General features: G+C 39.1%; 47 protein-coding genes (1 of these 47 running past the window's edge). 26 read left to right on the forward strand and 21 right to left on the reverse strand.

Features of this window, described 5'->3' with window-relative positions:
• Nucleotides 1-25: 25 nt before the first annotated feature.
• From arnT to G6Q48_RS18020, 6 genes are all read right to left on the reverse strand, one after another.
• Complete coding sequence (gene arnT / locus G6Q48_RS17995; RefSeq protein WP_336431274.1) at nt 26-1,618, reverse strand: lipid IV(A) 4-amino-4-deoxy-L-arabinosyltransferase; 1,593 nt, start codon at nt 1,616-1,618, stop codon at nt 26-28.
• Between the two features lie 364 nt (nt 1,619-1,982).
• The gene (locus G6Q48_RS18000; protein ID WP_102139168.1) at nt 1,983-3,257 is read right to left on the reverse strand and encodes a bifunctional O-acetylhomoserine aminocarboxypropyltransferase/cysteine synthase; all 1,275 of its coding nucleotides are present in this window, start codon (nt 3,255-3,257) and stop codon (nt 1,983-1,985) included.
• A 286-nt stretch (nt 3,258-3,543) separates the two neighbouring features.
• A complete protein-coding gene (locus G6Q48_RS18005; protein WP_166267810.1) occupies nt 3,544-4,803 on the reverse strand; it encodes an aromatic amino acid transport family protein in 1,260 nt (419 codons plus the stop codon).
• A gap of 276 nt (nt 4,804-5,079) precedes the next feature.
• Complete coding sequence (dcuC, locus tag G6Q48_RS18010) at nt 5,080-6,438, reverse strand: anaerobic C4-dicarboxylate transporter DcuC (protein WP_102139170.1); 1,359 nt, start codon at nt 6,436-6,438, stop codon at nt 5,080-5,082.
• Between the two features lie 251 nt (nt 6,439-6,689).
• A complete protein-coding gene (locus tag G6Q48_RS18015) occupies nt 6,690-7,145 on the reverse strand; it encodes a regulatory protein RecX (protein ID WP_102139171.1) in 456 nt (151 codons plus the stop codon).
• 270 nt (nt 7,146-7,415) lie between these two features.
• Complete coding sequence (locus G6Q48_RS18020) at nt 7,416-8,873, reverse strand: DUF4026 domain-containing protein (protein ID WP_166267812.1); 1,458 nt, start codon at nt 8,871-8,873, stop codon at nt 7,416-7,418.
• A 253-nt stretch (nt 8,874-9,126) separates the two neighbouring features.
• Between G6Q48_RS18020 and G6Q48_RS18025 the strand changes: the two genes are divergently transcribed.
• From G6Q48_RS18025 to G6Q48_RS18065, 9 genes are all read left to right on the forward strand, one after another.
• On the forward strand, nt 9,127-9,309 hold the full coding sequence (locus tag G6Q48_RS18025) for a hypothetical protein (protein WP_102139173.1): 183 nt from the start codon (nt 9,127-9,129) through the stop codon (nt 9,307-9,309).
• A 237-nt stretch (nt 9,310-9,546) separates the two neighbouring features.
• Nucleotides 9,547-10,548 (forward strand): hypothetical protein, encoded by a 1,002-nt coding sequence (locus G6Q48_RS18030; RefSeq protein ID WP_102139174.1) that lies wholly within the window; start codon nt 9,547-9,549, stop codon nt 10,546-10,548.
• Nucleotides 10,548-11,693 carry a BamA/TamA family outer membrane protein gene (locus tag G6Q48_RS18035; protein WP_102139175.1) on the forward strand — a complete coding sequence of 382 codons (1,146 nt, stop codon included), beginning with the start codon at nt 10,548-10,550 and terminating at the stop codon, nt 11,691-11,693. Before G6Q48_RS18030 ends, G6Q48_RS18035 begins: the two co-directional genes overlap by 1 nt.
• The gene (locus tag G6Q48_RS18040; RefSeq protein WP_166267814.1) at nt 11,693-12,838 is read left to right on the forward strand and encodes a DUF4056 domain-containing protein; all 1,146 of its coding nucleotides are present in this window, start codon (nt 11,693-11,695) and stop codon (nt 12,836-12,838) included. The genes G6Q48_RS18035 and G6Q48_RS18040 overlap by 1 nt, the downstream gene beginning before the upstream one ends.
• A 492-nt stretch (nt 12,839-13,330) precedes the next feature.
• A complete protein-coding gene (locus G6Q48_RS18045) occupies nt 13,331-14,140 on the forward strand; it encodes a protein bax (RefSeq protein WP_166267816.1) in 810 nt (269 codons plus the stop codon).
• Nucleotides 14,141-14,482: 342 nt separating this feature from the next.
• On the forward strand, nt 14,483-15,901 hold the full coding sequence (locus G6Q48_RS18050; protein WP_102139195.1) for an MBOAT family O-acyltransferase: 1,419 nt from the start codon (nt 14,483-14,485) through the stop codon (nt 15,899-15,901).
• Nucleotides 15,888-17,057 carry an SGNH/GDSL hydrolase family protein gene (locus G6Q48_RS18055; protein ID WP_166267818.1) on the forward strand — a complete coding sequence of 390 codons (1,170 nt, stop codon included), beginning with the start codon at nt 15,888-15,890 and terminating at the stop codon, nt 17,055-17,057. The genes G6Q48_RS18050 and G6Q48_RS18055 overlap by 14 nt, the downstream gene beginning before the upstream one ends.
• Nucleotides 17,029-18,255 (forward strand): SGNH/GDSL hydrolase family protein, encoded by a 1,227-nt coding sequence (locus tag G6Q48_RS18060; RefSeq protein ID WP_166267820.1) that lies wholly within the window; start codon nt 17,029-17,031, stop codon nt 18,253-18,255. Before G6Q48_RS18055 ends, G6Q48_RS18060 begins: the two co-directional genes overlap by 29 nt.
• Before the next feature lie 627 nt (nt 18,256-18,882).
• Nucleotides 18,883-19,593, forward strand: coding sequence for a helix-turn-helix domain-containing protein (locus tag G6Q48_RS18065; protein WP_241098632.1), 711 nt, complete (start codon nt 18,883-18,885; stop codon nt 19,591-19,593).
• 74 nt (nt 19,594-19,667) lie between these two features.
• On the opposite strand, the gene G6Q48_RS18070 is transcribed toward G6Q48_RS18065, so the two are convergent.
• Nucleotides 19,668-22,589, reverse strand: coding sequence for an Ig-like domain-containing protein (locus G6Q48_RS18070; RefSeq protein ID WP_166267824.1), 2,922 nt, complete (start codon nt 22,587-22,589; stop codon nt 19,668-19,670).
• Nucleotides 22,590-22,598: 9 nt separating this feature from the next.
• Complete coding sequence (locus G6Q48_RS18075; RefSeq protein ID WP_166267827.1) at nt 22,599-26,324, reverse strand: Ig-like domain-containing protein; 3,726 nt, start codon at nt 26,322-26,324, stop codon at nt 22,599-22,601.
• 223 nt (nt 26,325-26,547) lie between these two features.
• On the opposite strand from G6Q48_RS18075, the gene G6Q48_RS18080 reads away from it, so the two are divergent.
• The 6 genes from G6Q48_RS18080 to G6Q48_RS18105 all read left to right on the forward strand — a co-directional run bounded on the left by G6Q48_RS18080 (nt 26,548) and on the right by G6Q48_RS18105 (nt 32,765).
• Nucleotides 26,548-27,003 (forward strand): hypothetical protein, encoded by a 456-nt coding sequence (locus G6Q48_RS18080; RefSeq protein WP_166267829.1) that lies wholly within the window; start codon nt 26,548-26,550, stop codon nt 27,001-27,003.
• A complete protein-coding gene (locus tag G6Q48_RS18085; RefSeq protein ID WP_242685833.1) occupies nt 26,954-27,874 on the forward strand; it encodes a hypothetical protein in 921 nt (306 codons plus the stop codon). Before G6Q48_RS18080 ends, G6Q48_RS18085 begins: the two co-directional genes overlap by 50 nt.
• Before the next feature lie 5 nt (nt 27,875-27,879).
• Nucleotides 27,880-29,106, forward strand: a complete 1,227-nt coding sequence (locus G6Q48_RS18090; RefSeq protein WP_102139184.1) for a TolC family protein — start codon at nt 27,880-27,882, stop codon at nt 29,104-29,106.
• Nucleotides 29,087-30,337 (forward strand): HlyD family efflux transporter periplasmic adaptor subunit, encoded by a 1,251-nt coding sequence (locus tag G6Q48_RS18095; protein WP_102139185.1) that lies wholly within the window; start codon nt 29,087-29,089, stop codon nt 30,335-30,337. Before G6Q48_RS18090 ends, G6Q48_RS18095 begins: the two co-directional genes overlap by 20 nt.
• A 3-nt stretch (nt 30,338-30,340) precedes the next feature.
• Nucleotides 30,341-30,793: a hypothetical protein gene (locus tag G6Q48_RS22930; RefSeq protein ID WP_166267831.1), complete on the forward strand. Its 453-nt coding sequence runs from the start codon at nt 30,341-30,343 to the stop codon at nt 30,791-30,793.
• Between the two features lie 640 nt (nt 30,794-31,433).
• The gene (locus tag G6Q48_RS18105; protein ID WP_242685834.1) at nt 31,434-32,765 is read left to right on the forward strand and encodes an ATP-binding cassette domain-containing protein; all 1,332 of its coding nucleotides are present in this window, start codon (nt 31,434-31,436) and stop codon (nt 32,763-32,765) included.
• Nucleotides 32,766-32,818: 53 nt separating this feature from the next.
• Here the strand turns inward: G6Q48_RS18105 and gntU are convergent, their stop codons facing one another.
• Both gntU and gntK read right to left on the reverse strand, forming a co-directional pair.
• Nucleotides 32,819-34,174: a gluconate transporter gene (gene gntU / locus G6Q48_RS18110; RefSeq protein WP_166267835.1), complete on the reverse strand. Its 1,356-nt coding sequence runs from the start codon at nt 34,172-34,174 to the stop codon at nt 32,819-32,821.
• A complete protein-coding gene (gene gntK / locus G6Q48_RS18115; RefSeq protein ID WP_102140240.1) occupies nt 34,174-34,713 on the reverse strand; it encodes a gluconokinase in 540 nt (179 codons plus the stop codon). The genes gntU and gntK overlap by 1 nt, the downstream gene beginning before the upstream one ends.
• 174 nt (nt 34,714-34,887) lie before the next feature.
• Between gntK and G6Q48_RS18120 the strand changes: the two genes are divergently transcribed.
• Complete coding sequence (locus tag G6Q48_RS18120; RefSeq protein ID WP_166267837.1) at nt 34,888-35,076, forward strand: hypothetical protein; 189 nt, start codon at nt 34,888-34,890, stop codon at nt 35,074-35,076.
• 119 nt (nt 35,077-35,195) lie between these two features.
• Here G6Q48_RS18120 and gntR read toward each other — a convergent pair whose 3' ends face one another.
• On the reverse strand, nt 35,196-36,191 hold the full coding sequence (gntR, locus tag G6Q48_RS18125) for a gluconate operon transcriptional repressor GntR (protein WP_102140239.1): 996 nt from the start codon (nt 36,189-36,191) through the stop codon (nt 35,196-35,198).
• A 200-nt stretch (nt 36,192-36,391) separates the two neighbouring features.
• Between gntR and G6Q48_RS18130 the strand changes: the two genes are divergently transcribed.
• The 8 genes from G6Q48_RS18130 (at nt 36,392) to G6Q48_RS18165 (ending at nt 44,875) form a co-directional block, all read left to right on the forward strand.
• Entirely contained in the window at nt 36,392-37,429 is a 1,038-nt protein-coding gene (locus G6Q48_RS18130) for an ABC transporter substrate-binding protein (protein WP_102140238.1), read from the forward strand.
• Nucleotides 37,426-38,442, forward strand: coding sequence for a FecCD family ABC transporter permease (locus G6Q48_RS18135; RefSeq protein ID WP_242685835.1), 1,017 nt, complete (start codon nt 37,426-37,428; stop codon nt 38,440-38,442). The genes G6Q48_RS18130 and G6Q48_RS18135 overlap by 4 nt, the downstream gene beginning before the upstream one ends.
• The gene (locus G6Q48_RS18140) at nt 38,439-39,206 is read left to right on the forward strand and encodes an ABC transporter ATP-binding protein (RefSeq protein ID WP_166267839.1); all 768 of its coding nucleotides are present in this window, start codon (nt 38,439-38,441) and stop codon (nt 39,204-39,206) included. Before G6Q48_RS18135 ends, G6Q48_RS18140 begins: the two co-directional genes overlap by 4 nt.
• Before the next feature lie 11 nt (nt 39,207-39,217).
• Nucleotides 39,218-40,036, forward strand: coding sequence for a class I SAM-dependent methyltransferase (locus tag G6Q48_RS18145; RefSeq protein WP_166267841.1), 819 nt, complete (start codon nt 39,218-39,220; stop codon nt 40,034-40,036).
• Nucleotides 40,033-40,878, forward strand: a complete 846-nt coding sequence (gene modD, locus G6Q48_RS18150) for a ModD protein (RefSeq protein WP_166267843.1) — start codon at nt 40,033-40,035, stop codon at nt 40,876-40,878. The genes G6Q48_RS18145 and modD overlap by 4 nt, the downstream gene beginning before the upstream one ends.
• Before the next feature lie 132 nt (nt 40,879-41,010).
• Entirely contained in the window at nt 41,011-43,005 is a 1,995-nt protein-coding gene (locus G6Q48_RS18155; protein WP_166267845.1) for a TonB-dependent receptor plug domain-containing protein, read from the forward strand.
• 424 nt (nt 43,006-43,429) lie between these two features.
• Nucleotides 43,430-44,398, forward strand: coding sequence for a winged helix-turn-helix domain-containing protein (locus G6Q48_RS18160; protein ID WP_166267848.1), 969 nt, complete (start codon nt 43,430-43,432; stop codon nt 44,396-44,398).
• Complete coding sequence (locus tag G6Q48_RS18165; protein WP_166267850.1) at nt 44,399-44,875, forward strand: FidL-like protein; 477 nt, start codon at nt 44,399-44,401, stop codon at nt 44,873-44,875.
• Between the two features lie 79 nt (nt 44,876-44,954).
• Here the strand turns inward: G6Q48_RS18165 and G6Q48_RS18170 are convergent, their stop codons facing one another.
• The 7 genes from G6Q48_RS18170 to G6Q48_RS18200 form a co-directional block, all read right to left on the reverse strand.
• Nucleotides 44,955-45,818 carry an MrpH family fimbial adhesin gene (locus G6Q48_RS18170; protein ID WP_102140231.1) on the reverse strand — a complete coding sequence of 288 codons (864 nt, stop codon included), beginning with the start codon at nt 45,816-45,818 and terminating at the stop codon, nt 44,955-44,957.
• Between the two features lie 66 nt (nt 45,819-45,884).
• Complete coding sequence (locus G6Q48_RS18175; protein ID WP_102140230.1) at nt 45,885-46,439, reverse strand: fimbrial protein; 555 nt, start codon at nt 46,437-46,439, stop codon at nt 45,885-45,887.
• The gene (locus G6Q48_RS18180; RefSeq protein ID WP_102140229.1) at nt 46,439-46,933 is read right to left on the reverse strand and encodes a fimbrial protein; all 495 of its coding nucleotides are present in this window, start codon (nt 46,931-46,933) and stop codon (nt 46,439-46,441) included. Before G6Q48_RS18180 ends, G6Q48_RS18175 begins: the two co-directional genes overlap by 1 nt.
• Before the next feature lie 11 nt (nt 46,934-46,944).
• Entirely contained in the window at nt 46,945-47,436 is a 492-nt protein-coding gene (locus tag G6Q48_RS18185; RefSeq protein ID WP_166267852.1) for a fimbrial protein, read from the reverse strand.
• A gap of 11 nt (nt 47,437-47,447) precedes the next feature.
• The gene (locus tag G6Q48_RS18190; protein WP_166267854.1) at nt 47,448-48,185 is read right to left on the reverse strand and encodes a fimbria/pilus periplasmic chaperone; all 738 of its coding nucleotides are present in this window, start codon (nt 48,183-48,185) and stop codon (nt 47,448-47,450) included.
• A 33-nt stretch (nt 48,186-48,218) separates the two neighbouring features.
• Nucleotides 48,219-50,708 (reverse strand): fimbria/pilus outer membrane usher protein, encoded by a 2,490-nt coding sequence (locus tag G6Q48_RS18195; RefSeq protein ID WP_166267856.1) that lies wholly within the window; start codon nt 50,706-50,708, stop codon nt 48,219-48,221.
• Nucleotides 50,709-50,804: 96 nt separating this feature from the next.
• Complete coding sequence (locus G6Q48_RS18200) at nt 50,805-51,398, reverse strand: fimbrial protein (RefSeq protein ID WP_166267858.1); 594 nt, start codon at nt 51,396-51,398, stop codon at nt 50,805-50,807.
• Between the two features lie 952 nt (nt 51,399-52,350).
• On the opposite strand from G6Q48_RS18200, the gene zur reads away from it, so the two are divergent.
• A complete protein-coding gene (zur, locus tag G6Q48_RS18205; RefSeq protein ID WP_102140224.1) occupies nt 52,351-52,866 on the forward strand; it encodes a zinc uptake transcriptional repressor Zur in 516 nt (171 codons plus the stop codon).
• A gap of 181 nt (nt 52,867-53,047) precedes the next feature.
• On the opposite strand, the gene lexA is transcribed toward zur, so the two are convergent.
• A complete protein-coding gene (gene lexA / locus G6Q48_RS18210) occupies nt 53,048-53,665 on the reverse strand; it encodes a transcriptional repressor LexA (protein WP_004915217.1) in 618 nt (205 codons plus the stop codon).
• A gap of 136 nt (nt 53,666-53,801) precedes the next feature.
• The gene (locus tag G6Q48_RS18215; protein WP_102140223.1) at nt 53,802-54,176 is read right to left on the reverse strand and encodes a diacylglycerol kinase; all 375 of its coding nucleotides are present in this window, start codon (nt 54,174-54,176) and stop codon (nt 53,802-53,804) included.
• A 126-nt stretch (nt 54,177-54,302) separates the two neighbouring features.
• On the opposite strand from G6Q48_RS18215, the gene plsB reads away from it, so the two are divergent.
• Nucleotides 54,303-56,792: a glycerol-3-phosphate 1-O-acyltransferase PlsB gene (plsB, locus tag G6Q48_RS18220; RefSeq protein WP_102140222.1), complete on the forward strand. Its 2,490-nt coding sequence runs from the start codon at nt 54,303-54,305 to the stop codon at nt 56,790-56,792.
• Nucleotides 56,793-56,873: 81 nt separating this feature from the next.
• Here plsB and ubiA read toward each other — a convergent pair whose 3' ends face one another.
• Nucleotides 56,874-57,671, reverse strand: the 3' portion of a protein-coding gene (gene ubiA / locus G6Q48_RS18225; RefSeq protein WP_166267860.1) for a 4-hydroxybenzoate octaprenyltransferase. Its footprint extends 57 nt past the window's final position; the window shows 798 of its 855 coding nt (coding positions 58-855); the start codon falls outside the window, past its right edge — the gene reads right to left on this strand; its stop codon occupies nt 56,874-56,876.

The following is a 57,671-nucleotide window of genomic DNA, read 5'->3' on the forward strand; positions in this document are numbered from 1 at the left end:
AGTAGAGTAGGCTGAAGAGGATCAATCAGATAATCCGCTGAGAAAGATTTTCTTCTTTACATCTTTGGCATTTTATCAACCAGAAATTCCGGATACCCTTTTTTAATAAATCAGGTAGCTGTTTTAAGCTATAAAACCGATTAGCGGCATCTGGGTATTTTAACCCGTAGCCTAACTCCCCAGTTTGGTGAAGCATCGTAATATCACTGCGTTTAAGTACCCATGCTAATGCCGTACCTAACCCGACATTATTGGTTAACAGTACAGGTTTATCCGCTAACTGGCGATGATACTTCGCAATCACCTCTTGCGGGGTATTATTACTGGCAATACGCGATGGGATGATATGACCCACCGTTAAACTAATTGCCACCGTACACATTGCAGCTAAATACCAAAACCGTTGTTTGAAAGAGACCAAGGCAACCAATAACCAAAAAATAAACGCGCCCGCGGCTAACCATAACTTCCCACTTTCATCGGCCTGAAACACGCTCAGTTTAGGGTAATAAGCAGAAGCAATAATTCCCCCAGCAATAACGCCACCTATCAGTGTGTTAATCAATGCATTCAAACGAATAGGCCGTGTTTTTTTCTCCGTAAGTATTTTTTCAATGTAGGCAGCCATAAGAACCGCAATTGGTGCAATACATGGCAAAATATAGGTCAGTAATTTCCCTTTAGTAATACTGAAGAAAACAAATGGCACAATAAACCACAATAGAAAATAAATATGTAACCCTTTTTGTTGCCATGCATGGCGTAGCGCACCAAAAAGGTAACCTAACCAAGGTAATACCGCGGCGAGCAAAATAGGAATATAAAACCAAAATGGGGATTTATTTTGCGCATTATTCGCCATAAAACGTTGAATATGCTCAACCCAGAAGAAATAATTCCAGAAATCAGGCTCACGGCTGGCAATAACAAAAGCCCAAGGCAAGCACACGACAAAAGCAGTAAATAGCGAGACAAATGAAAAAATAAACACTTCTTTGAATTGCTTAAAGTAAATAGCTGCAACCGAACAAACAAGCACAGGCAGCACTAACACAAGAAAGCCTTTTGTTAATACCCCTAACCCACAAGCTACCCCCATCATGATAAAAGCGAGCAATTGATGAGAGAAGGATTTTGTTGTTAACCCCCATTGGAAAAAGAAAATTACCATTGTGATAAATGCTGTCACGATGGGGTCAAGAATATTGTAGGTGCCGATAGTAAAAACCATCAACATGGAAAGATAAATAAACACCGCATTGAAAGCGAGCCGTGAGTTTTTCCAAGCCATTTTGGCACTGAGGTAAACAAATAGCCCACTGACTAATGTGCTAAATACCACGCCAAGGCGAACCGAAACGTTGTTTTCACCAAATAACATTTGGAAAATAGCCCCGACCCAATAACCAAAAATAGGTTTTTCAAAATAGCGGATATCTAAAAGTTCAGGAACGCTCCAATTATAACTAATAATCAATTCCCGGCTAATTTCTGCATACCGTAGTTCATCTGGTTGCCACAATAACCTACCGTTTAACGGTAAAAAATAGGTTACTAGAACAAAACCAAATAACAGACACCATTTTAGGTAGGCAACTTTATTGTTTGCCATAATCATCTCATCTCAACCATTCTTGTTATTGATATTTAATAATTTTATTTCATCTGAACAAACATACTCTTTTTATGTAGCTATTATCGTTATGCCAATTAAACCCCATTTAAACAAGTCAAAAGTTGATTGGTATAAATATCGCTGTATATAAACAATTAATAAATGGAAACTCCATTTTATCGATAAAGAGATAAGAATTGCAGATTAAGACTAAATATATAAAGAATAGTTCAGTCTTTAAAAATAAGGTAAACATTAATGTGTTCTTAATATTAACCATTAATACAGAAACGTGTACCGCGGTCTATAAACAACAAAACCGGCCAGGGCATTCACCATAACCGGTTATTATTCATACCAAATAGTTCTATTTAGCCGCGACGAGTGCTTGTTCAAGGTCGGCTAGAATATCATCGATATGCTCTATTCCAATTGATAAGCGGATCATGTCTCGGGAAACCCCTGCTTGTGCTAACTCTGCATCATTAAGTTGACGATGCGTCGTTGATGCAGGGTGGCAAGCGAGTGATTTAGCATCACCAATATTCACCAACCGCACAATCAGTTTCAAAGCATCAATAAAGCGCGCCCCCGCTTCTTGTCCACCTTTAATACCGAACGACATAATACTGGCTGGTTTACCGTTCATATATTTTTGCGCCAAACCATGTTCAGGGTTACTCGGTAGCCCTGCATATTTTACCCACTCTACTTGTGGATGATTTTCGAGGTAGTTCGCCACTTTTAGCGCATTTTCGGTATGCCTATCCATTCTTAGCGCGAGGGTTTCTAAACCTTGTAAAATCAGGAATGCATTAAACGGTGATAATGCAGCACCCGTTCCGCGTAATGGCGCAACACGGCAACGAGCAATAAAGGCCGCTGCGCCAAAATGTTCGGTATAACTGACGCCATGATAAGCCACATCCGGCTCTATCAATAACGAAAAGCGATTCGGGTATTTTGTCCATGGGAACTTACCTGAATCAATAACCATTCCACCAAGTGATGTGCCGTGACCACCGATATATTTGGTCAATGAATGAACCACGATATCTGCGCCATGTTCAAATGGACGACATAAATACGGTGTCGCCACCGTGTTATCGACAATCAAAGGAATACCATGGCGGTGCGCAACTTCAGCGAGTGCTGCAATATCAACAATAAAGCCCGCAGGGTTTGAAATCGACTCACAAAAAATAGCCCGCGTCTTATCATCAATCAGCGCATCAAATGCAGCGAGATCGTCATGCTCCGCAAACCGTGTTTCAATGCCTAAGCGCGGCAGAGCATGGGCAAATAAGTTATAGGTTCCACCATACAATTTAGCGACAGAAACAATGTTGTCCCCTGCTTGTGCGATAGTTTGAATCGCATAAGTAATTGCCGCCATACCGGAAGCAACAGCTAAACCAGCGACACCACCTTCAAGCGCAGCAACACGTTGCTCTAGAACATCATTCGTTGGGTTCATAATTCGCGTGTAAATATTACCCGCGACTTTTAAATCAAAGAGATCGGCACCGTGCTGAGTATCGTCAAAAGCATAAGAGGTGGTTTGGTAGATTGGCACGGCAACGGACTTAGTGGTAGGGTCAGGAGAGTAACCGGCGTGAATCGATAATGTTTCTAATTTCATTAGTTATCCTTGTTACGACGCACTGGAATAGGTACAGCCAGAGGTAGTGATTACGTTATTATGATGCTGTGATAACCTTAGATATTACCTAAGCCGCTACACCGAGCAACTACTTGCACTTGAAATTATTTCACATTGATAGATGTGGTGAGGGTGATTATCACACTCTTCAGCTTAAAAATTAGTTATATCAATGTCTATCCTTATAACCTATTTCATATTGATATAAAAAAAGCCACAACCTTTACAGGTCATGGCTCTGCGTCTTATAAAACTTTATTTATAATTATAGAAAAGCACCATAAATAACTGAAGTAATAGAAGCTAGCCCACAAATAAAGGTGAATATTTGGGCAGGCTTTGACGTACTGTATTTCTTCATTGCAGGAACAATATTCATCGACACAACAGGTAGAATGAATAGGATAGCGGCAATCATTGGTGCCCCCATCGTTTCAATCATGCCTAAAATACTTGGGTTACGAATAGTCACAATCCAGGTTGTAATCACAATAAACAACATGGATGCCATTTCAATTTTCTTCACAGAGAAAGAAGAACGAGATTTAATTAACCCAACTAAACCTTCGTGAGCCCCTAAGAAGTGACCAAAGTAACTCGATACAATCGCAGCAAAAGCAACAATTGGCCCTAAATAAGACAAGATTGGCGATGGATTGATATTCGCGATATGTGATAACACACTGATATTTTGTTCTTTCGCAACGGCAAGCTCTGCTGGGCTTAGTGATAACACCACAGAGAAAACGAAAAACATCACAAAGCCTGTCAGCATTAATGCAGCACCACCCGTGATCATATCTGTTTTCACAATAGCATTATTACCAAACTGCTGACGTTGGTCTTTAGTAAATTGACTGATGATTGGGCTATGGTTAAATGAGAATACGATTAGTGGGATCGCCATCCAAACAACCACAGGCATTGCACTCCAATCAGGAGCCACCTCTAACATTGACGTATTCCATTCAGGAATTAAATATAATGATAAAGCTAATAAAATGAACACCAGAGGGTAAACCATTAGAGAAGTAAGCTTTAACATAAGCTCACGACCAAACACCACCCCAGCAGTCATTGCAGCAATCAGAACCCCAGACAGCAACCATCGTGGCAGTGGTTCTATTTCGAGTTGATTTACCAAGAACGAATCAACGGTATTTGTGATACCTACACCGTAAATCAATACGATAGGGTAAATAGCGAAGAAATAAGCAAACGTAATAATATTTGCGCCTACTTTACCAAAGTGCTCTTCTACCGTATCTGTAATATCAGCATTTGGATTTTTTGAAGATAAAACAAAGCGTGCTAGCCCTTTATGAGCTAACCAAATCATTGGAGTTGCAATTATTGCCAATATTACTAATGGCCAAAACCCCCCGGCCCCTGCTTTAATTGGTAGAAATAAAACACCAGCCCCCACTGCGGTACCGAATAAAGAAAGTACCCAAGTAAAATCCTTATAGGTCCAATTACTAACAGGTTTATCTGCTGTATCTACTGTTTTTTCAATTGTGCTCATCTTGTGTTCTTCATCATTAACGTTATTAAAATAAGATGTGCAGATTTTGCATTAAATAAGCAACAGTGCCTAATTTAATTACGCTATTTTTTTCAACTTTTTGGCGTAGATCTCGTTAATAACGTAAAAAAAATAAATACCACGTAATTATTCTGTGAATAAATAATTTCGCAATTAATTAAAAAAGTAAATTTTAGATATAAAGTATTTAATTTTTAATTTGAAAAATGGCTGAGCCATTTGCTCAGCCATTTTTTTACCTGAAAAACTGAAGTTTTATAGGTAGACCGGAACTAATATTTCTGTCGCAATCACCACCACAACCAATCCAACTAATACTGGAATTGACGTTCTTTTTACCACTTCAAAAGGAGAGATTTTTGCCATACCAGATACGGCCACGACCACACCTGATACAGGCGATAAAGTCCGTCCTAAGTTAGAGGCTTGCAACATTGGGATCACTAAATAAGCAGGATTGACGCCCATTTGTTTTGCTAAATGAGGGATTAGCTCAACAAACGCATAGAACGGTGCATTCCCCGAGCCCGTTGTCATCGCAGCTAACATCGTAATCACGACCAAGGCAATCATCATCACAATTGCACCTGAACCAAATGATTGTGCGAGGTCAATTAGCCCTTTGATGAAACCAATGGTGCTTAAACCCTGAGCAAAGACCCCAGCGGCGACTAACAACATCACAACCGTTGCAAATGCATCGGCCATTCCTCTATAACAAACTTCTAAACCACCATAGACGTGTTTAGCGCTGAAGCTGCGTAAGAACTCAATGACTGCCGCTAAAATAATGCAGCCAACAATAATAGTTACAATATGCAATTCAGGCGCCCATTTACCATCAAACACTAAAACACCGATAATTGGCGTAAAAGGTAAGATAGCGTAAAAAGCAGGTGCGTGTGTTTTGATTTCATTGACGTCTAACATTTCTGTTTTGACGTTCTCTTTTCTGTCTAAATAACGTTGCCAGAAGAAGTGTGCAATTGACATTGCCACAATTGCCGCAATAGAAATCGGTAAGGTTGTTTTAAACGCAAAATCAATTAATGGCATTTCAGCTGCTTTTGCCGCCAAAATAACGTCACCGGATGTTGGCGCTAAAATAATTGCCGCTGGCGATGCACAAATTGCCGCTGCTGCACCACGACTGATCCCAACATTCACCATGACAGGGAATAACGTCGCCATCAGTAATACACCAAGGCCTGTCGCAGAGGAAACCGCTAACGACATCAAGCATGCCACAATATAAGCGGCAACCATCAACAAATAGGGGGAGTTGATCATTTTTAATGGCTTAGAAGCAATTTTTACCACAACATCATTTGCCCCAATGTGAGTCATATAAGATGCAAACCCACATAACACCATGATCATCATACCAAGGTCGCCACCTCGGCTCATTAATAGGAATTTTATGTATTCCAGAATATCTGTTACGCGCCACCCCGTCGTCGGAACAGAACCTGGTAAAATACTTTTGCCCATAATCGCAGTAATGATCAGAAGTAAAATACCCCCTGTCATTAGCACACCCGTTGCGGAATATCCTTTTATGATATAACGCCCAACGCCAATGGCGACAATAACGCCGATTAAGAGCTCAATCATTTATTTCTCCTGCCTGTCTTATTTTGTAATTATAAAAAATCACTCTGCCTAATCATTAAGCAAAATTCACTGACTATGATCATATCAACAGATGATTTTTAATATAGAAATACGTTAAAACACAAGAGGAATAAATAAAAAATCTTTTTTAGGCGGCAGTTTACAGTCGATATCCCCATATATTAATAAAGAATAGGAAGATCAGCTTAGTTTAGCTATGTCATGTTTTTCACATTAAGGAGGGAAATTGATTAACTAAATAACTCATAAATCATATCACCAAAAAAACCGCGATATTGCAGATAACGAATTTGCTTACTTTTTTCTTTAAAGTCTTTAGGAATACTATCCCCAAATTTCTTACTGCGTACCAGTGCGGCCTTTTCAAACCAATCTACATCTATAGTGGCAAAATGTTTTTCCACAATCGTTTCAGTAAAACCTTTCTGTCGCATTTCTTGTTTTATCCGCAATGGCCCATATCCCTTGCGCAGATAACCTTGCATTAATAGCCCTGCGACACGGTCGTCATCAAGAAAATGTTGCTCACTTAATCTTTCAAGCACCAATTCAATTAAAGGCTCATCAATAATACCTTCATTTTTCTCATACATACGCCGTTTCATACGCGCAAATAGCTCAGCTTTCCCATAATCACGGCGGGAAAGCATAAACAAGGCATATTGGTAAAGCTCGGTTTCATTCATGGCGTTAAACTTTCATCATTAAATTGGGCGCATTGCGCGCCCAGTCTAACATAAACCTTTGTACTCTAGCTTGAATAAGTATGTGATTCGGCTGGCTGAGCGCAGTCAACACCCATGCAGTTTGAATCGTGACGCGTATATACTCTAAATAATTCAAGTTGCATGTAGGCGACAAACGAAGACAGACCGATGAGCATACATAAGTATGTGATTCGGCTGGCTGAGCGCAGTCAACACCCATGCAGCTTGAAGTATGACGAGTATGACAAGTTAGTGAACTTGAGCGCCACTTAACAATTTATATATCGTATCAGGAGTATAACTGCCATCTTGGAAATAAATTGTCCAATCCGTAATATCGTCGCGCGTTAATGGATAAACTTCCCCTTCTTGCATATTTTTCACATAAAAAGGATGGTTAATTAAACGCCCTTCAAACTGGTCACCATTCCAAGAAACGGGTTCAAACCACATATGTTCATGACCATCGAAGTCTTCTTCTGCGTCATGATAGCCAATACCGCATTTCACCAAAAAGCGCCATTCTGAATCTTCAGCGTCCTCGTTTTTACCGAGGAATTTGGCAAAGAAACCTTTCTTCTGAGCCACTGGCTTTGGCCCGTAGTTATCTAACATATGCGTGAAATATTCCCAACGTAATTTGGCTTTACGGGACATATCAGCGGTTTCTTCATCTGTACGCATAAACATCATCGCGTTTTGGTCTTCAAAGCCTTCAAAGAAACTTTCTAATACAGGGTTTTCTTGTGTCACACGGAACAACATCGCGGATGGGTGCTGATGAGATTCATCTCTATCATGCCAATCTCCCATAAAGCGCTCTGATGACGCATCTCCAAACTCGAAATTCATCTCTTCAAGTGGCTTCAAGTCATCAATTGGCGTTGATTTACCCACGTGCAACAGACCTTCTTCGAACGGTACTGCAACTAAATACTCATAGCCTGCTTGGGTTTGACCAATAAAAATAGGTTCATTAAACACGATTTTTCCGTGAGTAATACTGTTATTTACGAAGCTCCAAAACAGTTCGGGAATACCATAATAAGAAGCGATCGGGTGAGGTATAATAATTTCCGCTTCAGATAAACCACAGCGAGCCAAACCGTGCGTATGGAACCAATACATGGTCGGGGCGCGCTCTTCTTCTGGCTTGTCTTCATTATCTTCTTGGTCATAAATGGCATGAACAACATATAAAGAATCAATACTTGGCATTAAGTCATCAATGAGTTGGAAATTAAGCCACTCACGAGTAAACACTTTCCCTGCGGCAGAAATATCCAGGCCCAGTAATAAATCGGGTACCAAGATTTGAATGACCTTCAGCTGCTGAAGGTAATTAACCAATGGTTGCCCTTGAAATAAGCACTCAACAATCACCGCTTGAGGGGCTGCGCTTGCCTCTGCGTACAGTTCGGGGCTGATTGGGTCAGTGGCAAAATAAGGGTTGATAGTATATTCCGGGTCGCTATCCACTAAAGCGATATAAAAACGTAATTCTTCTTCATCTTTTTTACAGCTAAAGAAAAAGCCGCCGTCCTCTGGAATATAATCTATTTCGCCATCAGTAAAATACGTTTGCTCTTCTAAACGCTGCTCAAGTAATAAAGACGTCAGCTCAGAGCCTGGGACAGCAACCATCATAGATGCTTCTTTCTCGCCCTCACCTGCTGCGGTATCAAGGTAATATTGTTTATTATTCATTTTCAGACCTATTAATAAGTGACTCTGGCGAGGATATCAGCTTATATTCATTAAGAATATTGTGATTATTCTTAACAAACAGAGATTGTGATTTGATCCTTCATATTGTAACTAAGTTAATAAATAATCATTATTCGACAATCAGTTATTCTACTTTTCATACTGTATTGACTGAGGCACAATAATGCTCTTTCTTTAGTTTGCTTTAAATTGATAAAGCAAAAAGTTCTATTTCAATAAAGGTAATTCAAATATGGCTGATTTAACCAAAGCACAAAAAGAATATGTCGATGACCTCGCAATGCAACGTGTTTTCGATATGAACAGCGATGAAGTGTTGGTCAACGCCTTAGAACAAAAAATTCACCAAATGGAAGACCATTTGAAAGCCTATTTTCATGAGCGTGTTAAGTTTCATCAGCAAACTAAAAAATAGCCTTTTCCCCGCTCAGTGCCGATGCTGTTTATGATATCGGCACCTGTTTTGCCCCTTTTGAGCGGCTATTCTTAAATAAACAATAAACGCATATTTATTTGGTTCTATTTATCAACAAAAAAGCATTAAGCGCCATCTAAAAATGGGCCTCTAATGATAGAATTATCATCATCACTGTACGACTAATAACAATTTATCTATTACACTTCTTTTTTGTCCAAATATTGAGCCAATTTTATGAAACGCATTCAATTCAGTACTGCACTGATCCTTTCTTCTATTATGAGCATGTCTGTGAGCTTTGCTGATAGCGATCGCCCATTATTTTCAGTCTCTGTAAGTGAATCTGGAGTACCCCAAAATAACAGCGAAGGCGGCATTACTCGTTCTTCTACCTCAGAGTCACGAGTACTGCCGATTTGGGGCGATGAAGCCCGTGCTCGAGGGTATGATTTACCGGAACCATTTGGGGCAAGTTATGGTTATATGAATCTCCGCCAAGACATTATCGTCGATAAGATTGGCTTTAACTCTGATACACGATTAGGACAAGGCCTTCTTTCTAACATTTTAGTTGAAACAGGTCATACCCGAGAAAAAAATGAATCACATATGCTAAAGCTGGATGCTTGGGTTCTACCATTCATGAATATTTACGGTGTTTATGGAAAAACAAAAGGTTCATCTAAAACTAATATCTCTGGTATATATATGAAAGGGCAACCTAACCCAATGTGGGAGAACTTACCTTTTTCATTGGATTTTAAAGGAAAAACATACGGAGGTGGGGTAACCTTTGCTGGTGGATATAACCAATTTTTTGGAACATTAGACCTAAACTACACTAAAACAAACCTTGATATCTTAGATGGTGATATTACCGCTTTTGTTATGACACCCCGTATTGGATACGAATTTGTGTTCGAGCCATTGATTAGTGGTCAAGGGAATACCAAAGTTCAAATTTGGACTGGTGCCATGTACCAAGATATCACTCAGCGTTTTAAAGGTGACGTTAGTAAATTGAACCTTCCCGAAGAACTTGATTTCTTCATGAATGATCCTGCAATGAAACCCATAGTAGGCAATGTTAAATTCGATGTTAAACAGCATCTTGCCCATAAATGGAATAATACCGTTGGTGCTCGAGTTGAACTGACTCGAAATTTTAATGTATTAACCGAAATCGGCTTTAACAACCGTAACAGCTTCTTTATTTCTGGGGAATTCCGTTTTTAATGTGGCATTCCGCAATTATTCAAAGGCTGGCCTTGCTCAGCCTTTTTATTATTTTTCCCGCTAAAGCTGATTTCCTTCCCGATCGCCAGCAAATCGATGGCTGGCTAAACGATCTCGGGGGGGAAAATAGCTTTGATGAAAGTAAAACTGTTGATTGGGGCATATTGCCAGGGCCATTTTATACCCCCGAAATGGGCATTGGTATTGGTACCGCTCTGGTTGGTTTATATCGAATAGATAAAGAAGATAAACAAACCCAGCCATCGTCTATTGGCTTAAGCGGTTTTGCGTCGTCTACAGGTGCATTTGGCTTAAATTTTACCAATTATAATTTTATTGATAACGACCAGTGGAGATTATTTATTTCCGGCACAATTAACAATATTCCCACTTATTATTGGGGTAAGGGATATTCTGCAGGGAAAAACGATCACAATAAAGAAAAGTACCATTCCCAAGAGTTCCAAATAACCCCAAGAGCCTTATACCAACTGGCTGATTCTACTTATGTTGGGCTCGGTTGGAACTTTTCGTCAATCAACGCCAGCGATCCTGATGATGGCGCCAAACACTATTTCTCCAATTCAATTGGGGGTCGCTCGGTATTAAATTCAGGCATCAGTGCATATTACAGTTATGATACTCGTGATTTTTTGCCTAATGCCTACCAAGGACAAGCTTTCGAAGTGGTTTATACCTATTTTGCCCCAAATCTAGGGAGTGACACTCGTTTTCAAACCACCCAATTGCAATATGCGTACTATCATCAGTTAGCCGAAGAGACTGTTATTGCGTTCGACAATTATGCAAGGTTTTCAAGCGGAAATGTACCGTGGAACCAGCTATCATTACTCGGTAATGGTAACCGTATGCGCGGGTATTACGAAGGCCGCTATCGTGATAACAATATATTCACCAGCCAAATTGAGCTTCGCCATAAACTCGATTGGCGCCATGGTATTGTGGGTTGGTTAGGAACAGGAACCATGAGTGATACGGCGTCCGAATTAGGCCAAGGGCATTGGTTACCTACCGTAGGTGTAGGCTATCGTTTTGAATTTAAACCAAGAATGAATGTCCGTTTGGATTTAGGTGTCGGCCGCAACAGTACAGGGATCTATTTTCAGGTTGGGGAGGCATTCTAATGTCCAAATGGGTTACACCAATAGGGATTGCGCTTTTATTAGCCGCCTGCCAAAACCATGACAAACTAGAATTGCCCACTATTGAGCCAGTCGTTACCCCTTATACCGTTGAGGAGGCCTCACAAGCTTGGCCTGTTATTGCTTCTTTAGCCCCTCCACAAGGTTTACGGGCTTGCTGCGCTTTCGGCTACAACTTGCAAGCTGAACTATGGGGACTACCTGTCCCGTTTTACACTATCGATAATATTGTTGAAGCAGATAGCCTCGGTGAACATCATTATAATGACAGCTTTTTAGGTGCCTCTGCGGCATTAATGGGGCTCAGTAATGAAAAAATAGGCTTACTCTATACGGATAAAAGCGGGTTTATTGATATTTCCCATGTCAGAGATACTGCAGATTATACTTTTTATTTATTTAGCCAAATTTATCCACGCCTTGGTCAACAATGGTCGCTATCTCTTAGTGAGGAGCTAGCGGATAGACAAATACATTTCAGCGCATTTGAACCGCCACAATCTGCTGAGCAGCGCTATACCCTTAGTGCCTATTTAGCCGCAAAATTAGCTTTTCAACTCGCTGTATGGCATGAAATTGCGCAGTGGTATGGTTACCAATCTGTACCAGGGTTTTCTGAAGGGATTTCCGCATTTTCCCCTGAAGACCTGTACTCCAATTTACTCGGTTCTCGTCTGGCCTTAACCCTGATACTACAAGGCCGAGCTGGCTCTTTAGCCACTTACTCTCAATCAATGGAAAAGATTCTTCCACTGGCTCTTCACCAGCTAGGCAGCAAAGATAGAAAAACCACACGGAAAACATTTGATAGCGTTGATGGTTTGTGGTGGAACAGTTACCGTAGAGTACCGGAGAAATTTCTTGTTTTAACAAGAGATTACCATACAAATGACCAACGTTATCCTTTGATGCCCCCACAAATTATGCCATCTGAAGGTTTACTTTTAACCTTGCCCGAACGCTACCTCAAATATGATTTGTCATTACTCGCGCAACTGCGCTTGCTCCCTACTGACAATATGAAGCAACTTCCCAAGCCTGTCTCTTATTGGACGGTGGCCGATTTTCCAAAGTTGGCGGAAGATGCGAAGCAACAAGATTTACTGCAACAAGTTTTAAAGCCTTAATCAGCAGATTTGTGATATTCATGTAAACCGCTTTATCGGACTTTGTCCTGTCATTACCGCACTTAGAATTTTAAGTTAAATGTCACTTTTTACTCATTTGCAGATAATAATGTTATTTCACTTTTACCGCCTCGATAGACTTTAATAAAACGATGAAGATCTCATTTTGGTTAAAAAATAGACATTCAATCGCTTATTTTTCAGACAAAATAACCCTATAATAACTGAATGAATAGTATGAATTTTAATCAAATTTAACTTAAGTTAACGCTAGGCGCCACGAGAATAAACAGTTTAATTTATCATTCATCACATGAAAATATACCAATAGAAACATTCAACCATGCAAAAACAGCAAGATCATAATAATTGAAAAAAGTCTACAAAATAATACAGAAATTTCCCTAATGTCACCCGGATAAATGTAGCTCGTAAAAAATTAATCTGCTAATATTCGCTCGAATTTTGTTCAGAGATACTTAGGAGAAGCAAATGCCCTCTCGAACGATGAGGACAAACGCCGTCTTCGCTTTCTTATTTTTACTTTTATTTTCGAGCCTGAGTATGGGCTCCACCAGTACCAGCACAATGCTCAATAAAGAGTATACTAATAAAACTGTGCAGCAGAATGTAAGTCAGGCTAAAACCTCACTCCCTGATTTACGTAAATACCCTTCTGGTACGCCTCGAAAGAAAGCATTTTTGAAAACGGTTGTCCCTGTTATAGAAAAAGTGAATAAGCAGATTATGGCTGAACGTACTTGGTTGTTATCAGTACGAGCTAACAAGAAGTGGAGCGCCCAAGAGTTGCGCCGTCTTGAACAAATCTGTAATAGCTATGGTATGAAATGTAGTAATCCAAAACGTTTAAATTGGAACAAACTATTGAGTCGAGTCGACATCATGCCAACACACTTAGTTGCAACACAAGCAGCAACAGAGTCTGGTTGGGGTACATCACAACTCGCTCTGCAAAACGGTAACTTATTTGGTATGCGCTGCGGTAGTGGCTGCCAGACCAAACAAGGAAAGATTAAAGGCTATTCTACATATTCTTCTGTAGAAGATACCGTTACTGCTTATATGAAAAACATGAATACCCATAACGCTTATGAATCTCTACGAACTTCACGAGCAAAGCAGCGCTTATCAAAAGATGAGCTGGATACGAAAAAGCTAATCAATGATATGAAGGGGTACTCAGAGTTAGGTTCAACCTATAACCGCTATTTACAAGAGATGTACGCGAGTAATGAAGAATTGATTACACAAGCTCAACAAAAAGCAGCCACTCGCATTTAATGTTGTATCACCAGGTACAAGACATGAAAAATCCACTTAACTAAGTGGATTTTTTTTATCCCTCACAAACCGCATTGAACTTATTTTACTCATTCAACCAATTTGATTTTTTAGATTTACTCTATTGCTCTAAATAGTTCGAGTGGTGGCGAGGCGGCAAGAGAGGATATCCCTAGGAGCATACATAAGTATGTGACTAGGGTAGCTGAACGTAGCCAACAAAGTCACCGCTCGAAATATGACGAGCAATATGACAAGCAATATTCTGATTGCATAGAAAAAGAGATCAAATATCATATACCCTAACCTTCTAACAAAATAATTAACATCTTTGAGTCTAATATGAATTTCTTCTCTTTTGAGTTTCTTGGCTCTTTCTTGATTTTTTTTCTTATTTATTGGGGTTGTCAGCCCAGTGCAAAGTTACAAAATGGCTTATTAATCACTGCTAGCTATTTTTTTGTTTATTCATTTAGCCCTGACTTTGCTTATATCTTATTTAGCTACACACTGATTATTTATTTGCTTACCAATGTGGCAACTAATTGGCTTTCGAGTAGATGGATATACGGTATTCTTACCGCGGTCATTGTTGGATTCTTTACCACCTTTAAATATTATTCATTCTTCCAAGAGACCATTCAGCAAACTCTCGATAAATTTGGTTTTAGTGTTGGTCTTCCTATATTGGAAATACTCGCACCACTTGGGCTGTCCTTTTATGTATTCCACTCGGTTAGCTATACAGTATCGGTTTGTCGCAAAGAAATTCCTAAAGCCGATTTCTTTGATGTAACACTGTATCTTGCATTTTTTCCGAGCATCGTCGCAGGGCCAATCAACCGCGCAAAGAACTTTCTTCCCCAAATACAAGCGGAAAGCCGTGAGATTTTAGATCCTCGAAAAGCCATATTGCTTATTTCATTAGCACTAGTGAAATTGTTTTTATTTAGCTCATACTTGTCTGAAAATTTTGTCAATCCAGTCTTTGACACTCCCGTGGGTTACAGTGCGGGGGAGATCCTAGTAGCAACCTATGCCTATGCTTGGAATATTTACTTTAACTTCTCAGGTTATACCAATCTGGTGACGGGCATCGCGTTATTATTAGGATTTAGAGTCCCTGTTAACTTTAATGCGCCTTATTTAGCTGCAAATTTAAAAGAGTTTTGGGCACGTTGGCATATCAGCTTATCGACCTTTATTCGCGACTATGTTTATATTCCTCTTGGCGGTAACCGTAAAGGTTTTAGCCGTATGAACACCAATGTATTCCTTGCGATGGTCATTTCAGGATTATGGCACGGCGCAGCAATGACATTTGTCGTTTGGGGAGCCATTCATGGACTAGGAATTGTGCTACTCAATCTTAAGAGTTTATGCATGGAAAAACTAGGGTGGACCCAAGTAATCCCAAATAAGACATTATCAGTTTGGGTATCACGAATTATAACTTTCCATTTCGTTTGTTTTGCGTGGATTTTCTTCCGTAGTGCCTCATTTGATGATGCACTGTTAATGGTCAATCAAATCATTGCCCCTGGTTTTATCGCTTCTATTAATGCAAGCTTAGGGTTATTAGTCGCGTTTTGGCTACTGTTGATTGCCTACCCTTATTTTGTACAAGGCTACCATTATGTGGCAAAAAAATACCAAACCATTCCTTGGTATTATTATCCTATTCCGCTCGCGATTATTCTAACCATTATGTTTATGCTTTCTCCTTCAGGTATGCCGGGGTTTATTTATGCTAACTTCTGAGTTTAAAAATACCCTAATCAAAGTTGGACAGATTTTATTTATTGTCCTAATTGCTGGCCTATTATTAATTTGGTTGAATCAAAGCTCGCTAGAACGATTTTGGCAACAAAAATATCACCAAGATACCCCATGGTCGAAAATGGCAGGTAATCCTATCTGGGATTATGGCGCTTACTTACATGATGGCGCGCTTGAGGCAGGAAGCCTATTCACTTACTACGCATCAGGACAAAAAGCGCAGGAAGACAAACAGGCCGCGGCGCTCGCACTGGCCAATAAAGATAAAAAACTCAATTTCCCCAAAGAGTTTCAAATTGGTCTTCACTTCGTAAATGGCTACATTTATCCGGCTGAAAGCTTATCGGTTACCTTCCCTGAACGGCTGAAACGACCACAAGCTTGGGAGAAAAACCAGAAAATTAGCTTTGGCGGTTTCACAATCAAGAAAGATCAGCCAATCGTGGCAAAACATATTGCCAATATCGAAAAAGGCCAACAAGTTCTGTTTGCGGGGGACTCCATGATGCAAGGCGTCGCTCCACATGTTAAAAACATGCTCTTGAAAAAATATAATATCGATAGCATTAATCTAAGTAAGCAAAGCACAGGGCTGGCATATCCACGCTTTTTTAATTGGCCCCAAACCATTGCCAAGGCATTGAATGATAACCCCAACATTAAGGTTTTAGTGGTTTTTTTAGGGCCTAACGACCCTTGGGACATGCCACCACAAACGGGTTATAAATACGTCAAATTTAAAAGTGAAGATTGGGAAAAAGTGTACCGTGAGCGGATTAGTGATATAATATCGACCGCTCGCCAGCACAATGTTGATGTTATTTGGGTTGGCCCACCTAATATGCGTAAAAATACGCTCTCCGATGGTATGAAATTCTTAAGTAGCCTCTATCAATCTGAAATTGAGGATAACGGTGAAATTTACTTTTCGGTCAATGACGTCTTTAAATATCAAGGCGATACCTATTCTGACTATATCGGTGATGCAAGCAGTACCATTAAATTGCGAAGTGGTGACGGGATCCATTTCAGCGGAAAAGGCCAACAACTGATTGCTGAAAAAGTATTCTCACTCATTCATTTCGAAGAAGAGGAAGAAAAGGAACCTCATGAAACTGAACAAACTGTGTCAAGCTAAGTCCAAAATATTAGCGGGTAGCGTGATTGCGCTTTTGTCGCTGGGATTATTGTCTTGCCAGAACACATCAGACAAAACTCGCACAACTAGCTTGCCTAAAAACCAGCCTGCGGTTGCACAAGGGCAGCTGGTCAATAACGCAGAGCCTAATTTGCCACAGTTGGCGAATAAGTTACGCCAAGGCAACCAGCAAGTACACATTGTCCAAATTGGCGACTCACACACCGCTGCTGACTTTTTCAGCGGCAATTTAAGAACATTATTTCAGCAACGCTATGGGGATGCAGGCCCAGGTTTCATTCCACCTATATCAGTGCCGGGGCAACGAACAGCAACCATTAACCGCACGAGCGAGAAGAAAGAGTGGTCGCTGGCTTCAAGTCGTAAAGATGAACGCTTTGATTACCCACTTGGTGGGCTAATCGCTGAGCCGCAAGCAGCCAACAGTAAAGTGGTGCTCAAGCCTTTACAGCCTGCGCTAGGGGCTTATCAGTTACAAACTCTATACCAAAGCACAGGTGATTCACAAATGCGTGTTGCTCCTGCGGTTTCCCCCAATGTTGCATTGCCAACCACAGGCAACCAGTGGGTATTTTCGTCCCCTGTCAATACCCAACTTCCGGCTCAGGTTACTGTTAATAAAGGTAATGGGTTAAAAATTGGCGGGTGGTTAGTGCGTTCGCAAAAACCAGGAGTCATGCTTTCAGCTCTTGGGCTCAATGGTGCAACATTGAGTATGACAGATAAATGGCAGCCACAATGGAGCGAAACCTTAGCGCAAATGTCCCCTGATATGGTGATTTTAGCCTATGGTACCAATGAGGCTTTTAACGATACGTTAGATTTAGCCGCTTACGAGCAAAATTTGCGCGCTAAAATTCGCTTAATTCGCCAACAAATGCCAAATAGCGTTATTTTACTTATCGGCCCGAATGATTCACTTAAATTTAATGATGCGGCGAGTTGCCAAGCTCAAATGCCAGTGAATTTAACGAGTGTGATTCAAATTCAAAAGGCGGTGGCCGCTCAGGAAAATACGCTATTTTGGGACTGGCAAGCCTTTATGGGAGGCCCTTGTTCAATTCGTACATGGGCAGCACAAGATTTAGCACGACCTGACAATGTGCATCTCTCCGTCGAGGGTTATAAGAAGAGTGCACAAGGGCTATATAATCAGTTAAGCCAAGTATTAAATTAATTACGGACTTAACACACAATGAGGCAGAGGTATTTTCAATATCCTCTGCCTTTTGATTTGTGACTATTTTTAATATTTAGCGCCTGAGCGTTGCCATTTCACTTTGGCTTTTTTCTTACTTATCTTTTTGTCACCCTAGAAATTCAATTCCAACATTAAAGTTAAAATAATTATTTCAAATAAAAACAATACATTAAGAACACTAAATTTGGAATAATACGGACTAATTGCGAATTTATTGCTCCCTCTAAAAAATATAAAAAATCGTGACCATTAATTAAATCAATATACCCCACATAAAATTAGTATCCCTACGTTCCTTTTAGTAAACCACATCGCTGTACGTTGAAGTTTATTAAGTAAGGAGGTAATAACAAATCGTTTTTCAGCTTATCCAAGCACATGGTTTGTTGTTAAAAATATGGAAACCGTGAACAATTCTTTGACACAACCAGAATAATTTTACGGTAGCAATCGTAGGTAATATTTATTTAGGTTCAAAAAATGTCGACTAATTTCTGTGTAAAATCGTTTCATTCTTATATTGAAAACCTATCCAATAAAATAAAAAATAGCTTTTATCTAACTCACTCTCTACTGTTTAAAGTGAGCTCAGGTGAAATTGAAATGCGGATAGAAGAAGGCCAATGGCAAAAGCTGACAACATCAGATATCTGTTTGCTTCCTAAAGGATCTTCAATTGAGATAATTAATCGTGATAGTCACAACCCGCTGGCTGCAGATATACTTCCCATGACCTCAGATATGTTAAAATCCTTTTACCAACAACATGCTGCATTATTTGTTGATAAGAAAATTGTTAATAAGAAAAAAACTCCCTCAATAAGTCAAATTTGCTGTACTAGCTTACAAGAAAACCCGATTATTGAAGATGTATTTCACGCTGCAATTAAAGAAGTTAACGCCCCTTCCAGCCATAATGTTATTCATATTCATTTAAGTTTTATTCTGTCCTTTTTTTTATTAGTGAATGAATTTACCTCTACACTATATGCATCAATCAATATCTCGATAAAAGACAAAGTGTATGACTTAATTTTTCATAGCGCTGGAAAACAGTGCCATACCCTAGATACTATTGCGAAAAAGCTCCATATGAGTTCCTCAACCCTTAAACGAAGACTTGCCAGTGAATATACGAGTTTTTCCAAAATTAGCTTAATGTCCCGAATGAATAAAGCGATGATATTATCGAGAACAGAAAATATGCCGATGACGCGTATTGCTCAAGAAGTCGGCTATGATGATGTTCCTTATTTTTTACTGGCATTTAAAAGTTTTCATTCCCAGCCAAATCTCACCTACCCTCTGTTTTAATACGCGATATCCCTTTTAATCATCTTCTATAAATACTTGAGCCTCACCATTTTCATGGTAGGGCTCTTATTTAACTAAAAATAGTGATTATCAATATCTATTGGTATCAACGTAGAATCTATTGTAGGAATATCAACCTGAGTCACTTCGCTGTTATCTACTGGTTTTGGGGTTACGGTCGCATCGGGTAAATCGGAATAAATAGTAATACGACTTTTAACCTGTGCCTGATTTCCTGCCTGATCATATACATTGACTTCATAGTCATAAATGCCATCTTTTAAGGGGCTATTCATAGAGATTTCCCATTGGCCCACTTCATTTGATTTTTGCTTATAGGTTTGATTATCAATAGTCAAAAATACCATGGTGTCCGCCTCTGTTACACCACTGAACTTTGGCGTGTTGATACTGGTGATCTCATCCTGTTTATCCGCTGTATTCGTTGAGTCATCTAAGTTCCCACTCAATTCAGGTGCCTTAGTATCAATGATGACTTTCCCTGTCTTTTCCGCGCTATGGCCTACTTTATCCTTTACCTTAATAAGATAATCATAGGAACCATCGTTCAGAGCTTCTGTTACAGGAATTGTCCATACTCCTTTTTCATTGGCGCTCTCTTGGTACGTTTTTTGATTGATAGTGAACTCAACCAATGCATTCGGTTCTGTTACTCCACTGAATGTTGGGTGATTATGGTTAGTCACGGCATCATTTAATAGACCGGAGTCAGTCATCACATCTAGGCTGCATTCCGTAATTTCAGGGGGTGTCGCGTCAACGGTCACTGTGCCGGTTAAACGTTGTACTCCTATGTTACCCGCAATATCAATTGCCTCAATTAGATAGTTATAATCAGCGTCTTTAAGTGAATGAGGTAAAGTAAACGCCCACTCACCACCTTCATTCACCTTAATATCTTTATAAACCTGTTGGCCAATCGTTAGCCGTACATAAGTTTCAGGCTCTGCAATTCCTGCAAAAGTCAGGACAGAAACATCGGTTAAAATATCCTGTTGAGTGGTAAAGCTTACAGGGTCCACAACACCACCAATAAGGTAGTCAGGCGCTGATGTATCAATCACCAATTGCCCTGAAACTTGGCCTTTAATCCCCTGAATCTTATCATTTGCAAAAATCACATAGTCATGAAGACCATCACTCAATTCAATATCAACAGGGAGCGTCCATTCGCCTTTCTCATTGGCGATAGTTTCAAAAGTTGAAGAGACTTTGTTATCAAAAACCAATCGAATTTCCGCATTTGGTTCAGTAATTCCGCTAAATGTCGGCGTATTTACATTTGTGTGGTTATCGTCCTGAATCCCCGAATCTGAATCTGATGTTAACCCTCCCGCCGCTAAAGCGATGGTTTTTACTTTAAAATCGCCCAATATGGGTTGCAAACTAATTTGGCCCAAAATGTCTCGGGCTTCGATTTCATAAGAGTAAGCCCCCTCAGCAAGCGCCTCTGTATCAGATAATTTAATTTGCCAGTTACCATCGTGACCCGCAGTTGTATGATAAGTCTTTCCATTTATCGTCAAGCGTACTTCCGAATTAACTTTGGTTGTTCCACTAAATGTTGGTTGGCTAACATGGATAATACCTCCACTCGATAGCGGATCATCTAATTCCGCAGTTAATTCAGGAGGAGAGATGTCATAGACTAAATCAAACTCAAACTGCGTTTCACGATTAACTAAATCCTTTGCTGTAACTGATAATTTAATATTTTCACCATCCTGAATACCGACAGGGACGATGTCATTGGGTAATTGTATTTGCCAAATCCCCTGATTATTTGCTTTTGCCGCACCCAGTATTTTTCCATTTATGTCTTTGATGGTAACTAGGCTTGCGACACTCGTCGTCCCCGTGAGTGTTAAGTCATTTTGGTTGAAAAGTAATTTACCGTCCTTTTCAGAAATTAATTGTTTATCATTCACACCAAATTCAATACTTGGAGCGGTCTTACCGGACTCGTCACTGAGCACTTTAATAACCACTTCATGCTCTGTTTTATTTCCAGCAATATCAAATGCAGTTATCTTTGCTACATGCTCACCGTCAGGTAAGGCGAGCTCATTAGCAAACACCGTTTTAGAACCATTATATTTAGTTTGTAGCTTATTATGTCGAGTGGTTTTCCCATTCACGTTTATTAGGTAATAATCCATGTTTCCACGATAAGTGAAAACCAGTTTAGGATTGGTTACATTCGCAACTTGCGTACCTGCATGAAATTGCTTATCAACAAAACCAAAGCCATTAAACACCGGTTCTGTGGTGAGGATATTGAGTGTTGTTTGCCCTACTGAAACTGTACCGTCATCTTGGATAAAGCTAATATGGTAGGCTCCATCCCCTTTAATAGGAACTTCGAAACGCCACTCTCCCTTATCATTTGCTTGTATAGGATAATTATGGCCATTTACTTTCGCTGAAATCGTACCACCGGCTGTTATTTGTCCTTTATAAACGGGTTTTTTATGATTGGTATAGTGGTTACCGATTTCACCTGAATCCGTATCGGGGTCAAGGTAAAATTTAAAATCACTGATTATTACGGAAGAAGAAAACTCCCTTACCGAGCCATAAACGTCTTTAAATGTAAGAGTATAGGGGACTTCCCCTAGAGGGAGTTGAATATCTGCTGGAACCTTAAAATCCCAATTTTTTCGACCATTAGTCAAATTAACCGAATACGTTTTACCACATATCAGTATAGTTGCACTGAGTTCATCTCTATCCGTCGCTCCTGAAATCACGCCCTGTAACTTCGGTGAACGACTTGAACTCAATGAGTTATCAATTTCCCCCGTACTACTCGACTCTGCCGCCACTTCAAATGTTACATTTAAAACACAATCCTTTATTTGAATACCTTTTTCTTCAATCACCTTTTCTGTCTTCAACCCAGCAGGGGACGTGGCAATTAATGACATATTATCAAGGTCATAACGGCAGTCTACTCGAAGAAGACCTGAAGGCAAACTAAAAGACTAATTCCCATCTTTATCAATGTCGGTAATGGAAAACGCATGCTCATCTGTATTACTCAATCTAAATTTAAATTGTAAACTTGAACCAGGGGTTACCTTGCCTGTAAAAGTTGCCTCTAAGTCATTAGTCGATTTATCATCATGGAATTTACCTTTCGTCCAAGGTGAAGCCAGAGCAGCATCGGTTATCTCTGGGGGATTAGAATTAATTATCAGTGTATCTATTTTTTCAAATTGATTATCTGCCGCATCCGTAACAGTAATTTTATAATCACCAATAAAGTTTTTCGGTAATTCATTGGAAAGCTTTAAGCTCCACTTGCCATTATTATCGGCAGTCGTTGGAACTAACTCATTATTTAATTGCAATATAACTTTACACCCCGGCTCCCCTCTTCCCGTAAATACAGGGTTGCGATGTGCGGTAATAAAATTTCCTTTGGTTCCTGTATCCGTTTCTGCACTTAATTCAATCGTGGATACAGGGGCGGTGGTATCAATAAATATATTTCCAGAAACATCCGTTGTTTGTCCATTTGCCGGGTGCTCAGCCGTCACAAGGTACTGGCTATTTCCTTCCTCGAGTTCTTTAACGTTAAGTTCCCAGTTTCCTGTCACTTTATCTGCCACAGTAGGAAAACTTTCATTCCCGATTACCAGTGTAATTTTAGCCCCTGGAGTCGCAATCCCAGTAAACTTAGGCGCTTTGATATTGGTGATATAATCACCTTTATTTCCACTATCACATGCCGCATCTAATGTGACTATAAGCGCCGGAAGCTCCGCATTCCCACCCTCTAATGATGGGGGCAGGTACGTAAAGCTCTGACTAATGGTATTTTGATTACCCGCGGTATCTTCTGCGACAACCTTATAGTGGTTATCCTTACCGACATTCGCATCGACATCAAAAATCAGAGACCATTTTCCTTGGTGATCCGCATAAACTATTTTAGTTTGTCCTTTAAATTCCGCAGTGATTTTACTTTCAGGATCCGATGTGCCACTGATTTGAGGGCGTTTTAGGTAAGTTATTAAAGCATTCGAATTCTCTTGGCTTGCAGGATCTAAGCCTGCGGTCAGGGTAATATGGCTATCTACAGTGAATTGCCCTTTAGACGTCCCGACATTTCCAATGATATCGGTCACTTTCACCTGATAATCATACACACCGTCTTGCTTCACTGCGGGTAGTGGTATTTGCCAATACCCGTCTTTATCCGCAGTAGCGCTGTACTCCTGCCCCGCAAACTGGACCACGACCGTTGATTGCGGTTTGGTTTCGCCTTCCAATATTACGACTTTTTGTTGGGTGATATTGTCACCTTTGATACCTGAATCACAACTCTCGGTCAAATTCGCTTGCGCAACAGGTGGCGTGGTATCTACCCATACTGTCTCGCTGATTTTTTCACTATTTCCTACAATATCGGTAACAAACACTTTGAGTGGGTAACTTCCCGACGTGACTAATGAGGTGGCCATAAATGACCAAGCACCCTGTTCATCGGCCACCGTTGAGTAATTTTGTCCGCTCAAAGAAATCTCTATCTTTGCATGGGGCTCAGATTGCCCTGACAGGGTGGGAGTCAATTGGTTAGTGACAAAATCAGACTGATTATTAAGTTGCAAAATTGTCGGCTGCAATGTGGTTTTGATCTGCACGGACTCAGTAACTATAGTGGTGTTGCCTGCCACATCCATTACCGCTACTTCGTAATGATAGATACCGTCGGCTAATGCTTTTTGAGCCGCCACGGCCCAATCCCCATGGCTGTCAGCAAAGGTTTTTAACTGTTGCCCATCAATCGTCAGCTCAATACGGCTACCCACTTCTGCTTTGCCAGTAAAGTGTGGACGCGTCTCTTTGGTGATATTATCACCGATATTGCCACTATCAGACTGCGCTTCAAGGTAAACAGATAAGCGATCAACCTTAGTATCTACGGTGAACTGCCCTTCAGACGCCCCAATGTTTCCGAGGGTGTCTATCACTTTCACGTGGAAATCATATACACCATCTTGCTTCACTGCAGGTAATGGTACTTGCCAGTGCCCGTCTTTATCCGCAATAACGCTATATTCCTGCCCCGCAAACTGGACCACGACCGTCGATTGCGGTTTGGTTTCGCCTTCCAATATTACAGCTTCTTGTTGGGTGATATTGTCACCTTTGACACCCGAATCGCAGCTCTCTCTGAGCTTAGCTTGTGCAGGGGGTGGGGTGGTGTCTACTAATAGGCTTTGGATAAATATGCCCTGATTCCCTACACTGTCTGTGACCTTAACCTTTAATACATATGAGCCATCCGTTAGATTATTATTGATGGTGAGTGACCAATCACCTTGCGCATTAGCTTTGGTGAAGTACTCTTTTTCAGCGACCTTAACGACGATACTGGCATTAGGATCTGTTTTCCCAGTAAGCGTTGGCGTCACTTTATTGGTCAAAAAAACTGCCGAGTTATCAAGCAGTACGCTTGCATCGGGCAGGGAGGTTTTAATAGTCACGGTCTCAGTGATGGTTTTTTGATTACCCGCTGCATCCACTGCAGTGACTTGATAGTCAGATACCCCATCAGCCAATGGTTTCTCGACAGTAATTCGCCACCCGCCTTTATCATCAGCAACTGTCGATAAAATTTGTCCTGCAATTGTTAGCGTGACTGAACTACCGGCTTCGGCTTTCCCAGCAAAAGTAGGAACCTGATTATTCGTTTGTCTCCCACCCAATGTTTCGATATCCGAATGCCCATCAAGGCTAACAGAGAGGTTATCAAGCTGAGTGTCCACTTCAAATTGACCATTCACCGTCACTGGCTTACCGCCAACGGAGGAAGCCACTAATGAATATTCATATATTTTATCGTCTAGCGGTTCTGTGATTTTTAATAACCACTTCCCGTCTTTATCTGCGGTGATCGGATATTTTTTATCATTAATCGTCAGATAAGCCTGACTATCAGGAGAAACAACCCCAGTAAATGTCGGTGTATTAATATGGGTAATATTATCGCCCTTTTTCCCTGAGTCAGACTCTTCGCTTAGTTTCCCCTGAATAAAAACCTGTGTTATCGGTTTATCTATTTGGGAAGCTGCGGGTGGCTTATTTGCAGACTGAGTAGATGATGACGAGGCGCTTATTGGCATAGCCACAGGTGCGGGTGGTGGAGAAAAACTTAAGTCATTATCTTCTACCGGTGCTTTCTCCGATTTATTTTTCTGATTTAGCTGTTTTTTCGCTTCTGTAAGCTTTGTTAAAGACGAGCTTAGTAATGCTTCCTTTTCGTCTTTTTCAGAAGACAAAGTCTGAAGCGTCTTTTCTAGTTGCTGATTTTTTTGATTTAACTCCGCTAGTTTTTTGTTGAAACTTTGCTCATCGTCTTGCCGATTACCATCTTGCTGTTCCTCACCTTCTATTTGCTCACTATTATTTTTTGAGGCTTGGTTATCAGTATATTCGACGATATCACTCGTTAATTGCTCTTTGATATAAACGGCATCGGCTCCCACGTTTAAGGTTATTGATGATAGGATTTCATCTTGTGAAATAATCGTTCCTTGCTCAGTCAATAATGTCATGTTTCCTAAGATAACTTCAGACAACCCATTTTTAATGTTCTCAATAGAACCATCGGGTTTAGTTACAATTAAATCAAACCCTTGAACTTTAAACTTTTGAATTTCTATGCTTTTTAATTTATCGGTGATAGTTTTATCGGTCATATTCTATATCATTATATTAATAAATGGATTTATCAGCTAATACTCACGCGCTGCCGTCAATAAAAACAATTATATCCATTTAATTAAAAATAAAACGTCATTTAATATAATGTGGTCTGACAACCTTTTTTTTTGAGCTCAAATTCAAGTGAGTTCATTTCAATAGCGATTATAATAAAAGAATGAATTAACAAAGTTGTTTCTAAAATGAAAGAATAAAATAATGGAAGAAGATGATGATAACTCTGATGAAGAACTAGCCCCAATGGTTGATGGGTTAAGTGGAACACTATGCATAATTATTTTAGTTTCTATGGTGTTTATTTTTAGTGGAATGAAAGCCGCAGAAACCCATATCAATTATGGCCAGTTAAACTTTGAAAAAATAAAGATGGATATACCAAATAAACGTCTTTTCTTTAAAGGTGGCATTCATTTATCAAACAATGAAATTTCTTTAATAAAGAAAGAAATCATTAAAAACGAGAGTAATAAAATCATTATCAGTGGTTACATTAATGATAAGGTCAGCCACAGTAAAGAAAAAAACACCTATAACCTTCTTTATATGGCATCACTAATTAAGAATATGGGCATTAATAAAGAGATTGTTCTAAAACAAGGGACAAGTGAACATTGCCCAGGTTGGAACTCATGTATTTATTGGGGTTACAAATAACATGTATTATATTGGATTATTTTTTTATGCAGCAACGTTTATCGCTTGTTTTTTATTACAATCGGTACGTGAAATGGTTCAGCAATGTCTATTGCTTGCTCCTGAAATCAGCTACACCATGATTGGGATTTATATTTATCCTTTAATTATATTTTTATTTCACCGAGTATTTAATAAAAACAAACAAAGCAACTATACATTGCTTTCAAACCAAACTAAATTATCTGCATCCGTCACTGTATCATTAGGGTTAATCGGAACATTTATTGGGTTAACAGGGATGATCACCGCGATCTCAGCATCGCTTGGGGGAGAAGGTGATATCTCAGAAAAAATGAATGCCATGATTTCATCCATTTCAATGGCACTTAATTCAATGTCTTTTGCATTCTTAACCTCCATTCTGGGAGTGTCTATTTCAGTTTTATTGTTAGTTAGTTTGAATTTCTTTCACTTCTTTTATCAAAAAGAAAATAAAAAAACTAAACAGCAACTATCTAAAAACGACTCAGAAGAACTTAATCACATTCAAGAAACCCTGAATTCATTACAAGAAGTGAATATCAGTATAGCGCAAAAAATGGTTTCCGTGACTGAAAGCAATGAACTTGCGACTGATATTTCTTCATACCTTCAGGCCTTATCTACCACTGCACAAGATCACTTAGCAGTTTTACAATCAATAAAAGAAGCTGATGACGACTGGAAAAGAAAATTAGCGGTCTACTTATTAGAAGAAAAAATAAATAAAAGAAATGAAAATGAAAAAATATCAGAAGAAATTTTAAAAATAGATCAAACTACACAATGGCTAAAAGAAAACACCATTGAGAGCAGAAAAAAATTATTAACATTACTATCAATGGAGTAAAAAACGTGCGCCTCATCACCTTTGGTTTTTTATTAACACTATTATCACCATCTTATAGCTTGGCTAGCCAAGATGTAGAAAATTTCCAAGCCTTTATTAACCGAGTATTAGAAAATTCCAATCCGGTTCAAATAAAGTCATTAGAATTAGAAGCTGAAAAGCTCAGAGCAAAGCAAACAAACTATTATTATCTACCAAAAATATCAGCATCAGGAAAAATAAAAAGCCATGATGGCAGTACCAGCAGTAATATTACTGCCAGTTCATTAGTCTATGATACGACGCTAACTCATAAATTTAACGAAAAAAATTTAAAATTAAAAATATCAACGCTCTCACTAAACAAAGAAAAAGAAGAGCTTTACACCTCAACAACTAATAACTTAATTGGCATCTATTATCTCAATGAGTTAACAAAAACGACAGATGATTTAAATAAAAACGCTAAAAATATTTTCAAACTTATTACCCACCGCTATAAAAGTGGTATAGCGAAATACAGCGATGTTGAACAAGCGTCCTTATTGATGCAGAGGATTGAAACAGAGCTACAGAATATAGAAAAAGAAATTGAACAATATAAGTCAAATATTGAGCTTTTATCGGGGATCACCTTTCCATCTAAAGGCGTACAGGTTCCCAAAAACTTACTAAAAAAATTGCAAAAAACTATTATTGATAGTGAAAACGCGCAACAAAATAGCGAATATAACTTGCTCCGCATGCAAGCTGATGCAATGAAGGAAAATGCTTATCAACAAAACCCATTCTTGAATGTTAATGTTATCGCCGAAGAACGATTTGTTGACCAAGTTCGAAGTCGTAACGAGTCTTACATGGGAATGGAGGTAAAACTAAATATCTTTGACCTTGATAAAATACTGAATGAAAAATCTCAGCTAAAACTGTATGAAGCAACAAAGGGAAAGGCTGATTATAAATATAAAGAATCAACCGCTAAAATTAAAAATTTAAAATTAATTGCTAATTCAAATGCGACTGAACTTGCAGGGTTACATGCACAACGTAAGACCATGCGTTCGATAGTTAAGAGCCAACAAAGGGAATATGAAATATCACAGTCTTCTTTCTATGAAATGGTTAACACATTATTTGATATGTTAACAATGGAAAGGCGCATAGCTGAACTAATGATTGCTGATATGAAAAACAAAATGGAATACATACAATTAACAGGGAAGTTAGCTGAAATTGAAACGTTATCTAAATAAACTGAACCAAATCCCTAAAAAGTTAAAAATATTCCTAGGTATCACATCATTGTTCATCGGATATATTTTATTAGCTGAAATAGAAATATCCTCTCCTGGAGAGGGTATCATCTCAGGGGTCTCCAATCGGCTAGAAATAGTAAGTCCTGCATCTGGATTTATTAATCAATTCGCGATTAAAACCGGCGATAAGGTAGAGAAAGATCAGATTTTATTTTCCTATACGAATCTAGATGCGTTTCATCAAGAAAAAACCTTAACCAACCTCGTTACTTTTGCTAATGAACGCATTGATGAATTAGAAGAAAATAAAAAGCTATTAAATAAAATCCTTGATGGAAGCATAAGTACAGAATCTGAATATTTTTTCTTTGCAAAGGGCTTACAGAGTCAAACGTTAAGTGCTTATAGAGAGCTTTATGGCCACGTTCTCTTACGCATGGAGATAAGCAACTTAAGAGATAAATATATCTCACAAGTTAAAGAGTCTAGTGAATTAGAGAATCAGATTAACATATTGAAAAAAAAGGACTTATTATTAAAGAATGCAAGAGCTCCTGAAATTGAAAAACTCAATAATAATGCTGAAATTAGCCGTACCACCGCATTGATGACATCAGGTGAATTAAATGCTCAAGGGCTATTGCGAGAAATCTCACTGCTAGAAAAGAAATATACTGCACGGCTTATCGGTGAAATCCAAGAAAATGAAACTCTACTTAATCGGCTAAAAAAAGAGAAATTAGAAAACAGCGGCCAGATGGAATTACTTCGCAATAAAATAAGAGCAAATAGCGTACTATCGCCAGCAGATGGGGTTGTATTAAGTATCGAAAAAGATTTAGAAAAAGGCTCTTACGTTGAAGCCTCAAATTTAGTCATGGTAATTAAAAAACAGCAAAATACACGGGTCATTGAAGGTAAAGTATTAGCGAAATATCGTCCTTTTATAACGCAACAGTTGCCAGCAAAAATTGTGGTGAACTCCCCTGGATTTAAAAAAATCATTAACGGAAAAGTCACAAAAATCAGTGCTGACTCCTTTAGTGATAGGGAACGAGCCAACCAAGAGCGCTATTATTCCGTACAAATTACACCGGAACAAAATACTGTGCTCCTTCCAGAGCATGATGGCCTACCGGTGATGCTCTATATCTCGAGTAAAGAGATTTCAGTGCTTCATTATTTAACCGCATTAATTAGCGATAACATTACATTTAACGTTTGGTGACCTATGTTAGGTTTTATTTCTGCATTATCTGCTGCTGTAGCAACCATGACATTACTTATGGCCGTACTTTTAGCAAATGTGTTATCAAGTACGATGGCCGCTGAAGAAAATAAAGGTAAAGCAGCATTGATAGGAATTGATAACAGCAACACTGAAGCTTCTGCATCTATAAATACCGATAGTAATAATGGCAATGGCAAGAACATCATGAAGTCGTTAATATTTAGCCATGACACCATCAAATTCATTGACCATAGAAAGGTTAAATCTATTGATATCTATTGCAGTTATGGAAATAACATCTCTTTTGATGTGGCAATGACCTACACCATTTATAACACCGTATTAATTAAGAAAAGCACGCCTAATGTACACATTAAAGCATTGAAACCTATTGAAGATAATCAAGGTGTTAACGCTTGCTTCCTGAAGAGTGAAGAAAATGAAAGAAAGTAGTTTCCATGATGTCATTAACCAATATTTTAAGATATTAGGGGAGTCATTTATCTCTCCCGCCCTATCGTATGATAATAAATATATATTAAATAATATAAATGAATTTATTAATAATGATTTTTTCACTTATCAATATGTTTCCATTTCTGATTTTAGTGAAAAAAATCTGCCCGCTCTCTTCATTATGGAAATAGAAAATGGAAAGTACATTATCATTAAAAATCATAAGGGCCAGCTAACCAACCTCACAACTGACACCACAATAACGCTCCAACTAATTGAAAGTAAAAATTTATTTTCATTCTCTGCGAGTGAAAACACATTGAATGAAGAGAGTATATACACATCACTAATTAAGTTAACCCCAAAATCCAGTTTATTTTCATTACCTTTAATTGTATTTGCACTGTTATTACCTTTATATTCAAATCTTTTTAACTCACGATTAGTTTACAGTGAGTCCATAAGCTCAATCTTATATATTAGTTTTATTTTCATTGTTGTTATTGGCTTAGAGTTCTTTATTAAACACATTATTCATGAACAGAATATAAAAAAAATAAAGCTTAACATCAGCATTTTTAATCGCTACTTTGTTAATTTATTAAAGCAGTCTAGTTGTAAAAGTGCCTCGATTAAAGTGAGAACTGCCGAAGCATCGATTTTACAGGTATGGGAAATCAAACCACAAATTATTTATGATATCGGTTTAGCCATTTTATTTTCATTTTGTATTTTTGGCATGCTAGGTTTTTATTCATTATTGCTATTAAGCTATTACGCTGGGCTTATCTTTTTATGTCTACATGTCCGCTTCCTTTCCTATAAAAATATGCTTCGAGCGAATACCTTAAACTATGAAAAATCAGCCATGTACTACTCGTTAGAACAGAAAAAACATGAGCTGTATTTCGCCAGAGATAACCACTTTAAGCAGTACATCAGTACAAAAACCAATGAAGATGAAAAAATAAAATTAAAACTGAATGAGGCGAACCACCATTGGATGGAAATCATCAAAGTAAATACGTTTCTATCCATGATTATCATGTACGTGGCTAGCTATTTAGCTATTGGTGAAGGGAGTTTAAGTTTGGCCTCCGTTATCGCTGTAATGATCATTAATGGCCGACTTTCAGGTGCAATTACAAGTGCAATTAATCGCTTATTTATGGTGAAAACACATCTATTTCATATCAAATCAAGTATTGATCAGCTAAAAAACAATCCACTTATCCATTTCAAAGTAGATGGCATAGCAACAGATTCGATAAAGCATTTTAGTGCAAAAAATCTTAGCGTTAATATTAATGGTAAAACCATTATTAACCAGCTCAATATTGAAGCCAAACCCGGTGATGTTATCGGTATTACTGGTATTTCAGGGGTAGGAAAGACATCTTTAATGAAAGCATTATGTGGGACTTCGGAATACTCTTCAGGGGATATTGCAATCAATAGTATTGGTATTGATGAAATTTCCCAATCCTTTTTAACGGAAAAAATTGCCTACCATAATGGTATTTCAACATTTATTCATGGCAGCATACGTGACAATTTTAATTTCTACGGTGTTTTCGATAACAATACGATTGTTCGCCTGACCAAATTATGTTGCCCAACCTTACTGATTAGCAAAGAAACCTTAGACGACACACTCGTCACCGACATCGCTGCCTCTACAGGGGAAAAACAAAAGTTACAGCTCGTTCTTGCACTGATAAAACAACCTGAAATGATATTCTTAGACGAATCAACATCATTTATGGCGACCTCTGATGCGCTCTCATTTTTACAATTAATAAAACAAGAGTTTGAATTAGATAAATCAATTATTTTCTTTTCTACTCACGACTTAGGGCTGACCTCATTTTTTACGAAGCATATTGCGCTATCACCGGGCCATGTTAAACACATTAACGCCCCACAACCCCACAATGAAATTATCATTCCTAAAATTAGCTTAAGCTAAACAAAAACGCCCACTTGATTGTGGGCGCTTTGATTACCTTTTTATGAAGCACATTACAAGAACATAAAGAACACCATGCCGACAATTGCCCCTGTCGTACCAAGGATAGTTTCCATTACCGTCCACGTTTTTAGCGTTTGTGCTTCAGTTGCACCAGTAAATTTCCCATATAGCCAGAAGCCAGAGTCATTCACATGGCTTAAGATTAATGACCCACCAGAGATGCAAACGGCTAATGCTGCCAGCTGTGCGCCTGAGTAGCCTAACTCACTGATAACAGGTAACACTAAACCTACAGCAGTTAAACATGCAACGGTTGCTGACCCTTGAATAACACGTACCGCCCCCGCTAATACAAAACAAGCAACCGCAATAGGTAAACCTGCACCAATTAAAGAGTCACCTAGCGCGGGACCGACACCTGAGTCCACCAAAATTTGTTTGAATACGCCACCAGCACCGGTCACAAGTAGAATGATCCCAGCAGGTTGGATCGCAGCAGAACAAATCGCCATGACTTTTTCTTTATCCATACCATAACGGAAGCCTAGGCCATAAATCGCCAGTAAACACGCTAACAATAAGGCAGTGAAAGGGTGACCAATAAACTCTAACCAATGCTCAAGAGTGGTTCCTTTTTCAACTAAATGAGTCCCGATTGTTTTTAAACCCACTAATACCAATGGGAAAAGCACTAAACACAAGCTAAATCCAAAGCTTGGCATTTTGCCATGTTCTGTATTTGGCGCTTGATAATCCGCAGGGATATCAATATGAACATAATTACTGATAAATTTACCAAATAAAGGCCCAGCTAAAATCATGCCAGGGATAGCAGCACACAGGCCAATTAAAATCATCCAGCCATAATCTGCGCCCATTTGTGACGCAACCAACATCGGTGTTGGTCCCGGTAATAAGAATGCAGCAGCCGCTGCAACCCCTGCAAATAATGGGATAGCAAGGCGGACAACGTTATGGCCAGTACGGTTTACAACTGCAAACACCACGCCAATTAACAAGACAATAGCCACATCAAAGAAAAGCGGTAGCGCACAAATCAACCCTGCGACACCCACTGCATAGTGAGCATTCTTTTCACCGAACAGATTAAGTAGCTTATTCGCTATTTGGTCTAACGCACCTGTTTCATGTAAAATTTTACCGAACATTGCCCCAAGCGCCACCACAATAGCAAGGAAACCTAAGGTTCCCGCCATACCTTTTTGCATGGTTTCAGTGATCTGTTGTACTGGCATGCCGGAGAATAAACCCGCACCAATAGAAACGATCATTAGCGCGACAAATGCGTGTAAACGAGCATACATCACTAAAAAGAGCAGTAAAACGACAGAGCCAACCGCCGTTAGCACGAGCGTTAACGTGCTTAATGTTTCTGGGGTATTCATTAGTTATCTCCAGCGACAATCTTACGAATAGTAGAACACGTATTTTCAATCACGTTCTCTAAGGATGGTCGAATATCAACAACCTGCACATCAGGTTCATCCGCACCAGGTTCTTGTAAAGCATCAAATTGCGATTTCAGCATTTCAGGCTTAAAGAAATGCCCTTTACGTGCTTTCAATCTCTCTTCAATAACAACCGCATCACCTTTTAGGTAAATAAAATAGAGGTTATGGTTCCCCTCTCTTAAGATATCGCGATAGCTTTTTTTCAGTGCGGAGCTAACCACCAGCGATACCTTATTGGTTCTTTGCATTGCAAAAATGGCATTATTTAATGCGACTAACCAAGGTTTACGGTCGTCATCATTTAATGCGTGACCCGATGCCATTTTTAAAATATTTGATTTAGGGTGAAGAAAGTCACCATCAAGGAAGGCAGCTTGTAGTTGCTGTGCAACACCGGTAGCAACAGCAGACTTACCACTACCCGATACCCCCATTAGTACAAATGTATAGTTTTGTTTTTGGGTATCATTCATAGGAAACTCCTCAGATATTCACTATTGTCCTGGCTTTAGTTAAAAACCGGCATTTGTTACCGGTAACAAGTTACGGGTAACATTATCATCAGTGCGGATTTATTTGGCAATCAAATTGGTGAAGAAGAGAACAGATCTGTGATGATACTCTCAATCTGACTTCAGAATAGGCAGGTGAAGAACAAAGCAAAACTCGCAATGCAATATAGAAACAAAAGACGAAAAGACGAAAAGACAAAAAGACAAAAAGACAAAAAGACAAAAAGACAAAAAGACAAAAAGACAAAAAGACAAAAAGACAAAAAGACAAAAAGACAAAAAGTATATTTAAACTTTATTGCTCGCCTTAAAACATTCCTCTAAATAATTCGTGTTGTCGCTAGGCGCCAAGCGAGTCAAGCCCTAGGAGCATACATAAGTATGTGACTAGGGTTGGCGAGTACAGGCAACAACGCGACAGCGCGAAGGATGACGAGGAATAATTAGATACTTTCGCCAGTAAGGACAGAAAACCCCACATCAAAATGCGTATCCGTTAGCTTCTTACCAGACATTCTCGCCAACAAGACTTCTGCCGCCTTACGCCCCATTTGGTCCCTTGGCGTCAAAATACTCGCCAGTTTTGGCGTCATCACTTGCCCTACATCATGGCCGTGGAAACCTGAAATAGCGAGATCTTGTGGAATTTGAATACCTAAACGTTGGCATTCAAAAATAGCCCCTATTGCTAAGTCATCATTGGTACAAAATAAGCCGTCAGTATCTGGATACTTATCACGACAATCGTGCAACAATTGAGCGCCTAACGAATACGATGAGCTAGCCTGTGTCATCACATTACGTGGTTCAAGATTGGCATCGAGCATGGCCTGCTCATAACCTTTCAGGCGGATAAAAGTACGCTCATCATGCCTTGCGCCTAAATACACAACCTTACGGCAGCCGCGCTCAATCATTGCCCGAGTCATTTGGCGGGACGCTTCAAAGTTATCAATACCCACTGCAATATCTAGGCAAGGAGAAACGCTATCCATAATTTCAACCACAGGGATCCCCGCAGTTTTAAGCATACGCAGCGTTCTCTCTGTATGGGTTCGTTCAGCTAAAATCACACCATCAATATTATAAGAAAGTAGCGAAGTCAGCCGCTCCTCTTCTTTTTCGGGCAAATAGCCATAGTGAGCGAGCATGGTTTGGTAGCCATGGCGGTCTGTCACGGCTTCAATTCCACGGATCACTTCGGCGAAAACTTGGTTAGTTAATGAAGGAAGCAACACCCCGATGGCATGGCTGGTTGCATTCGATAAAATATCGGGAGCTTTATTCGGAATATACCCGGAAGCCTCCACCGCCTGAGCAATTTTATCACGCAGAGCTTCTGAAACCTGCTCTGGGTTTCGTAAAAAACGGCTCACCGTCATTTTCGTGACGCCAACTTGGTCGGCAACATCCTGCAAAGAAGGTCTTCTTTTCTTCATAAGTCCAAAGTCATATTCAATTCGTTAACGATAACAATGTTCTGCTATCCATCAATAGATAGCAATCTTTGTTACTGATTTACATCACATAAACGTTGATTTTTCTTAACCAACCCACTTTTGTAGTTGACTCTCTATCATGACTCCGCTAATTTTCGCGCTATATAATTATTATCATAACGAATAGATAAAATTAGACTATGGCTATCAATCGTAGACAGTTTCTTAAATCCAGTGCCGTCCTCACTGCTTTTTACTGCTTACCAAGCTTCGCACAAACTCGCCCAGAAGTTGAAGCCGCGATATTCGGTAAACTCCCAACACCCAAGGATATTCATCGCGTCATCAGCTCGGGGCCCCCTTCCGATTTACTGATGTTTGCCTTAGCCCCAGAAAAAATGGTGGGTTTCGCCTCTATTTCATTGAAAAAAGGGCAAACGGGCCTTTTTGCACCACAATGGCTTGAATTACCGGTTTATGGCCGCTTGGCAGGCCGTGGTAGTACCCTTTCCCTTGAACAACTGTTGTCTTATAACCCTGACTTAATTATTGACACAGGAAACATTGATGAAACTTATCGCTCACAAGCAGAAAAAGTCGCCAAACAAACCCATGTTCCTTATTTGTTAATCGCAGGTGGCCTAAAAGACTCACCGCAGCAACTAATGCAACTGGGTGAAATCTTAGGGGTTTTACCACAAGCACAACAATTGAGCCAACTTGCTCAACGCTATATTGATGATGCTGCCTTATTTGCTCATCAAAACCAACAGAAATCACTGAGTTTTTACCTCGCGAGAGGGGCAAAAGGTTTAGAAACTGGCGCTAAAGGCTCAATTCATACTGAAGCGATTGAAATGCTAGGCTTACGCAATGTAGTGGATATCCCTAATTTTCATGGCCTTACTACGGTTTCTATGGAGCAGCTCTACCAATGGAACCCTGACATCATTATAACGCAATATGACGAAGCCATTGAACTGATGACAAGTTCTGCATTATGGCAAGGGCTTGATGCTATTGCTAATCGCAAATTACTTGTATTTAGTGGCATGCCATTTGGTTGGTTAGATGGGCCTCCAGGCGTTAACCGCCTACTGGGAATGAGGCGGCTACAAAGCCATTTTGATAAAAACATTGCCATGAATATTAAACATGATATTGCTGAGTTTTTTACTCGTTTCTACCATTCATCATTAACGACACAGCAAATTGATTTGCTCATGGAAAAGTCATGAATGATGTTTTGAACAAAAAGGGAAAATTCCTTTTATTGGTCATCATATTACTGATTAGCTTTGTTATTGCGTTAACAAGTGGTAAGTACTCACTTACACTTAATGAACTTTATCGACTATTTGCCAGCCAATTATCATCTCACAGTGAATTGAGTAACCCACGCCATGAAACCGTTTTCTGGCAAATACGCTTTCCACGCACATTAGCCGCTATTATTATTGGCGGAGGGCTAGCGATTGCAGGCGCAGCTTACCAAGGAATGTTTCGTAACCCACTAGTTTCGCCTGATATTTTAGGTGTTTCTGCTGGTGCGGGCGTGGGAGCTGTCATTGGTATTTTCTTCGGCCAATCTTTGTTTTACATTCAATTAAGTGCATTTATTGGTGGGCTAATTACCGTGACTTTAGTGTGTTTTATTGCCCGCCTAGCACGGCAACATGACCCTATTTTATCTTTGGTTCTTGTCGGTGTCGCTATCAGTGCGTTATGTGGTTCCGCCATCTCCTTAATGAAGATCCTTGCAGACCCCTACACCCAGTTGCCTTCCATCACTTTTTGGTTATTAGGTGGATTGTCATCGATTACCCAAGCAGACTTAGTGTCAGTATTACCACTGATGATTATCGGTATTATTCCACTATTATTATTGCGCTGGCGTATGAATTTACTCAGCTTATCGGATGAAGAAGCCAAAAGCCTTGGGATCAATGTCAGTTTAACCCGCGCTGTTTTCATTGCTTGTGCCACATTACTTACAGCAAGCGCGGTGTCAATCGCAGGAATTATTGGTTGGGTGGGGTTAATTGTTCCACACATCACTAGAATGATAGTGGGTGCTAACTTTCGCTATCAGCTCCCGGCATCACTGGCAATTGGTGCCATCTTATTGCTAGTTACTGACACCTTAGCACGGACTATTGCTGCAATTGAATTACCAATAGGCATTTTAACCTCCGCAATTGGCGCCCCCTTCTTTCTGGCTATCTTATTGCAGACAAGGCGGGTGAAATGAGCATTCTGTCTTTGCAAAAGGTCGCAATTGGTTATCATGGCACTGCCATCATTGATGGTATTAACCTTTCATTACCTAAGGGGGAGATTAGTTGCTTGTTAGGCGCAAATGGCTGCGGTAAAACCACCTTGATGAAAACATTACTGGGGTTATTACCCGCAATTAAAGGTGAGATCCTACTCAATGGGCAAGACATTCAAGGTCTTAACCCCCGTGAAATAGCCAAAACTGTCGCTTATGTTCCCCAAGCCCATGATACCCCCTTTACTTTCACTGTACTTGATATGGTGATGATGGGTTTAACACCCCATATTTCAATATTTTCAGTCCCTAAAGAGGCCGAAAAAAACTTAGCATATCAACAACTAAAGCATCTGGGCATTTCACACTTAGCAACACGTCTATACAGCACACTTAGTGGCGGAGAGAAACAATTAGTATTGATAGCAAGGGCTTTAATACAAAAACCATTACTTCTAATTATGGATGAGCCGGCCGCTAGCCTTGATTTTGGTAACCAAATTCGCTTACTTGAGCAAATCGAAAAGCTTAAATCCCATGGTATGACGATATTGATGTCAACCCATCATCCACAGCATGCCGCAGCTATCGCTGATAACGTCATTTTGCTTGATAAGCACCACAAAGCGAGGCAAGGGTTATCCAAATGTATGTTAACACTTACTAACTTGGCAGCACTTTATAATGTGGATGAGCGCAGCATTCAAGCTCACTTCCAGCTTCCATCAACGTTTTCTTGTTAAGGTCAGGGATCATGTTAATCAATCAAATCGATTTTTCAAAAATGTACCAACAGCACATGCAACAGGCACAACGTAGCCGCAAAGAACCAGAGCATTGGGATAAAAAAGCACAACAAATGGCACAAAACTGTGCTAATCCTCATGACCCATACTTAGTACGGTTTCGTGAATTAATGGATTTAACAGGTGCTGAAACCTTACTTGATGTCGGTTGCGGCCCCGGTTCCATAAGCCTTTGCCTAGCGAATGAATTTAAAGATGTGATTGGAATTGATTATAGCCGTGGCATGCTCGAAATGGCTGAACTACGGGCTAAAGAGCTCGCTATCCCACATGCACGCTTTGAACAGCTCGCATGGGAAGATGATTGGCATTCATTGCCAAAAGTGGATATTTCTGTGGCATCGCGTTCAACGCTGGTTGATGATTTAAAAGCTGCTTTATTGAAACTTAATAACCAAACAAAGTTACGGGTGTACACAACCCATACCGTCAACCCCACATTTATTGATGAGAAAATAATTCGCAAAATAGGCCGTGAAGTTGTTCGTTTACCTACCTATATTTATGCAGTGAATATTTTGCATCAAATGGGTATTAATGTGCGTGTTGATTTCATTAAAAACCCCAATAAAGGTGGATTTGATAACTTTGAGGCTTTCGCTGATAGTGTCAATTGGTCCCTTAAAAATATCACGCCAGAAGAAACCTCCGTCTTACGTCAATACTATGATGAACAAACCGCTTTAGGCAAAACAGTCCCTTATCCTTCCAGAGATTGGGCGATGGTATCTTGGGATGTGGTAGATGAATCGGAACTGACGTTATGATTTACGTGCCCGATGCATTGATCGACCAACTGCTGCTAGATGACATCCAATATGGGGACCTCACCACACGGGCACTTGGCCTACAATCCCAACTGGGTGTCATGACCTTTGCATCCAAATTTGGCGGCTGTGTCAGTGGGATAGCTATCGCCAGACGCATGTTAGAAAAACTCGGTATCACTTGCGAGTGCCACAGCCAAGATGGCCAACAGGTTGAACCACAAAGTATTTTAATTCGTGCGACTGGGCCTATTGAAGCCTTACATCAAGGCTGGAAAGCGGTGCAAAACGTGCTTGAATGGTGTGGAGGTGTAAGTCACTACACCCAGCAAATGGTCAGTATTTTGCGTCAATATCAACCAGATGGGCAGCTTGCTTGCACCCGAAAAACCATTCCACAGACAAAGCCCCTTGCCTTAACTGCGATTTTGGCTGGGGGTGCTATTATTCATCGTGCAGGCAGTGCAGAAAGTATCCTACTGTTCACCAATCATCGCCAATGTCTTGAAAAACCAGATGATTGGGCGGGCCATATTAAAGCACTACGCCAAGCCGCCCCCGAAAAAATGATTATTGTTGAGGCTGATGACTACGAGCAAGCCATTCTCGCCATCAATGCGCAAGCCGATATTATTCAGCTGGATAAATTGCCCATTGAGCAAATTCAGCGACTACAAGAACTCGCCAAGCAACAAAGCCGGCCTTGTCGACTATCCATTGCTGGTGGAATTAATTTAAAAACAATAGAAACATTCGCACAAACAGGGGTGCCATTATTGGTTACGTCAGCCCCTTACTACGCAGCACCACGAGATATCAAAGTGAAGATTTTTAAGCAGTAACCAAAGAAGTTAGCGTCAAAAAAACCATTTGCAAAAACAGCCTACCCTGTAGGCTGTATCCACTTATGGTTAATGACGCACATCGTTATATAAAAAATAATATATCGTTATTTATGAAACTGGAAAGAGATAATGAAAATAAAACAAATTACCTATTTAGTCGGGATGGCTTTATTCACAGCACAAGGATACGCCGCCTCACCTAACACCGAAAAAAATACCGATGTGATGTCCGTTTGGAGTACCCCGCTTGCGGCTGATGCAAACATCATCACAGAGAGTCAAATGAAACAGTTGAATAAAACCAACGTCGCACAGGCGCTGAGCACAATGCCAGGAGTTTCCATTCAAAAGTCAGGTAACCGCAATGAAACCCAAGTCAATGTACGTGGTTTTGATAGCCGCCAAGTGCCTATTTTCTTTGATGGTATTCCAACCTACGTACCTTACGACGGCACATTAGACCTCGGGCGCTTTATGACTAGCGAGCTGGCCAGTGTTGAGTTATCGACTGGCTATACCTCTCTATTACAAGGCCCAAACCTAATGGGCGGAGCTATTAACCTAACCACCGCCACGCCTAAAAAACCCTTTGAAGCCAATATTAGTTTGAATCAAGGTTTTGCTCGCGGTGCCGATAATGCCCACAATATCAGTGCGCGCTTAGGTGGACGTAATGATCTAGGCTTTATCCAAGTGAGTGGCAGCCAATATAAACAACGTTTTATGGGAATACCGGGGTCTGAAAATAACAATCCATTAGCAGGAAATAATGGCCGTCGCCCGAATTCAGCTACTGACGACAAGCGCATGATGGTGAAAGTGGGCTGGACACCCCGTGAAGCCGACGAATATGTCATTACCTATCTCAAACAAGATGGAGATAAAAATAGCCCCCCGAGTGTGACAAATACCAAGCCTCAAATATGGCAATGGCCAGCTTATGACAAAGAAAGTTTTTATTTCAATGGCACAACCCAAATAACCAATGATATCGCGTTACAGAGCCGTCTGTACCACGACACATTTAAGAATACCCTTCATCAATATAAGTCTATCAAAGATTATGAAAAAGGTATCTATAACTACAGCCGTTATGACGACTACAGCAACGGGGCTGATATGCGTGTTGACTTCACCGTGCGTGAATTAGATATGCTGTCATTTGCTGCCCACTGGAAAGAAGATGTTCACCGTGCGCGTGCAAAAAGAGATGTCCCATTCGACCGTTATAAAGACAATACCTATTCTATTGCTACAGAATATCAATGGGTTGCCATGGATAACCTTGATATTATCGGGGGTATCGGCTATGACTGGCGCAAGAGTGCTGACGGCAAACGCTATGACTATAAATCAGGGGATTTTGAGAAATACGATGGTAACAGCCAACATGCCTTCAACTGGGAAGTGATGGCTCGCTACCACTTAGAAAATGAAGATACAGTACAATTCTCGATATCAGAAAGAAGTCGTTTCCCAACGCAAAAAGAGCGCTATACCAAAGAAAAAATGAAAAGTGACGACACTTTCGTCATTAACCCACATATCGATACAGAACGGGCACTTACCTATGATTTGACTTACAAGGGACATATCTCACCCACTTGGTCATATACTTCAAGTCTCTATTATAACCATGTCTCTGATGCCATTATGGCGCATCGTGTTGGCACGAATAAGAATGGAGGCTATATACTCGAAAATCGTAATAGCGGAAAAGTCGATTACTTTGGCATTGATTTAGGCACCACGGGTCAAATTACGGATTGGATGGAAGCCGGTTTAAGCTACGGCTATATTCATGCGGATCCAAAACATTACAGTGTAAAACACGTCACCGAATTACCGACTCACAAAGCCTTTGCTTGGGTGAAATTTACCCCTTATGAGCCATTCAGTATCACAGTAACAGAAGAAGCCAGAAGTTGGGCCTTCAACTATGTTGATACCGATAGCAAAGTACGTGGCTATGCTAAAACTGACCTGCGCTTAGATTATGATTTTGGCCAAGGTGTTTCTGTTAACACCTCAGTGAACAACTTATTCGATAAATCATATGAATATACTAATGGCTATATTGAAGAAGGCCGTAACTATTGGCTAGGTATTGAATATAAATATTAATCATTAATATATTAGGCAGAGAATTAAGTTCTTTGCCTAATATTTATTATATAGACTTAAATTAGTTAACATTGAAACGATTAAGTAATAACACTTAAGATATTTCCTATAAAAAAATGTATTTCTACATGAACTGATTTATATAGATTATTATATCTTTTTAACTACAAATGTGATTAACCTACCACCTTTAAGGCTTTAAATATACCATTAAATAGTTTTTAATAACATTTAAGCTGTCAATTCAATAAATTTGCTAATTCATTACAAAAAAGCTCACCTCACAATACTTGCAGTTAATTGATTCCGTATTTAGACTATAAGCATAATAATAAAAGTCAAAACAACATACTTTATCCAAAATTAATTCCCTTAATTTAAATTTCCTATTAGTCATTTTAATTAGAGAGAGCAAACAGTATTTATGATCGAAATGCATGATTATACTATTGATGAAAAATATATTTTCGAGCAGAAAACAAGTTTAATATACCTAAAATATGATCGAAATCAAAATATTGAATTATCTAAGCCTGCGGCAAGGTTATTCAATGAAATCATTTTATTAAATTTAAAAAAAGGAATTGCAACGCGAGATGAACTCTTAACTAGTGTATGGGAGGAATATGGGCTGGTTGGTTCTAATAATAATTTAAATACTTATATTAGTGAAATAAGAAAAAAACTTGAACAAATTGGTATCGACCCTAAATCGATCGTTACCGTACCTAAAAAAGGCTTTCGACTCGATAATCATATATCTATACATGAAAATATAGAAACTGAAGATAGTAATGTGAAGGAAGATGTTATTTATCTCAATGATAAATATGATTATATTGAAAACCCAGAATATTTCCCTCAGCCAATTGATAGCCAATTAACGACCCAGCCCCCGCTCATCACTACTATTGATGAACCATCATCCCCTATTGATGAAACGAAAAATAACCATATTTATAATATGGATATTAATGAAACCTTATCGCTTCAACACCGGAAGGATGAGGTAATAGAAAAAAGTGGTAAAAAACCCTTAAAGATATTATTCCTAGCTATTTCAACGTTTACAATATGTTATTTAATCTATTTATTTATTCAGCACCCAATGGATAACCCAAATCCAATCAATAATTATCTGACTGTAAGTACAAATGAAAACTGTGTAATACAAACACCGGTTGATATGGTCGGTAAAATTTCCAGCGATAATATTGCTACCGTAAATAAAAAGCTGAATAAATACAACATCCCATGTGATGAGCCAAAAAGAATTATTCTTTTATCGGATTTAAATAAATCCTACTCTATCGACAAAAACATATCTATTAGTATTTGCAAAGAAATCAATAAAAAATTTGATTGTATCTCAATCAATGATCAGAGGATTTAAATGAAAAAATATATTTTAACTTCACTGTTTTTAATTGCAACTGCATCAACTGCATCACTGATGATCAAAAAAAGTAGCCATGATGTCCAAATTTGCCATTCCGAAATATTATGGATTAAAGATAATAATACTCAAGATGGCCTGAGTTTAAAATCAAAAGTTAATGTCCAACTTTCTGCAGGCCAACAAGGGCGAATGAATATGTATGGTTACTTAAAAGATAATAGTCAGATTTACCGACTAGATAGAGCTCTTTACTTTAATTATCAAGATGTTGACCATAAAGGTAACTATGCCGTCACCTTTACTTCATCATCTGTAACCAATTCAGATAATATACCAGAGAAATTATTTTCTAACTTTATTCAATTAGAAGAAGACAAAATAAAATATTATGTCAACATTACTAAAATGGAAGACAATATTTATATTATCAAAGATGAATCCTATTCCGCTTTTACTTGCCAAGTTCAATAAAAAAAAGCCTACCAACAATTACGTTTAAGTAGGCAAAACCGTCAACATGGGAAATGACGAATCCAAATATCTATTTAAATCATGGAATAGTTAAAACGAGGGTAATGCGACCACTAAATTTCCCCGGTGCAACAGCGCCATTAGTTTTTAAGGTTGACGCCACCTGCACAGGCCATACTTGATTTGCTCTTACTGACTGAACCACCCCTTTTGCTGCCGACTGATTATTTAATGTAACATGGGACTGCAATTCTCCATTCGGACGCAGATAAACATTATCTTGCTGCAAGTTTGAAGAAACCTTCACACTCATATCTTTATTACATTGAATATAAAATAACCCCGTCTCTACGTCGCCATTGAGCTCATCCGCATTTAAAGGACCGTGATCTAATTCGAGAGAATTCGCATTACCAGTCGGAGAAGTAAAGTAACATTTTCCTGCTGGAGGAGGCGCTATCCCGCAAATTCCGCCTGGTAACATTTTACCTTGAGCTCCTTTTGATGTAGCTAGAAAGATCCCTACACATTCATCCGTTGTGATTGCTCCACTATGTTGACTACTCCCTGTTCGAGGAAAAGAAAGGCCACAAATCGCATTGGCATCTCTGATAATTGCGGCCATTGTCGTGTAAGTTGCAAAATTGACATCACACGACCAATCTGCACGAGAAGCTATCCCCCCAGTCTCTTTCCCTGAATGTAGGTGATTAATTGTAAAATAACACCGTTTTGCCCCTTTACTGCCAAGTACGGATTGACATGGATTCCCTTCATAAGGAGAGTTTTCTTTCCAATATTCGATAACAAAATGATAAATATTTTCATGCTTCGATAGTGATTCAACTTCTTCCACATACGAAAAATAGGTTGAACCATAACTTCCCAAACCAAAGAACAAAAATGGTATGGCTAATAATAATTGCTGAATTCGTTTTCCCATTTCATATCTCTTTATATTCATTTTAATGTTTTGATATCAGTACCAGATAAGGTTCTGAGAATGAAATTACTCGTACTCAAATAAAAAAGTGGCTATTGCGGCAATCTGCCCTGTTTTAATTTGTTTATTGTTGATTGCTTCAGGGGTTGCCTTGAGAAAAGTATTAAATTTAAGTTCATTTTTCCCAGCTTGAATGATTGGTACTAGCGAAGAAAACTTATTCACTTTAATTTCTTCACCGCTAGCTAGCTCAATGCCAATCCCTAATCCAGGGTTGTGTTCCGTATCTGTTAATGCCAAATATCCTGACATTTGCCTATGTTCAGCTCCGGTAAACTTCACTTTCATTTTTTTCGCAATAGTTAAGTCGCAATTAGATAATACCAACGTTAACTCTCTGCGAGGCAACTCGTAAGTCGGGTCGTAAATATCTAATAACCGAATATCGCCAAAATCTACTTCCATCATTTTATTTTCCGGCAGAACAACACAAGGTGAATTCACCAGTGTCCCTTTCACTTTGACATTATTTTTAGCGGCAAAGACAATATTGCTACTTAAAAATGCCGTACTTATCAAAGTAAACAGTGTCCCTATTAATAGTGAGGTCGTATTTTTCATTATTGATACTCCACAACCATGGTGCCATTAGCAATAAAATCACCCGTCTTTAGTTCATTATCGCCATTCCTGACTAATACGGCCCAAAGTACACCGGGAGAGCTAGGGTTAATAAGGTATTTCTTACCTAACTCCAATTCGGTATCCGCAAGCTGAAATTTTACTGCTAGATTATTAACTCCAGTATTTAACCCATTTATATCAAAATCACTTTTTATTCCATCTAACATCAGATACATAGACCAGTTATTTTTATTTTCACCACATTGGATCTGGTAATTAACTTGCCTTTTTTGGTCATTACCTTGGATTGATTTTATTGATACATTACCAAAATCAACTTCAATATCTTTACCATCATCAATATGACAAGGCGGTGGTGTAATTAAATTACCTTTAATATTAATCCCTGTTTCATAGTCTTTTGCGGTTGATGTAAAAGATAAAATGGCACTGAGGAACACCAAACCGATTATGTTATTAACAGTCTTCACATCTCAGCCCCTTATTGATACACCACTTTCAACGTTGCATTTGCCGTAAAACTTTTTGCGGGTAAATCTGTACCGCTTTTTTTCACTAATACGGCATACAATTTCAATGGATTTGCAAAGTTAAAAGCAAGTTTCTTTTTCAGCGGGAAATCGCTGGTGTCTGCTTTAAATAACACCGCAAGGTTATCAATATCCGTTTTTAATAGGCGCTGATCAAAACTTGCCGATATTCCCTCAATAAAAATGTTCAGTTTAGGTTGGACGCCATCTTTACACGTCACCGTGTAGTCAATGGGTGCTTTATAAACCTCATCTTGGACACGTGTTGTTAATACATCGCCAAAATCAATTTGTATTGTTTGCCCATTATTAATTGAACAAGGCTTTGATAGTACTTCTCCTTTAATATCAATGTATAGGAATCCTGAAAAACCAAATACACTCGATATCTGTAAAGTGAGCAATAACACAAATACCTTTGTTAATGTTTTAATAGACATCATGGCGTCAAACCTTATTTTCTTGGCAGCACTGAGCATTCAGCTGACTGACAGCTAAATTTCAAATCCATAGTTCCACCGAAGTCATTGAGATAAACCAAAGTTGGAGATGAACCTAAATCTCCAGTAACTTTGCCTAAACCCGCTTCATTAAATGGAGCAACCATTACAGGTTCAAAATTTTGAACTTCAGTATTGCCTTTTTTCAGTTTTGTAATGGATAAAAAGTAAGGTGACGGGTTTTTCACAATATAATTCGCCCCCTGTTTAAGAATTTTCATATCATTTTCTTGAGGGATCACTTCCATTCTATCTTTAATTACAATTGCTGCTGGGCGGTAAAAAAGCTTAATTTTTGTCTGTAATGCAATTTGCAATACATTCACTTTCTCACTACGTGGTGGAATCTCTCTCACATTTAAGTAGTAAACACTTTCCCTATCTTTAGGTAACTGCGCTACTGCAGGGATTGCCTGTATTTTAATTTGGCTTTTTGAATTAGCTTCAATACGATGCACCGGAGGAGTCACAATAAAAGGTGAATTTACTTTTTCATCTTTGTCATTTTCTATCCATGCCTGAGCTAAATACGGGCTAGTTAAATGTTCGTTAGTCAGTCCCATACCGACTGTTTTGTCTTGTTCATTATAAATAATACGAGTTCTATCTAGTGCAATCGCTGAATAAGCCGATTGTGCTAATAAAGAAAGACTTATCGCTGTTACAATTTGAACTTTATTTATAAATTTCATATTTTCACCGTTGACGTTAAAACATATTTATAATTATTTGCATGGTAATAACATTGTATGTTCCATGCCACTTTCTATTTTTTCAGGTAATTGAATGTGACAAGATGAATTATTTCCCCAAGTCACTTCAAGAACATCTGATGGGTTAATACCCGCTAAGTAAATAAATCCGTTATCTGAAACGATGCCAACTTCAACATTATTTTCATTTTTGACGGATGCACCAAATGGTGGATAACTATTATTTGCAAGATGAATTGTTCCCAATATTTTTTCACCTTGAATGACATTAAACTTCCGGTATCCAATAGCCCCTTCCGTTAATGTCGCATGCTGTGTCGATTGAACTGCTTCCGCATTATCTGGCACTCTATTTAAATCTATTCGAATATTATTGCGGTTATAATCCATAACACTGGTAATAACGGCTTTACCATATCGATTCGTGCGTATCGGCGTTACCCCTGTTTGCACAGGAATATCAGCAACACCACTCGTATCTAACAGTATCCTTGACCCACCATTGATTGAGGTATTACGGTGTAAAGCACCACCTTCTTGGGTCATGGTCAGTCCCCCTTTCAACTGCATTGAAAGAGTAGATTGATTATCTTGAATATAAGTTCCACTCAAATTAAGTTGTGCGGTATCACCATCATAGTTATACATACCTGATGTTGTTACCTTGTCTTTATCCCATGTACCCGCTGAAATAGAATAAGTACTACGTTCATTTATACGGTCATAATAGTTAACGTTATGACTGTTCGTATTTCCTGAATAAGAACCTGAGTAACTAATACTTGCTTGGTTATTATCCAATGGTACATTTAAATTTAGATAAACTCCGTCATCATCATTTTGGTCTGATTTTGTTTTGTAAGCTGTTAAGCTAAGACTTAAATTTTTTATTTTCCCCAAATCAAAATAATTAGAAACTGTTAGATTATATTGATCCGATGATGACCTATTCCAATAAGTTTGATGTGAGTAATTTAAATACATATTAGTATTATATTCAGGGAATGCAGTACCAAATATAATAGTATAAAGCTCTTTACCACTATCAACCGTACTTTCGTTATAGCGACGGTCGATAAATTGGCTCATGCTCATATAATTTTTTTCAGAAAAACGATAGCCTGCGAATGTAATTTGGCTGTTAATATCATCAAATTGTTTGGAATAAGTGACGTTATATGAATTACCCGTCAAAGTTTGGTTATTTTCGGTTCTGCCCATTTCAGCACGAGAGATACTTAAGTTCCCTGACAATACGCCAAATGGTGCTAAATCACGCCCTAAACCAATCGCAATGTTTTGATATTCTGATGAACCAAGCATACCACCATAAACGGTTGTATTATTAGTTACCCCCCATGATAAGGAGCCCAAACTAAATGCAGGACCTTGAGTATCATGTTCATTTTTAGTCGGTTTACCAACGACAAACTGGTAAATCAGCTGACCCGGTCGAGTCAATGTCCCTAAACGAGATGTTTCCACTTTATAGTTAGTCACACTACCATCTTGTTCTTGAATAGAAACATCTAACGTACCGCCACCAAAAGAGTTCACATCCTGAATACGAAATGGCCCAGGACTAACTTCTTTTTGATAAATAATACGGCCATCTTGCTTCACAATGACGGTCGCATTGGTTTTGGCAACCCCCGCAATTTCAGGTGCATAACCTTGTAAACGCGGTGGTAACATAGATTCATTGGTTTCTAAACTAGCACCAATATAACGAATACTGTCAAATAGCGTTGAAGACAGATATTGTTCACCAAACGTTAACCTTGAATTTAAAGAACGTATGGCGCGATACGCATATAACTGATTCCATGACCATGATTGGCCGCCTTTATTTAATTGGCCTTTTTGCGTTTGCCAATCACCTCTAAAACGCCAAGCACCAATATTTGTCCCCATTGTCCCTGTCGCTGTAATACCTGAATCCGTTCCTTTGTCACCCGTTTCTTTTTTAACAACCCGACCCGTCGCATTGTAGTCGATAAATGCACCTAGAATGCCATCATCCCAACGTGACGGAGGATCCCAATTTGGGTCTTCATATTCCATATAAGCTTGTGGGATGCTGATTTCGACAATATTTTTTGCAAGATCACCTTGAGTCCGCATTTCTGGTACAGAGCGAATATCTAAACATTTTCCATCAAGTAACCAAGTTACTTTATTACTCCATTCTGGCTTTAATCCTAGTTGCCCATATAACTCAGGTGTAATGCAAGCTAATGATATTTTTTCATCATAATTAGGCGTAAAGAATATAATGGACTGCTCCATGGAAATTTTGACTTTATTTACAGCAATAGCTAAAGAGTAATTTCCAGGTGGAATATAATTAGCATGAGAAAACTTACTAAAATCGACATTTTCAGTGCTGTCTGCCTCTAAAAAATCAGTATTGAAATCAACTGCCTCCTCAGAAAATGCAACCATCGGCGTTAATATTAAAAGCATTAATTTTGTAATTAAATTGAGTTTCATGCTTTTCATTCAACTATGCCGCCTATCAGACTAAAAATGAAAAAGAAGGTAGAAACATATGGCGTCATTAATACGCCACATGTTTTTACTTAACTAAGCTTGAACTTATTGGTAAATAATTTTGAAGTTAGCAACAGTGTTAAAGCTACCTGTTGTTGCTTTCGCATCCGCTGCTTCGTTACCTTTAACGTATGCAGAGAAGTGCAGTGTAGTTTGTTTTCCATCACCAGCATTTAATGCGTATCCATCACCTGTACCTGGGAATGCTTTACCAAATTCAACAACTTTGTCAGCACCATTAGTGATTACAATACCGGCATTTTTAACTTTTCCACCTAAGCCAAGTAAGTCACCGGCAAAACCTTGGAAACCATTAATAGTTTGGCCAGTAAAGGTGATTTTTGCGTTTTTATACGTTTCTGTTGAACAGTTTTTCAATACGATATCGAAATCTCTGTTATCTGAACGATATTGGTTAGATGTCAGTTCATGTAATGCAATTTCACCAAACTCAACTAATTGTTTTAAGTTGTTTGCATCAATTGAACATGGAACATCGTTAATGAAACCAGTGAAGCGGACTTCACCTTGTGAACTTTCAACTGTTGGTGGCGTTACTGGATCTTCAGCCACTTCAACACCAGAAATTCCAACACCTAAACCTAAAGCCAGAGTTAACGCTAATTTATTCAGTTTCATAAACATTTCCTTTAAATGAGTAGGAAGTAGCTGCCTCTTTTCTGATTTTTATTGATAAGGAATCAGTTTTATTTTTTTGATTACTTAACAGTGAAATTCTTCAGTCATCCAACATCATTAATTTCATTCAGATTAGAGGTGAATATATAAATAAGATCCCTTTCATCTATAATTTTTAAAATACCTAAAATTTTTAATTCTTTATTTTCTATTCAATATTAATTATTCCCATGAGGGGTAATTCGCTAAAATTGACATAGAAATAGAAAATGACTTTTTACACATGCCTTCCGATACTTTCTGATGTCAATTCTACATAACCGATATTTATTGTCAAAACTGACACATAATTAGAGTTAACAAGGAATAAATGACTAGCAAATTCAAAATCAGCAAAATATAAAATCAAAACGCTATCAAAATATACATTTCAAATTTATTACTTAGAAAAACTTATATAAAACCCTCATTTTTCACTTACAAATATCTCAAAATATGTCAAATTACAGATAGATTTATATCGAAATTTAAATCTATATTTATCGACAAAGATAGACATTAAAACCAAGCAATAACAGAAAAACCGCAATTAAAATCCAAACAAGACAGAAAAGAAGCGACAAAAAGAATATTGAAAAGTGAGGTTAAGATAAGTCTTAATTGAAATTGCATCAAATTGAAACGGAATATTTCAATTAATTGTTCGCAATGCGTTGCGCTTTTATTATGCATTTGTTTAATATTTGTTTCTATTTTCCTGTTTAATTTTAAATATCATTTTTTATATTTTTTATTACCCTCATTTACTTTCTTTATTAATCAAAAAAATACTTAGCAAGGTTAAAATTTTTTGATGGTAATGCTTTCATTTCTTGATTCTCTATAGTTCAAGAAACTGTGATAAACTTGTGAACAGTAAACATTTGCATTTTTCAACGGGTGGGTCAGTAAAATGGAAAAGATGAGTGAAAAAAAAGTTCTTGCGATGGCTGAACATATTTGCCAGTCAAGAGGCGTCAGGTTGACACCACAAAGAGAAACGGTATTGCGCTTGATAGCACAACAACATGGTGCAATCAGCGCTTATGATTTACTCGACTTACTACGTGAAATTGAACCTCAAGCTAAACCCCCTACGGTTTATCGTGGCCTTGAGTTTTTAATGGAGCAAGGTTTTATCCATAAAATTGAATCAACAAACAGCTATGTCGTCTGCCATCATTTTGATAACCCAAGCCATATCTCTGTTATGTTGATTTGCGACCATTGCGGAAGCGTAACGGAAAGTGACTGTACAACAATAGAAGCTGCCATTATTAATTTAGCCGACGAACACCAATTCCGCTTAAGACATACCGTGGTGGAAAACCATGGCTTATGCAGAAGTTGTGACGAAGTGAATAGCTGCCAAGATCATGAACATTGTCATCATAACCACGAACAACCTATAGCATCAAAAAAGAAATAAATTACTGTATTGCTAAATAGTTTGATGAATACAAAAGAGAGAAGAGAGAAGAGAGAAGAGAGAAGAGAAAAAATATAAGGAAGGAAACAAAACAGGCAGACCTCAAAATAAAGCAATGAAATCTGCCTGCAATAGTCATTCCCGGGTGTAACCTACCATGACAGCTGGCTACTAGCGGAAATTAATACCAATCACTGTTACGGATAACCCCAACAGCTAAACCTTCAATAGTGAAGTTTTGCTGACGTAAATCAACAACAATAGGTTCGAATTCTGGGTTTTCTGCTATTAATTCAACGCGGTTACCCTGTTGCTTAAAACGTTTAACCGTAACTTCATCTTCGATACGAGCGACAACAACTTGCCCGTTATGTACATTTTGCGTTTTATGCACAGCTAATAGATCGCCATCCATAATGCCAATATCTTTCATGGACATCCCGTTCACACGCAATAAAAAATCTGCATGTGGTTTAAACAGCTCCGGGTCAACTTGATAGTGGCTCTCAATATGTTCCTGCGCTAATAATGGTTCGCCAGCGGCAACACGCCCAATCAGAGGTAACCCCTGATCTTCGGTTTCTTCTTCAAGAAGCAGACGAATACCTCGGGATGCGCCTGAAACGATTTCAATAACCCCTTTACGTGCTAAGGCCTTTAAATGTTCTTCTGCCGCATTAGGCGAACGAAAACCAAGGCTTGCTGCTATCTCAGCACGTGTAGGTGGCATACCTGTCTGCGAAATGTGATCTCGCACCAGATCGTAAACCTGCTGTTGTCGAGCCGTCAGTGCTTTCATTCCGTTCCCCTGTTTGTTTATACAGTCAAGCTGTGAGTATATACAGGTAAATGAAGATTTGAAACAGTTAAATCGCGCAATTTAAGCATTTGTTATCGATTTACTCTCTTTTTGCCCGATTAAGTAACCAAACACCTTAACCAGAAAAATAACGCTGCCATAATACCAGCGCCCAAATGAACAGCGCTAAACCGATACTCACAAATACTGCAGCAGAACCAATATCTTTAGCTCTTCCTGAAAGTTCATGATACTCACTACCAATACGATCAACTACAGCCTCTACCGCGCTATTCAATAATTCGACTATTGCCACCAGCACAACTGAGCTCACTAACAAAATCCTATCTATATAGCTGATATCTAAATAAAATGCGATAAAAATTGCGATGATTGCTGCAACTGATTCCTGCCTAAATGCTGCCTCATTAACCCAAGCCGCTTTCAAACCTTTAAGGGAATATCCTGCCGCTTTAATCACTCGCGTGAACCCCTTAACTTGACTCGCCATATTTATTCCTTAAAAAATACAAACAATAATCGATTTTTACGGTCAAAGTGAATTGTCAGTAACAGATCTAACCAGGTATTTCTGGTATGATTGCACAGCATTGTTAACAAGAGGCTATAATCATTTATGTCACTATGGCGTAAAATATATTACAACACGTTGAATTTGCCACTTAAATTATTGGTAAAAAGTAAACTAATTCCTTCGGATCCCGTCACTGAGTTGCAGCTTGATGTCAACAGGCCAACTCTGTACGTATTACCTTATCATTCGAAGTCTGACCTCCTGACGCTACGGCATCAATGCTTAGCTATCGGTCTGCCAGACCCGCTAGTCGACAATGATATCAATGGAACGAAGCTTCCGGCTTACGTTTTTATCGATGATGGCCCACGTGTTTTTCGCTATTATTCACCGAATCCACGTAAGGATTCAGTAAAAACATTCCATGCTTATTTAGATTTGCACAAAAACAATCCAAATCTAGATATTCAAATGCTACCTGCATCCGTGATGTTTGGGCGTTCACCTGGGCGTGAAGGCCATACTCCAGCACCGCCACTGAAGCTGTTAAACGGTATCCAAAAGTTCTTTGCAGTTTTATGGTTAGGGCGTGACAGCTTTGTGCGTTTATCACCGATTGTCTCAATTGGGAAAATGGCACAAGACCACGGTACAGACACTATTATTGCCAACAAACTCGCTCGTGTCGCGCGTATTCACTATTCGCGCCAACGCTTAGCAGCAGTTGGGCCAAAACTTCCTGCACGTTATGAGCTGTTTAATAAGCTATTGACGTCAAAAGCGATTGAAAAAGCCGTTGAAGACGAAGCGCGCAGTAAAAAAATTCCACTCAAAAAAGCCCAGCAAAATGCCGTTGGGATGATGGAAGAAATTGCAGCCAATTTCTCTTATGAAGCCGTACGTTTAACCGATAGAGTTCTTAGTTGGACTTGGAACCGCCTTTATCAAGGTATCAATGTTCAGCACGCTGAACGGGTTCGCCAACTCGCACAAGACGGCCATGAAATCGTTTATGTCCCCTCTCACCGCAGCCATATGGACTACTTACTGCTCTCATATGTGCTATACCATCAAGGGCTAGTGCCGCCTCATATCGCAGCGGGGATCAATCTTAATTTCTGGCCAGCAGGGCCAATTTTCCGTCGCTTAGGGGCCTTTTTTATTCGCAGAACGTTTAAAGGAAACAAACTGTATTCGACTGTTTTCCGCGAATATTTAAGTGAACTGTTTGCACGTGGTTACTCCATCGAATACTTTGTGGAAGGTGGGCGCTCACGTACCGGTCGTTTATTACAACCGAAGACAGGTACTCTCTCAATGACATTGCAAGCGATGTTGCGCGGTGACTCACGCCCTATCACTATTGTTCCTATCTATATTGGGTATGAACATGTCATGGAAGTAGGAACTTACGCCAAAGAACTTCGTGGTGCAGAAAAAGAGAAAGAAGGCTTTTTCTCCATGGTTCGCGGGTTACGTAAATTGCGCAACTTAGGTCAAGGGTATGTTAACTTCGGTCAACCTATTTCTTTACCTCATTACCTCAATCAGCGTGTACCTGATTGGCGCGACTCTATCGATCCTATCGAACCACAAAGGCCGACCTGGTTAAACCCAACGGTCAGTTCGTTAGCTGATAACATTATGGTTAATATTAATAATGCAGCCGCAGCCAATGCGATTAACCTCTGTGCGACCGCATTGCTGGCATCTCGTCAACGCTCGCTCACTCGTGAGCAACTGATTGAACAAGTCGAATGTTACCTGCAATTATTACGCAACGTGCCATACACCGCAGATGCAACAACCCCAAATAAAACAGCAGAGCAATTGTTAGAACATGCTTTGCAAATGGATAAATTCGAAGTCGAAAAAGACAGCATGGGGGATATTATTATCCTTCCTCGTGAAAATGCCGTCTTAATGACCTATTACCGTAACAATATCCATCATTTATTGGTATTACCATCTCTAATAACTAGCATTGTGTTACACCATGAGCGCATTAGTCGCCAAGATATTCACTATCAAGTCGGTCAAATTTATCCGTTCTTAAAAGCAGAACTGTTTATGCGTTATAACAGTGATGAGCTACATGAAGCGGTAGATACGCTGATCGATGAACTGAATAACCAAAAACTAATTTGCTTAAGAGAAGACGATATTGTGGTGTTAAATCCTCGCCGTATTCGTCCATTACAGCTTTTAGCCGCTGGTGTACGTGAAACCTTGCAACGTTATGCAATCACATTATCATTACTCAACGCGAGCCCTGAAATCAGCCGTAATACGTTGGAAAAAGAAAGCCGTATCCTTGCGCAACGTCTTTCTGTCTTGCATGGTATTAACGCACCTGAATTCTTTGATAAAGCGGTATTCTCGACATTAGTCGATACCCTCAGAGAAGAAGGCTACATTGATAATAATGAAAATGATATTTTTGTTACCAATGCACAAAAACTGTATGCCGTTCTGGCCCGCTTGATGTCACCTGAGATTCGCTTAACCATTGAAAGTGTTAGCCAAGACGATGAGTTTTCTGAAGAAAAGCCGAGTGAAAGCGCGCAGTCTCAGGAACAAGAGAAAAGCTAATCGCGTTTTCTCAGCTCAATAAAACAAAAAAGGTCATGTTAGAAATAACATGACCTTTTACTTTGGCTCAATAAAGGCAATTTAAAAATAACTGACAAGAATACCAATGAACAAAATTAAGCCAACAAAGTTATTATTCATAAAAGCTTTAAAGCAAGGCGCACGTTCACGATTAGCCATTAATTGCTGCTGATAGATAAATAGACCCGCTACGAGCACCAATGAAATATAATAAAGAGTACCTAAACCCGCCAGTGAGCCTATCACCAATAAGAAGCCAACCATCAGGAATTGCAGTACGCCAATAATCAGTTTGTCATACTGCCCGAATAAAATAGCGGTTGATTTCACACCAATTTTTAAATCATCATCACGGTCTACCATCGCATACTGAGTATCGTAGATCACAGACCAAATAATATTAACTAAAAACAGTAACCAACAAACAACAGGTAAAGTTTCGCCAACAGCAGAGAAAGACATTGGGATTGACCAACCAAAAGCCGCGCCTAATACCACTTGAGGTAAGTTACTGACCCTCTTAACAAAGGGATAAACCCATGCCAAGGCCAAACCGGCAACTGACAACCAAATAGTCATTGAATTGAGTGTTAAAACCAGCAGGAAAGAAAGGCCAACAAGGCTTGCAAACAATATTTTTGCTTCTTTTTCTGTCACGTCACCACTCGGGAGAGGGCGGTGTTTAGTCCGCTCTACGTGGCCATCAAAATGGCGGTCAGCAAAGTCATTAATGACACAGCCAGCGGCACGCATAAAAAATACGCCAGCAGTAAAGACAATTAAAAGATGTAAACTTGGCGTACCTTGAGCCGCAATCCATAATGCCCAATACGTCGGCCACAGTAGCAACAGTGAACC

This window comes from Providencia sp. M-27 (assembly GCF_011077905.1).
GTDB lineage: Bacteria > Pseudomonadota > Gammaproteobacteria > Enterobacterales > Enterobacteriaceae > Providencia > Providencia huaxiensis.

Bases quoted from the DNA above. Each gene is read 5' to 3' on its own strand.
- arnT (WP_336431274.1), bottom strand. From the start codon at position 1,618: ATGATTATGGCAAACAATAAAGTTGCCTACCTAAAATGGTGTCTGTTA.
- G6Q48_RS18000 (WP_102139168.1), bottom strand. From the start codon at position 3,257: ATGAAATTAGAAACATTATCGATTCACGCCGGTTACTCTCCTGACCCT.
- G6Q48_RS18005 (WP_166267810.1), bottom strand. From the start codon at position 4,803: ATGAGCACAATTGAAAAAACAGTAGATACAGCAGATAAACCTGTTAGT.
- dcuC (WP_102139170.1), bottom strand. From the start codon at position 6,438: ATGATTGAGCTCTTAATCGGCGTTATTGTCGCCATTGGCGTTGGGCGT.
- G6Q48_RS18015 (WP_102139171.1), bottom strand. From the start codon at position 7,145: ATGAATGAAACCGAGCTTTACCAATATGCCTTGTTTATGCTTTCCCGC.
- G6Q48_RS18020 (WP_166267812.1), bottom strand. From the start codon at position 8,873: ATGAATAATAAACAATATTACCTTGATACCGCAGCAGGTGAGGGCGAG.
- G6Q48_RS18025 (WP_102139173.1), top strand. From the start codon at position 9,127: ATGGCTGATTTAACCAAAGCACAAAAAGAATATGTCGATGACCTCGCA.
- G6Q48_RS18030 (WP_102139174.1), top strand. From the start codon at position 9,547: ATGAAACGCATTCAATTCAGTACTGCACTGATCCTTTCTTCTATTATG.
- G6Q48_RS18035 (WP_102139175.1), top strand. From the start codon at position 10,548: ATGTGGCATTCCGCAATTATTCAAAGGCTGGCCTTGCTCAGCCTTTTT.
- G6Q48_RS18040 (WP_166267814.1), top strand. From the start codon at position 11,693: ATGTCCAAATGGGTTACACCAATAGGGATTGCGCTTTTATTAGCCGCC.
- G6Q48_RS18045 (WP_166267816.1), top strand. From the start codon at position 13,331: ATGCCCTCTCGAACGATGAGGACAAACGCCGTCTTCGCTTTCTTATTT.
- G6Q48_RS18050 (WP_102139195.1), top strand. From the start codon at position 14,483: ATGAATTTCTTCTCTTTTGAGTTTCTTGGCTCTTTCTTGATTTTTTTT.
- G6Q48_RS18055 (WP_166267818.1), top strand. From the start codon at position 15,888: ATGCTAACTTCTGAGTTTAAAAATACCCTAATCAAAGTTGGACAGATT.
- G6Q48_RS18060 (WP_166267820.1), top strand. From the start codon at position 17,029: ATGAAACTGAACAAACTGTGTCAAGCTAAGTCCAAAATATTAGCGGGT.
- G6Q48_RS18065 (WP_241098632.1), top strand. From the start codon at position 18,883: ATGCGGATAGAAGAAGGCCAATGGCAAAAGCTGACAACATCAGATATC.
- G6Q48_RS18075 (WP_166267827.1), bottom strand. From the start codon at position 26,324: ATGACCGATAAAACTATCACCGATAAATTAAAAAGCATAGAAATTCAA.
- G6Q48_RS18080 (WP_166267829.1), top strand. From the start codon at position 26,548: ATGGAAGAAGATGATGATAACTCTGATGAAGAACTAGCCCCAATGGTT.
- G6Q48_RS22930 (WP_166267831.1), top strand. From the start codon at position 30,341: ATGTTAGGTTTTATTTCTGCATTATCTGCTGCTGTAGCAACCATGACA.
- gntU (WP_166267835.1), bottom strand. From the start codon at position 34,174: ATGAATACCCCAGAAACATTAAGCACGTTAACGCTCGTGCTAACGGCG.
- gntK (WP_102140240.1), bottom strand. From the start codon at position 34,713: ATGAATGATACCCAAAAACAAAACTATACATTTGTACTAATGGGGGTA.
- gntR (WP_102140239.1), bottom strand. From the start codon at position 36,191: ATGAAGAAAAGAAGACCTTCTTTGCAGGATGTTGCCGACCAAGTTGGC.
- G6Q48_RS18130 (WP_102140238.1), top strand. From the start codon at position 36,392: ATGGCTATCAATCGTAGACAGTTTCTTAAATCCAGTGCCGTCCTCACT.
- G6Q48_RS18135 (WP_242685835.1), top strand. From the start codon at position 37,426: ATGAATGATGTTTTGAACAAAAAGGGAAAATTCCTTTTATTGGTCATC.
- G6Q48_RS18140 (WP_166267839.1), top strand. From the start codon at position 38,439: ATGAGCATTCTGTCTTTGCAAAAGGTCGCAATTGGTTATCATGGCACT.
- G6Q48_RS18145 (WP_166267841.1), top strand. From the start codon at position 39,218: ATGTTAATCAATCAAATCGATTTTTCAAAAATGTACCAACAGCACATG.
- modD (WP_166267843.1), top strand. From the start codon at position 40,033: ATGATTTACGTGCCCGATGCATTGATCGACCAACTGCTGCTAGATGAC.
- G6Q48_RS18155 (WP_166267845.1), top strand. From the start codon at position 41,011: ATGAAAATAAAACAAATTACCTATTTAGTCGGGATGGCTTTATTCACA.
- G6Q48_RS18160 (WP_166267848.1), top strand. From the start codon at position 43,430: ATGATCGAAATGCATGATTATACTATTGATGAAAAATATATTTTCGAG.
- G6Q48_RS18165 (WP_166267850.1), top strand. From the start codon at position 44,399: ATGAAAAAATATATTTTAACTTCACTGTTTTTAATTGCAACTGCATCA.
- G6Q48_RS18170 (WP_102140231.1), bottom strand. From the start codon at position 45,818: ATGGGAAAACGAATTCAGCAATTATTATTAGCCATACCATTTTTGTTC.
- G6Q48_RS18175 (WP_102140230.1), bottom strand. From the start codon at position 46,439: ATGAAAAATACGACCTCACTATTAATAGGGACACTGTTTACTTTGATA.
- G6Q48_RS18185 (WP_166267852.1), bottom strand. From the start codon at position 47,436: ATGATGTCTATTAAAACATTAACAAAGGTATTTGTGTTATTGCTCACT.
- G6Q48_RS18190 (WP_166267854.1), bottom strand. From the start codon at position 48,185: ATGAAATTTATAAATAAAGTTCAAATTGTAACAGCGATAAGTCTTTCT.
- G6Q48_RS18195 (WP_166267856.1), bottom strand. From the start codon at position 50,708: ATGAAAAGCATGAAACTCAATTTAATTACAAAATTAATGCTTTTAATA.
- G6Q48_RS18200 (WP_166267858.1), bottom strand. From the start codon at position 51,398: ATGAAACTGAATAAATTAGCGTTAACTCTGGCTTTAGGTTTAGGTGTT.
- zur (WP_102140224.1), top strand. From the start codon at position 52,351: ATGGAAAAGATGAGTGAAAAAAAAGTTCTTGCGATGGCTGAACATATT.
- lexA (WP_004915217.1), bottom strand. From the start codon at position 53,665: ATGAAAGCACTGACGGCTCGACAACAGCAGGTTTACGATCTGGTGCGA.
- G6Q48_RS18215 (WP_102140223.1), bottom strand. From the start codon at position 54,176: ATGGCGAGTCAAGTTAAGGGGTTCACGCGAGTGATTAAAGCGGCAGGA.
- plsB (WP_102140222.1), top strand. From the start codon at position 54,303: ATGTCACTATGGCGTAAAATATATTACAACACGTTGAATTTGCCACTT.